At 59.9% G+C, this 56,495-nt stretch carries 56 protein-coding genes (1 of these 56 only partly in view); 28 read left to right on the top strand and 28 right to left on the bottom strand.

The features are described from left to right. The first annotated feature begins 234 nt into the window (after positions 1-234). Positions 235-1,758, top strand: coding sequence for a YifB family Mg chelatase-like AAA ATPase (locus ACEWPJ_RS12560; RefSeq protein WP_416513572.1), 1,524 nt, complete (start codon positions 235-237; stop codon positions 1,756-1,758). A gap of 2 nt (positions 1,759-1,760) precedes the next feature. On the opposite strand, the gene gshB is transcribed toward ACEWPJ_RS12560, so the two are convergent. From gshB to rsmI, 3 genes are read right to left on the bottom strand one after another with little or no spacing between them, the layout of a single operon-like run. Then, positions 1,761-2,696, bottom strand: a complete 936-nt coding sequence (gene gshB, locus ACEWPJ_RS12565) for a glutathione synthase (RefSeq protein WP_416513573.1) — start codon at positions 2,694-2,696, stop codon at positions 1,761-1,763. A 59-nt stretch (positions 2,697-2,755) separates the two neighbouring features. Further along, on the bottom strand, positions 2,756-3,109 hold the full coding sequence (locus ACEWPJ_RS12570) for a YraN family protein (RefSeq protein WP_416513442.1): 354 nt from the start codon (positions 3,107-3,109) through the stop codon (positions 2,756-2,758). Then, positions 3,106-3,963 carry a 16S rRNA (cytidine(1402)-2'-O)-methyltransferase gene (rsmI, locus tag ACEWPJ_RS12575; RefSeq protein WP_416513443.1) on the bottom strand — a complete coding sequence of 286 codons (858 nt, stop codon included), beginning with the start codon at positions 3,961-3,963 and terminating at the stop codon, positions 3,106-3,108. Before rsmI ends, ACEWPJ_RS12570 begins: the two co-directional genes overlap by 4 nt. Before the next feature lie 102 nt (positions 3,964-4,065). On the opposite strand from rsmI, the gene ACEWPJ_RS12580 reads away from it, so the two are divergent. From ACEWPJ_RS12580 to murJ, 3 genes are read left to right on the top strand one after another with little or no spacing between them, the layout of a single operon-like run. Beyond that, positions 4,066-5,244 carry a penicillin-binding protein activator gene (locus tag ACEWPJ_RS12580; protein ID WP_416513444.1) on the top strand — a complete coding sequence of 393 codons (1,179 nt, stop codon included), beginning with the start codon at positions 4,066-4,068 and terminating at the stop codon, positions 5,242-5,244. Further along, positions 5,204-8,020, top strand: coding sequence for a [protein-PII] uridylyltransferase (locus ACEWPJ_RS12585; protein WP_416513445.1), 2,817 nt, complete (start codon positions 5,204-5,206; stop codon positions 8,018-8,020). Before ACEWPJ_RS12580 ends, ACEWPJ_RS12585 begins: the two co-directional genes overlap by 41 nt. Further along, positions 8,017-9,552: a murein biosynthesis integral membrane protein MurJ gene (murJ, locus tag ACEWPJ_RS12590; RefSeq protein WP_416513446.1), complete on the top strand. Its 1,536-nt coding sequence runs from the start codon at positions 8,017-8,019 to the stop codon at positions 9,550-9,552. Before ACEWPJ_RS12585 ends, murJ begins: the two co-directional genes overlap by 4 nt. Here the strand turns inward: murJ and ACEWPJ_RS12595 are convergent. Next, positions 9,543-10,226: a rhomboid family intramembrane serine protease gene (locus ACEWPJ_RS12595; RefSeq protein ID WP_416513447.1), complete on the bottom strand. Its 684-nt coding sequence runs from the start codon at positions 10,224-10,226 to the stop codon at positions 9,543-9,545. The genes murJ and ACEWPJ_RS12595 overlap by 10 nt on opposite strands. A gap of 77 nt (positions 10,227-10,303) precedes the next feature. On the opposite strand from ACEWPJ_RS12595, the gene trpS reads away from it, so the two are divergent. The 12 genes from trpS (at position 10,304) to ACEWPJ_RS12655 (ending at position 21,112) form a co-directional block, all read left to right on the top strand. After that, entirely contained in the window at positions 10,304-11,326 is a 1,023-nt protein-coding gene (trpS, locus tag ACEWPJ_RS12600; protein ID WP_416513448.1) for a tryptophan--tRNA ligase, read from the top strand. A gap of 70 nt (positions 11,327-11,396) precedes the next feature. Then, a complete protein-coding gene (locus ACEWPJ_RS12605; RefSeq protein WP_416513449.1) occupies positions 11,397-12,260 on the top strand; it encodes a branched-chain amino acid aminotransferase in 864 nt (287 codons plus the stop codon). 64 nt (positions 12,261-12,324) lie between these two features. Next, positions 12,325-12,780, top strand: a complete 456-nt coding sequence (locus ACEWPJ_RS12610) for a universal stress protein (RefSeq protein WP_416513450.1) — start codon at positions 12,325-12,327, stop codon at positions 12,778-12,780. Between the two features lie 113 nt (positions 12,781-12,893). Beyond that, positions 12,894-13,454: a NifU family protein gene (locus ACEWPJ_RS12615; protein ID WP_416513451.1), complete on the top strand. Its 561-nt coding sequence runs from the start codon at positions 12,894-12,896 to the stop codon at positions 13,452-13,454. After that, positions 13,444-14,067: a tRNA (adenosine(37)-N6)-threonylcarbamoyltransferase complex dimerization subunit type 1 TsaB gene (gene tsaB, locus ACEWPJ_RS12620; RefSeq protein WP_416513452.1), complete on the top strand. Its 624-nt coding sequence runs from the start codon at positions 13,444-13,446 to the stop codon at positions 14,065-14,067. Before ACEWPJ_RS12615 ends, tsaB begins: the two co-directional genes overlap by 11 nt. Continuing rightward, positions 14,064-14,483, top strand: a complete 420-nt coding sequence (locus tag ACEWPJ_RS12625) for a GNAT family N-acetyltransferase (protein ID WP_416513453.1) — start codon at positions 14,064-14,066, stop codon at positions 14,481-14,483. The genes tsaB and ACEWPJ_RS12625 overlap by 4 nt, the downstream gene beginning before the upstream one ends. 186 nt (positions 14,484-14,669) lie before the next feature. Next, positions 14,670-15,659 carry a BMP family lipoprotein gene (locus tag ACEWPJ_RS12630; protein WP_416513454.1) on the top strand — a complete coding sequence of 330 codons (990 nt, stop codon included), beginning with the start codon at positions 14,670-14,672 and terminating at the stop codon, positions 15,657-15,659. Positions 15,660-15,668: 9 nt separating this feature from the next. After that, a complete protein-coding gene (locus tag ACEWPJ_RS12635) occupies positions 15,669-17,288 on the top strand; it encodes an ABC transporter ATP-binding protein (protein WP_416513455.1) in 1,620 nt (539 codons plus the stop codon). Positions 17,289-17,291: 3 nt separating this feature from the next. Further along, positions 17,292-18,386 carry an ABC transporter permease gene (locus ACEWPJ_RS12640; protein ID WP_416513456.1) on the top strand — a complete coding sequence of 365 codons (1,095 nt, stop codon included), beginning with the start codon at positions 17,292-17,294 and terminating at the stop codon, positions 18,384-18,386. Continuing rightward, positions 18,386-19,351 carry an ABC transporter permease gene (locus ACEWPJ_RS12645; RefSeq protein ID WP_416513457.1) on the top strand — a complete coding sequence of 322 codons (966 nt, stop codon included), beginning with the start codon at positions 18,386-18,388 and terminating at the stop codon, positions 19,349-19,351. Before ACEWPJ_RS12640 ends, ACEWPJ_RS12645 begins: the two co-directional genes overlap by 1 nt. An 85-nt stretch (positions 19,352-19,436) precedes the next feature. Continuing rightward, the gene (locus tag ACEWPJ_RS12650; RefSeq protein WP_416513458.1) at positions 19,437-20,354 is read left to right on the top strand and encodes a sulfite exporter TauE/SafE family protein; all 918 of its coding nucleotides are present in this window, start codon (positions 19,437-19,439) and stop codon (positions 20,352-20,354) included. After that, positions 20,351-21,112 (top strand): TIGR02186 family protein, encoded by a 762-nt coding sequence (locus ACEWPJ_RS12655; RefSeq protein ID WP_416513459.1) that lies wholly within the window; start codon positions 20,351-20,353, stop codon positions 21,110-21,112. The genes ACEWPJ_RS12650 and ACEWPJ_RS12655 overlap by 4 nt, the downstream gene beginning before the upstream one ends. On the opposite strand, the gene ACEWPJ_RS12660 is transcribed toward ACEWPJ_RS12655, so the two are convergent. From ACEWPJ_RS12660 to ACEWPJ_RS12685, 6 genes are all read right to left on the bottom strand, one after another. Next, positions 21,113-21,850, bottom strand: coding sequence for an SDR family oxidoreductase (locus tag ACEWPJ_RS12660; protein WP_416513460.1), 738 nt, complete (start codon positions 21,848-21,850; stop codon positions 21,113-21,115). It lies immediately after the preceding gene. After that, positions 21,843-23,378 carry an ATP-dependent DNA helicase gene (locus ACEWPJ_RS12665; protein ID WP_416513461.1) on the bottom strand — a complete coding sequence of 512 codons (1,536 nt, stop codon included), beginning with the start codon at positions 23,376-23,378 and terminating at the stop codon, positions 21,843-21,845. The genes ACEWPJ_RS12660 and ACEWPJ_RS12665 overlap by 8 nt, the downstream gene beginning before the upstream one ends. Before the next feature lie 41 nt (positions 23,379-23,419). After that, the gene (locus ACEWPJ_RS12670; protein WP_416513462.1) at positions 23,420-24,055 is read right to left on the bottom strand and encodes an acyl-homoserine-lactone synthase; all 636 of its coding nucleotides are present in this window, start codon (positions 24,053-24,055) and stop codon (positions 23,420-23,422) included. Between the two features lie 83 nt (positions 24,056-24,138). Continuing rightward, positions 24,139-24,852 (bottom strand): helix-turn-helix transcriptional regulator, encoded by a 714-nt coding sequence (locus ACEWPJ_RS12675; protein WP_416513463.1) that lies wholly within the window; start codon positions 24,850-24,852, stop codon positions 24,139-24,141. Between the two features lie 366 nt (positions 24,853-25,218). Further along, positions 25,219-26,505: a crotonyl-CoA carboxylase/reductase gene (ccrA, locus tag ACEWPJ_RS12680; RefSeq protein WP_416513464.1), complete on the bottom strand. Its 1,287-nt coding sequence runs from the start codon at positions 26,503-26,505 to the stop codon at positions 25,219-25,221. Positions 26,506-26,639: 134 nt separating this feature from the next. Beyond that, a complete protein-coding gene (locus ACEWPJ_RS12685; RefSeq protein WP_416513465.1) occupies positions 26,640-28,043 on the bottom strand; it encodes a 1-acyl-sn-glycerol-3-phosphate acyltransferase in 1,404 nt (467 codons plus the stop codon). Between the two features lie 131 nt (positions 28,044-28,174). Here ACEWPJ_RS12685 and ACEWPJ_RS12690 point away from each other — a divergent pair, with 131 nt between their 5' ends. Continuing rightward, on the top strand, positions 28,175-28,510 hold the full coding sequence (locus tag ACEWPJ_RS12690) for a DUF1992 domain-containing protein (RefSeq protein ID WP_416513466.1): 336 nt from the start codon (positions 28,175-28,177) through the stop codon (positions 28,508-28,510). 43 nt (positions 28,511-28,553) lie between these two features. Here the strand turns inward: ACEWPJ_RS12690 and ACEWPJ_RS12695 are convergent, their stop codons facing one another. Further along, a complete protein-coding gene (locus ACEWPJ_RS12695; RefSeq protein ID WP_416513467.1) occupies positions 28,554-28,859 on the bottom strand; it encodes a putative quinol monooxygenase in 306 nt (101 codons plus the stop codon). Between the two features lie 100 nt (positions 28,860-28,959). Between ACEWPJ_RS12695 and ACEWPJ_RS12700 the strand changes: the two genes are divergently transcribed. After that, the gene (locus ACEWPJ_RS12700) at positions 28,960-29,313 is read left to right on the top strand and encodes a winged helix-turn-helix transcriptional regulator (RefSeq protein ID WP_416513468.1); all 354 of its coding nucleotides are present in this window, start codon (positions 28,960-28,962) and stop codon (positions 29,311-29,313) included. Positions 29,314-29,433: 120 nt separating this feature from the next. Then, positions 29,434-31,404, top strand: coding sequence for a methylmalonyl-CoA mutase family protein (locus ACEWPJ_RS12705; protein ID WP_416513469.1), 1,971 nt, complete (start codon positions 29,434-29,436; stop codon positions 31,402-31,404). Positions 31,405-31,407: 3 nt separating this feature from the next. Here the strand turns inward: ACEWPJ_RS12705 and ACEWPJ_RS12710 are convergent, their stop codons facing one another. Then, the gene (locus tag ACEWPJ_RS12710) at positions 31,408-33,345 is read right to left on the bottom strand and encodes a DEAD/DEAH box helicase (RefSeq protein WP_416513470.1); all 1,938 of its coding nucleotides are present in this window, start codon (positions 33,343-33,345) and stop codon (positions 31,408-31,410) included. Positions 33,346-33,583: 238 nt separating this feature from the next. Here ACEWPJ_RS12710 and deoD point away from each other — a divergent pair, with 238 nt between their 5' ends. Continuing rightward, entirely contained in the window at positions 33,584-34,288 is a 705-nt protein-coding gene (gene deoD / locus ACEWPJ_RS12715; RefSeq protein WP_416513471.1) for a purine-nucleoside phosphorylase, read from the top strand. A gap of 51 nt (positions 34,289-34,339) precedes the next feature. Here the strand turns inward: deoD and ACEWPJ_RS12720 are convergent, their stop codons facing one another. The 15 genes from ACEWPJ_RS12720 to ACEWPJ_RS12790 form a co-directional block, all read right to left on the bottom strand. After that, positions 34,340-35,185, bottom strand: coding sequence for an urea carboxylase-associated family protein (locus ACEWPJ_RS12720; protein ID WP_416513472.1), 846 nt, complete (start codon positions 35,183-35,185; stop codon positions 34,340-34,342). A gap of 7 nt (positions 35,186-35,192) precedes the next feature. After that, complete coding sequence (locus ACEWPJ_RS12725; RefSeq protein ID WP_416513473.1) at positions 35,193-35,384, bottom strand: hypothetical protein; 192 nt, start codon at positions 35,382-35,384, stop codon at positions 35,193-35,195. 9 nt (positions 35,385-35,393) lie between these two features. Continuing rightward, positions 35,394-36,107: a ZIP family metal transporter gene (locus ACEWPJ_RS12730; protein WP_416513474.1), complete on the bottom strand. Its 714-nt coding sequence runs from the start codon at positions 36,105-36,107 to the stop codon at positions 35,394-35,396. A 15-nt stretch (positions 36,108-36,122) separates the two neighbouring features. Further along, positions 36,123-36,902, bottom strand: a complete 780-nt coding sequence (locus tag ACEWPJ_RS12735; RefSeq protein WP_416513475.1) for a succinate dehydrogenase iron-sulfur subunit — start codon at positions 36,900-36,902, stop codon at positions 36,123-36,125. Positions 36,903-36,917: 15 nt separating this feature from the next. Next, positions 36,918-37,361 carry a hypothetical protein gene (locus tag ACEWPJ_RS12740; protein ID WP_416513476.1) on the bottom strand — a complete coding sequence of 148 codons (444 nt, stop codon included), beginning with the start codon at positions 37,359-37,361 and terminating at the stop codon, positions 36,918-36,920. Then, entirely contained in the window at positions 37,361-39,166 is a 1,806-nt protein-coding gene (gene sdhA / locus ACEWPJ_RS12745) for a succinate dehydrogenase flavoprotein subunit (RefSeq protein ID WP_416513477.1), read from the bottom strand. The genes ACEWPJ_RS12740 and sdhA overlap by 1 nt, the downstream gene beginning before the upstream one ends. 15 nt (positions 39,167-39,181) lie before the next feature. Then, positions 39,182-39,562 (bottom strand): succinate dehydrogenase, hydrophobic membrane anchor protein, encoded by a 381-nt coding sequence (sdhD, locus tag ACEWPJ_RS12750; RefSeq protein WP_416513478.1) that lies wholly within the window; start codon positions 39,560-39,562, stop codon positions 39,182-39,184. Positions 39,563-39,572: 10 nt separating this feature from the next. Continuing rightward, the gene (sdhC, locus tag ACEWPJ_RS12755) at positions 39,573-39,959 is read right to left on the bottom strand and encodes a succinate dehydrogenase, cytochrome b556 subunit (protein ID WP_416513479.1); all 387 of its coding nucleotides are present in this window, start codon (positions 39,957-39,959) and stop codon (positions 39,573-39,575) included. 163 nt (positions 39,960-40,122) lie between these two features. Then, on the bottom strand, positions 40,123-40,854 hold the full coding sequence (locus ACEWPJ_RS12760) for a DUF4344 domain-containing metallopeptidase (protein WP_416513480.1): 732 nt from the start codon (positions 40,852-40,854) through the stop codon (positions 40,123-40,125). 39 nt (positions 40,855-40,893) lie between these two features. After that, a complete protein-coding gene (locus ACEWPJ_RS12765) occupies positions 40,894-41,562 on the bottom strand; it encodes a DUF1194 domain-containing protein (protein WP_416513481.1) in 669 nt (222 codons plus the stop codon). A 36-nt stretch (positions 41,563-41,598) separates the two neighbouring features. Further along, complete coding sequence (locus ACEWPJ_RS12770) at positions 41,599-42,642, bottom strand: MaoC family dehydratase (protein WP_416513482.1); 1,044 nt, start codon at positions 42,640-42,642, stop codon at positions 41,599-41,601. After that, the gene (locus tag ACEWPJ_RS12775; RefSeq protein ID WP_416513483.1) at positions 42,642-42,845 is read right to left on the bottom strand and encodes a DUF1737 domain-containing protein; all 204 of its coding nucleotides are present in this window, start codon (positions 42,843-42,845) and stop codon (positions 42,642-42,644) included. The genes ACEWPJ_RS12770 and ACEWPJ_RS12775 overlap by 1 nt, the downstream gene beginning before the upstream one ends. Further along, positions 42,842-43,399, bottom strand: coding sequence for an NnrU family protein (locus ACEWPJ_RS12780; RefSeq protein WP_416513484.1), 558 nt, complete (start codon positions 43,397-43,399; stop codon positions 42,842-42,844). Before ACEWPJ_RS12780 ends, ACEWPJ_RS12775 begins: the two co-directional genes overlap by 4 nt. A gap of 7 nt (positions 43,400-43,406) precedes the next feature. Further along, positions 43,407-44,264: an HpcH/HpaI aldolase/citrate lyase family protein gene (locus tag ACEWPJ_RS12785; protein ID WP_416513485.1), complete on the bottom strand. Its 858-nt coding sequence runs from the start codon at positions 44,262-44,264 to the stop codon at positions 43,407-43,409. A gap of 90 nt (positions 44,265-44,354) precedes the next feature. Next, a complete protein-coding gene (locus tag ACEWPJ_RS12790; RefSeq protein WP_416513486.1) occupies positions 44,355-45,104 on the bottom strand; it encodes a sulfite exporter TauE/SafE family protein in 750 nt (249 codons plus the stop codon). A 238-nt stretch (positions 45,105-45,342) separates the two neighbouring features. Between ACEWPJ_RS12790 and ACEWPJ_RS12795 the strand changes: the two genes are divergently transcribed. The 3 genes from ACEWPJ_RS12795 to sucC all read left to right on the top strand — a co-directional run bounded on the left by ACEWPJ_RS12795 (position 45,343) and on the right by sucC (position 48,785). Then, on the top strand, positions 45,343-46,209 hold the full coding sequence (locus tag ACEWPJ_RS12795; protein WP_416513487.1) for a PRC-barrel domain-containing protein: 867 nt from the start codon (positions 45,343-45,345) through the stop codon (positions 46,207-46,209). Positions 46,210-46,365: 156 nt separating this feature from the next. Then, positions 46,366-47,328, top strand: a complete 963-nt coding sequence (mdh, locus tag ACEWPJ_RS12800) for a malate dehydrogenase (RefSeq protein WP_416513488.1) — start codon at positions 46,366-46,368, stop codon at positions 47,326-47,328. Positions 47,329-47,591: 263 nt separating this feature from the next. Next, the gene (gene sucC, locus ACEWPJ_RS12805) at positions 47,592-48,785 is read left to right on the top strand and encodes an ADP-forming succinate--CoA ligase subunit beta (protein WP_416513489.1); all 1,194 of its coding nucleotides are present in this window, start codon (positions 47,592-47,594) and stop codon (positions 48,783-48,785) included. Between the two features lie 206 nt (positions 48,786-48,991). On the opposite strand, the gene ACEWPJ_RS12810 is transcribed toward sucC, so the two are convergent. Beyond that, entirely contained in the window at positions 48,992-49,465 is a 474-nt protein-coding gene (locus tag ACEWPJ_RS12810) for a hypothetical protein (RefSeq protein ID WP_416513490.1), read from the bottom strand. A gap of 141 nt (positions 49,466-49,606) precedes the next feature. Between ACEWPJ_RS12810 and sucD the strand changes: the two genes are divergently transcribed. From sucD to ACEWPJ_RS12835, 5 genes are all read left to right on the top strand, one after another. After that, positions 49,607-50,488: a succinate--CoA ligase subunit alpha gene (sucD, locus tag ACEWPJ_RS12815; RefSeq protein ID WP_416513491.1), complete on the top strand. Its 882-nt coding sequence runs from the start codon at positions 49,607-49,609 to the stop codon at positions 50,486-50,488. Positions 50,489-50,492: 4 nt separating this feature from the next. Next, on the top strand, positions 50,493-51,176 hold the full coding sequence (locus tag ACEWPJ_RS12820) for a hypothetical protein (protein ID WP_416513492.1): 684 nt from the start codon (positions 50,493-50,495) through the stop codon (positions 51,174-51,176). Between the two features lie 58 nt (positions 51,177-51,234). Next, positions 51,235-54,189: a 2-oxoglutarate dehydrogenase E1 component gene (locus ACEWPJ_RS12825; protein ID WP_416513493.1), complete on the top strand. Its 2,955-nt coding sequence runs from the start codon at positions 51,235-51,237 to the stop codon at positions 54,187-54,189. Between the two features lie 6 nt (positions 54,190-54,195). After that, positions 54,196-55,704, top strand: coding sequence for a 2-oxoglutarate dehydrogenase complex dihydrolipoyllysine-residue succinyltransferase (gene odhB / locus ACEWPJ_RS12830; protein WP_416513494.1), 1,509 nt, complete (start codon positions 54,196-54,198; stop codon positions 55,702-55,704). Positions 55,705-55,958: 254 nt separating this feature from the next. Further along, positions 55,959-56,495, top strand: the 5' portion of a protein-coding gene (locus ACEWPJ_RS12835) for a L,D-transpeptidase family protein (protein WP_416513495.1). It continues 6 nt past the right edge of the window; only the first 537 of its 543 coding nucleotides appear in the window; the start codon lies at positions 55,959-55,961; its stop codon lies beyond the right edge, outside the window.

The raw sequence follows: 56,495 nt of genomic DNA on the forward strand, positions 1-56,495 counted from the left end.
GGCCTTCTGCACCGTCGCGCACAATCTCAGCGCGGACGTAATACAGGGCGCGGGCGATACTGGCCTCACTCAGTCGTTCCATTGAGACAGACTCTTTCATACCTCAAAAATGATTCACATAGCCGTTTCAATCAACTATGATCTTGGTGCGTTTCCTACATAAGGCCGGCCATTTACGATTCCTAAACCATGACTGCGTATCCGTTAACCAGTATTACGGTTGGCGGGGCAGCGATGGTCGCACGGGCTTACACGGTCGCCTTTGAAGGGATCGAGGCGAAAGAGGTTGAGGTGCAATGTTCAGTTGCACCCGGCCTTCCGGCGTTCACAATCGTTGGCCTGCCCGACAAAGCGGTCAGCGAAGCGAAGGAGCGTGTGCGCGCCGCGCTGACCGCCCTGTCCATCGCGCTGCCGTCAAAGCGGATCACGGTCAACCTGTCGCCCGCCGACATGCCGAAGGAAGGATCGCATTTCGACCTTCCCATCGCGCTGTCGCTGCTGGCCGCAATTGACATGATCCCGACCGAGGATGTGGCCGAAACCGTCGCGCTGGGGGAACTGTCGCTTGACGGGTCGCTGGTGCAGGTGCTGGGCGCGCTGCCCGCGGCGATGGCGGCGGCGGAGTCCGGGCGAGCGCTGCTGTGCCCCGACGCCTGCGGCGCCGAGGCAGCGTGGGTCGGGGCGACAAAAGTCCTCGCCGCCAAGACCTTGGCGGAGGTTCTTCAACACTTCACCGGGCAAAAACCGCTGACCATCGCCGCGCCGGGCGAAGTTCACGCGCATTCCAAGACCCGCGACTTCCGCGATGTGAAAGGGCAGGAACGGGCCAAGCGCGCGCTGGAAATTGCGGCGGCGGGGCGGCACCACGTTCTTATGATCGGTCCTCCGGGGTCGGGCAAATCCATGCTCGCCGCGCGCATGCCCGGCATCCTGCCGCCGCTGACCCCGGCGGAGGCGCTTGAAACGTCGATGATCCATTCGCTTTCGGGCCTGCTTGACGAAGGGGGTATTTCGCGCGATCGGCCGTTCCGCGAACCGCATCACACCGCGTCGATGGCGGCCATTGTCGGCGGCGGGCGCGGCGCGAAACCGGGGGAAATCTCACTCGCCCATAATGGGGTGCTGTTTATGGACGAATTCCCCGAATACCCTCGCGCCGTTCTGGAAACCCTGCGTCAACCGATTGAAACCGGCGAGGTTGTCGTCGCCCGCGCCAACGCCCATGTGCGCTACCCCTGCCGGTTTTTGCTGGTCGCTGCCGCGAACCCCTGCAAATGCGGATATCTCAGCGACCCGTCCCGCGCCTGCGCGCGGGTGCCGAATTGCGGGGATGACTACCTCGGGCGCATTTCTGGCCCGTTGATGGACCGCTTTGACCTGAGGATCGAAGTGCCGCCTGTCGCCTATTCCGACCTTAACCTGCCGTCGAACGGCGAAACCTCAGCCTCCATAGCTGACCGCATCGCGACCGCCCGACAGGTTCAGACAGCCCGCTTTGCGGACAGGCCTGATATGCGCGTCAATGCGGACGCGGAAGGGCAAATTCTTGAAGATATCGCAATGCCCGACAGCGACGGTCGCGCCCTGCTTGCGAAGATTGCAGAACGCTTCGGCCTGTCCGCCCGTGCCTATCACCGCGTTCTGCGGGTCGCGCGCACGATTGCGGACCTTGATGCCGCGGAGACTGTGCAGAAACCCCATATCGCCGAGGCGGTCAGCTATCGCTTGCTGACTCCGGTCGCTGTTGCAGCAGAGTAGCCTTAGCCGATCCGCCCTTCGATGGCGCTCCAGATCTTGTCGGCGACGTTGATGCCGTCGAACCGCTCAAGCTCTTGAATACCGGTGGGGGAGGTCACGTTGATCTCGGTCAGATAGTCGCCGATCACGTCGATACCGACGAATATCTGGCCCTTCTCGCGCAAAAGCGGGCCGATTGCGGCGCAAATCTCTTCATCCCGCGGGCTTAGGCCGATTTTCTCGGGCCGCCCGCCGACGTGCATGTTCGACCGGGTTTCACCCTTCGCAGGCACGCGGTTGATCGCGCCAACAGCCTCACCATCAATCAGTATGATCCGCTTATCGCCGTTCGACACGTCGGGCAGGAATTTTTGGGCGATCAGCGGTTCGCGCGAAAAGCCGGTGAACAACTCGTGGAGCGATCCGAGGTTCCGGTCGTTCCGATCCAGCCGAAACACCCCCGCGCCGCCATTCCCGTAAAGCGGTTTCAGGATGATGTCACCATGCTCTTCCTTGAACGCCTTGATTGTGTCGAGGTCGCGCGCAATCGTTGTCGGCGGCGTCAGATCGGGGAAATCCAGAACCAGCAGCTTTTCCGGGTAGTTCCGCACCCAGAATGGATCATTGACCACCAGCGTATCGGGGTGAATCCGATCCAAAAGATGCGTCGTCGTGATATAGTTCATGTCGAACGGCGGGTCTTGGCGTAGCCAGACAACATCCCAGTCGGCGAGGTTGATTTCCTGCTCCGCACCCAGCGAAAAGTGGTTGCCCTTCTCACGCCGCACCTCAAGCGGCCAGCCGCGCGCGGTGATCCGGCCCGCCTGATAAGCGATCTTGTCGGGCGTGTAGTAGAACAGTTCATGCCCCCGCGCCTGCGCCTCTTCCGCGATCCGAAACGTGCTGTCCGCGTCGATGTCGATGGGGCCGATCGGGTCCATCTGGAACGCTACTTTCAAGGTCATGGCGTCGTGTCCTTTGTCACATCGCCTCTAAATGGCCGATGCCATCGCCGGGTTCAATGGCCGAAGGCATTTTCGATGATATGCACCGCTCCGGCGTCGTTGACGAGCGCTGCGTCAAACCGCATGTCCGTCAGTTGGCCAGCGGGTTCGCTCGCGATGAATTCCGATGCCGCCGCGTAGAGCCGCGCCATCTGTCGCTCGCCAAGGCGCAGAGCCGCACGGTCGAAACTGCGGCTTTTCTTAACCTCAACGAACACCAGCACGCCATCCAGCGCCACGATCAGATCAACCTCACCGCCCTTGCCGCGCCAGCGTTTTGCGCGCAGTTCCGCGCCGCGGTCGCGATAGTGGCCCAGCACGATTTCTTCCGCCGCGAGGCCCGCGTGATAGGAGGTTTCACCGCTCATCCCGGTTTTGCCATCGCCAGCGCCGCCTGATAAACCTTGCGCCGTGGCAGCGATAGCGCCTCGGCCACTGTCGCGGCGGCGTCTTTCACCGACATGGTTTGCATCGCGACCTCAAGCGCTGTTTCCATCGACATTTCATCTGCGGCGGCCTCGCCCGCACGGTCGATCAAAACCACAATTTCGCCTTTGATCGAGCGGTCTGCGAACGCATCGACCAACTCCGGCAGCGTTCCGCGCGCGACCTCCTCAAACTTCTTCGTCAGTTCCCGACAAACCGCAGCCGAGCGTGGGCCAAAGACTTTCGAGGCCGTTTCAAGGAAACCGACCAGCCGCTTGGGAGATTCGTAGAAACACAGCGTCGCGGGAATCTCTCTCACCTCCTCCAGAAACCGTTGCCGGGCGCCGGCGGCGTTTGGGGGAAATCCGGCGAAAAAGAACCGATCGGTCGGCAGGCCTGCGATTGTCAGCGCCGCGATCATGGCGGACGGTCCGGGCGCTGACGTGACCGACAACCCCGCATCAATCGCCGCCCGCGCCAAGGCGTATCCGGGGTCCGCAACCAGCGGCGTTCCGGCCTCTGATGCATAAGCCAGCGATTTGCCCGATTCCATCAGCGCGATCAGGCGCGGTCGCACCTCTTTTCCGTTGTGGTCGTGATAGGCAATGACCTGACGGTCGCCCAGCGGAACGCCATGCAGCTCCATCAATTTTCGTGCGGTCCGGGTGTCTTCGGCGGCGATCACATCGGCGGAGGCCAGCACATCAAGCGCCCGCAACGTAATGTCGCGCGCCGTGCCAATCGGTGTCGCCACGAAATAGAGACCGGCGGACAATGGCCTTTCAATGAAATTCACCGCGCAGCGCCCCTTTCTGCATCGTTTACACTTTGCGCCCGAGCGCTTAACCTGCCCGTCGTCTGCTTGCAGTTGATGCGTCCGAGGGAATGAGGTCTGTCCATGTTTGCTGTTTTAAGTTCCGCCCGCAAGTCGTTGGGCAAAATCGCCATCGTTATGTCGCTGATCTGGCTTGCCGCCTGTGACACGGTTCCAATAGGCGCCAATACCGGCCCGAGGATCAATACGAATAATCCGGTTCCTGTCGCGCTTCTCGTGCCACGCGGATCGGCGAACCAAGGCGACGCAGTTCTGGCGCAAAGTCTTGAAAACGCAGCCCGTCTGGCGATTGCCGATCTTGGCGGCGTTGATATTGATCTGCGCGTCTACGGCACTGGTGGGCAGGCTGGCTTGGCCGCGCAGGTCGCTCAACAGGCCGTTGATGACGGTGCGAAGATCATTCTGGGCCCGGTCTTTGCCGAAGCCGCGAATGCAGCGGGCGTCGCTGTGGCAAACCGCAACGTCAACGTGCTGTCATTCTCAAACAATACGGAAATTGCCGGCGGAAACGTCTTTGTTTTGGGCAATACATTCCAGAACTCCGCTGGTCGTCTTGCGTCCTATGCGGTGCGTCAGGGCAAGGGGCGTATTGTCGTCGTGCATGGTCAGGACATCTCTGAAACCATCGGGCGCGACGCGGTCGTCAATGCCGTGCGCTCCTCTGGCGGAACGGTCGCTGGCGTGCGCGGATTCGAGATGTCGCAGAACGGCGTCATCAACGCGATCCCCGGTATCGCGAGCGAGGTTCGTTCTTCTGGTGCGAACGCGGTGTTCTTCACCTCAGGCACCGATGGTGCGCTGCCGCTGCTAACGCAACTGCTGCCTGAAAACGGGATTGACACTGGCACCGCCCAATTCATCGGTCTGCGTCGGTGGGATATTCCGGCCAGCGCAATCTCTCTGCCCGGTGTTCAGAACGGCTGGTTCGCCGTGCCTGATCCGGCTCTGAACGCACGCTTCCGCGAACGCTACAGCGCAGCCTACGGCGGCGCGCCGCATCCGATCGCTGGCCTTGCCTATGACGGCATCGCGGCCATCGGTGCGCTGGTCAAAGCGGGCAATTCTGAAGCGCTGACCGCATCCGCCCTGACCCAAGGGTCGGGCTTTGTTGGCGTCAACGGCGTGTTCCGGCTGCGCGGCGATGGCACCAACCAACGCGGTCTGGCTGTCGCCACGATCCGAGACAATCAGGTAATCGTCATTGACCCTGCCCCAAGAAGCTTTGGTGGCGCCGGATTCTGATCCGGCGACACATCTGCGCCCCTTACTGATCCCCGAGGGTCTGATTTGCCCGGTCGAGGTTATCTTTGACCACGATATCGTCATGGTCGACCTGATCGACGGGTTGAGCAAAGCAGAGGATAGCCGGGAAAAGCGGGCGCTAACCGTGACGATATTGGGAGAGGCCCGCAAATCCGGCATGGCTGCGATATGCGACGCCTTTGCCAAAGACCCTTTTAACGCGCGGGGCGTGACGCGGGCGATCACCTATCTGACCGACAGCGTGATCGGGATCATTCACTGGGTCGCGACAATGCACCTGCATCCCCTGCCCACCCCGACCGAGGGCGAGCGACTGGCGCTGCTGGCCGTCGGCGGCTACGGACGCGCCGAAATGGCGCCGCAATCCGATGTCGATCTGCTGTTCCTGACCCCCTACAAGATGACCGCCTGGGCCGAGAGCGTGATCGAAAGCATGCTCTACATGCTATGGGATTTGCGCCTGAAGGTCGGCCACGCAAGCCGGACGATCAATGATTGCGTGACTTTGGGCCGCGCGGATTACACGATCCGAACCGCGCTGCTGGAAAACCGCTTTCTCGCCGGGAACGAGGCGCTGGCGGCCGATCTGAACCACGCGCTGTGGAAAGATCTGTTTCGCAACACCGCGTCCGAGTTCATCGAGGCGAAGCTTGAAGAACGCGACAAGCGCCACGAAAAACAGGGCGGCCAGCGCTATGTGGTTGAGCCAAACGTAAAGGAAGGCAAGGGCGGCCTGCGCGATCTACAATCGTTGTTTTGGATCGCGAAATACCTGCATCGCGTGCGCAAAAGTTCGGACCTTGTCGACCTCGAAGTTTTCACCCAAGACGAATACGACAGCTTTGCCGAGGCAGAGGGATTCCTTTGGGCCGTCCGCTGTCATCTGCATCTGATAACCGGCCGCGTGGTGGACCAACTGACCTTCGACATGCAGGTCGAGGTTGCCGCGCGAATGGGCTATCAGGACAGCGCTGGCCGGCGGGCGGTCGAACATTTCATGCAGGACTATTTCAGACACGCGACCAGCGTTGGCGATCTGACCCGGATTTTCCTGACCTCGCTCGAAGCGCTCCACGTCAAGAAAGCGCCGGATATTATGCGATTCCTCAGGCGGCGCAAGCGGCTGAAGTCCGGCTATAAACTGGTTGAAAACCGCATTGCCATCGCGGATGACGACGACTTTCTGAAGGAAAAGCTGAACCTCCTGCGCCTGTTTGAGGAGGCGCTGCGCACCGGATACCTGATCCACCCCGACGCGATGCGACTGGTCGCCGCCAATCTCGACCTGATCGACGACGAGATGCGGCAAAACAAGGAAGCCGTCCGCATTTTCACCGACCTGCTGTTGAAACACGGCAACCCCGAACGGGCGCTGCGGCGGATGAACGAACTTGGGGTGCTGTCGGCGTTCATTCCGGAGTTCGAGCCCATCGTCGCGATGATGCAGTTCAATATGTATCACCACTACACCGTCGACGAACATACGATCCAGTGTATCTCTCACCTCGCGCAGATTGAGCGGGATGAACTGGTTGAGGAGCTTCCAATCGCGTCTGGCATCCTCAAACGCGGCGTCAATCGCAAGGTGCTTTATATCGCACTGCTGCTGCATGACATCGGCAAGGGGCGGCCAGAGGATCATTCCGTCCTCGGGGCGCAGATTGCCCGCAAAGTTGCGCCCCGATTGGGGCTTAAGAAGGAAGAGGCCGAAACCGTCGAATGGCTGGTCCGCTATCACCTGCTGATGTCCGACATGGCGCAAAAGCGTGATATTGGCGATCCGCGCACCGTGCGCGACTTTGCAAAAGCAGTGAAAACACAGAAGCGGCTGGACCTGCTGACGGTGCTCACCGTCTGCGATATCCGTGGGGTCGGGCCGGATACATGGAATAACTGGAAAGCCATGCTGCTGCGCGGGCTATACGCGGCCACGTCAACGGCGTTGGAAACGGGCCTAGAGGCGGTCAACGCAGGCGCACGCCAAACGCAGGCCAAGAAAGCGCTGCGCGAAGCGCTGCCCGACTGGGACAAGAAGGCATTACGCCACGAAACGACGCGGCACTACGGACCTTACTGGCAGGGGTTGCGGCTTGCCGAGCATCTGGTGTTTGCGGAGCTTCTTGATGGAATCGGTGATGACGAAATTCGCATCGACCTGAAACCCGACCGCGACCACGACGCAACCCGCGCGTGCTTTGCGCTGTCGGATCATCCCGGCATCTTTTCCCGTCTCTCTGGCGCGTTGGCGCTTGTTGGCGCGAATGTCGTCGATGCCCGCACCTACACGTCAAAGGATGGCTACGCGACCGCCGTATTCTGGGTGCAAGACGCCGAAGGCCACCCCTACCACGCCGACCGCCTGCCGCGTCTACGCCAGATGATCGAAAAGACGCTGAAAGGCCAGATCATCGCCCGCGAGGCGCTGAAATCGCGCGACAAGCTGAAGAAACGCGAACGGGCCTTTCGCGTGCCGACCTCGATCACCTTCGACAACGAAGGATCTGAGATTTACACGATTATCGAAGTCGACACCCGCGACCGTCCCGGCCTGCTTTATGACCTGACCCGCGCCCTTGCCGCATCGAATGTCTATATTGCGTCGGCGGTCATTGCGACCTATGGCGAACAGGTGGTCGATGCCTTTTACGTCAAGGATATGTTCGGGTTGAAGTTTCATTCGGAAGCCAAGCAAAAAGCGCTGGAAAAACGCCTGCGTGAAGCGATCCGCGAAGGCGCGGAGCGCGCGCAGGAATGAGGCTGATCAGCGGGTTCTTCACGGTCGGGTTCTGGACGCTCGCCAGCCGCATCCTTGGCTTCGTGCGCGATGTGCTGATTGCCGGCTATCTTGGCACGGGTGTAGCGCACCAAGCCTTTGTCGCGGCCTTCACCCTGCCAAACCTGTTTCGCCGCTTTTTCGCCGAGGGCGCATTCAACATGGCCTTCGTGCCCATGTTCTCAAAACGGCTTGAGGCCGGGACCGATCCCGAAGGGTTTGCCAGCGATGCGATGTCAGCGCTGGCCGGTATTCTGATTGTCCTGACGGTCATCGCGCAAATCACGATGCCTTGGCTGATCTACGCACAGGTCGCGGGCTTTGCGGGGACCGAAAAGTTTGACCTTGCCGTCGCGTTTGGCCGGGCGGCCTTTCCCTACATCATCTTCATTTCGCTGGCGGCGCTGCTGTCGGGTGTGCTGAACTCTGCCGGGCGGTTCGCGGCGGCGGCGGCGGCGCCAGTCTTGCTGAATGTGTTGTTCATCACCGGAATCGTGCTGGCCGGAGCGCTTGGCTGGGATATCGGCTGGACGCTGATCTGGACCGTCCCATTTGCCGGGATCGGGCAATTGGCGCTGGTCTGGTGGGCCGCGAAACGGGCCGGATTTTCGATCATGCCGCACTGGCCCCGGTGGACGCCGGAACTAAAACGCCTTGCCGTGATCGCCGCCCCCGCGGCGTTGGCGGGTGGTGTCGTACAGATCAACCTGCTGGTCGGACGGCAGGTCGCCAGCCAATTCGACAGCGCGATTTCGTGGCTTTACAACGCGGACCGACTTTACCAACTGCCGCTGGGGGTTGTGGGCATCGCGATTGGCATCGTGCTGCTGCCGGAACTGTCGCGCCGCCTGCAAGCGGACGATACCGAGGCCGGCCAGCACGCTTTCAGCCGCGCAGGGGAAATGGCACTGGCGCTGACGGTGCCGTCTGCCGTTGCGCTATTCGTGGTGCCGCTGCCTGTCGTCGGCGTTCTTTTCGAGCGGGGCGCCTTCACCGCGCAGGACACCGACGCAACGGCGATTGCCGTCGCGGTTTACGGCCTCGGCCTACCCGCCTTTGTGCTGCAAAAAGTGTTCCAGCCGCTTTACTTCGCTAGGGAAAACACGCGGACACCGTTTCACTACGCCTTGGTTGCGATGATCGTAAACGCAGTGATTGCCATCGGGTTGGCGCCGCTGATCGGCTATATTTCAGCCGCGATTGCCACGACGATTGCAGGTTGGGTGATGTTCGCGCTGCTGCGCGCCGGATCGCGAAAAATGGGCGAAGCCGCGCAGTTCGACGCGCGGTTCAAGCGGCGCGTGTGGCGGATCGTCGCCGCCTCGGCCCTGATGGGGGCGATGCTGGTGCTGACGATGCTGTTGATCGGCCCAATGTTCGGCATCGACGGGTGGCGCTATCTGGCGCTTCTGATCCTGATCGGCATTGGCATGATCAGCTACGCACTGATCGGCCACTGGATCGGCGCATTCCGGCTGTCGGATTTCCGCAACGCGATGCGCCGTCAGCGCTGACGCAGCTTGACCAACACGCGATCCCAACCGCCGGGGCTGACCAGAAACGACAGACCGAAACCGGTGGCAAAACCAACGAGTTCCGCGATCCAGTCAAGGCTTGCCCCGAACAGCACGCCGAAGATCAGCCGGATGAACAGCAGGAACCCGATCAGCGAAAACGCGCGGTATTTGTTCGCGCCTTTCGCGGCAAGGTCGATCCAAAGCAGATAAGTAAACGCGCCTATTAGTCCAAACACCGCGGGATAACCCCCGGTAAGCACGGATGTATCGCCCATCAGACCGTAGACCAGCGCTCCGGCGATCGACGCGCCGAAGAACACCAACAGAACCGCCGAAGCCTTGAAAACCTCGCCCACCATCTTGCCGAGTGCCAGCAGGAACACGACGACGAACAGCATGTGGGTGAAGGTGTAGTGGATGAAGCTATAGGTCACATAGCGGATCAGGAATTGCGGCTCATAAAGGGATTTTGAGATCATCTCCTCAAGCAGTGCGCCCGGCACGGCGTAGTTCTGCAAGGCCCACAGCCGCCAGCCGACCGCCTCTTGCCCGCCGAAAATCCCGCGCGCGCCGAGGTTCAGAATGACCTCGACCCCGAAAATCACCACCGCCAATGCCACCACCACCGGCGGTAAGGTGTTGAACGGGGAGGCGTTGTGATCGCTGCTCATGGTCGCTTCCTTTGTTGACGGCCCTTGCCGCCATGGGTAAGCGAGCAGGACCAATAAATCCAGACGGAGTATTCATCATGGCAGAGGTGGTCCACACACCCCGTGTCTTTTCCGGCATCCAGCCGACGAACCACCTGCAACTTGGTAACTACCTTGGGGCAGTGAAGCGGTTTGTCGAGATGCAGAACAGCGGCATCGAAACGGTCTACTGCATCGTTGATCTGCACGCGATCACCGTCTGGCAAGACCCGGCCGACTTGCGCGTCGCGACCCGTGAACTGGCGGCAAGTTATATCGCGAGCGGGCTCGACCCCGAAAAGTCCATCCTGTTCAATCAAAGCCAGGTGCCCGCCCACACGCAACTTGCGTGGATTTTTAACTGCGTCGCCCGCATGGGTTGGCTGAACCGGATGACCCAGTTCAAGGACAAGGCTGGCAAGAACCGCGAAAACGCCTCAACCGGGTTGTTCGTCTATCCGAACCTGATGGCAGCGGATATTCTGGTCTACCACGCAACACACGTGCCGGTGGGTGAAGATCAGAAACAACATCTTGAGCTAACCCGCGACATTGCCGCGAAGTTCAACAACGATTTCGGCGTCGATTTCTTTCCGATCACCGAACCGGTGATCGAAGGCGTCGCGACCCGTGTGATGAGCCTGCGCGACGGGACAAAGAAAATGTCGAAATCCGACCCGTCGGACATGAGCCGCATCAACATGACGGACGACGCAGACACCATCGCCAAGAAGATCCGCAAGGCGAAAACCGACCCCGATGCGCTGCCGAGCGAGGCCGAGGGGCTGGAAGGCCGGCCAGAGGCGCGCAACCTCGTCAACATCTATGCGGCCCTTGCGGAAACGACGATGGAAAGCGTGCTGTCAGACGTCGGCGGTAAGCAGTTCGCCGAATTCAAACCGATGCTCGCGGAACTGGCGGTCGAAAAGCTCGCCCCGATTTCGCTTGAAATGGCGCGGCTGATGGAAGCCCCGGACGAGATTGATCGCATTCTGGGCCGCGGGGCGGAGCGCGCGAATGCGATTGCCCAGCCGATCCTCGAACAGACCTACGACATCGTGGGGATGATCCGGTCGCGTTGATCCAGCTATTGGGTCTGGACGCCTGACCTTTTTGCGGTCTACTCTCCGCCCGTTCAGAGCGGAGGGAACGATGGCGTTCGGGAAAAACATTCGCACTTGGTTTGACGGCGCATGGCATGACGGGGCGGTGTCGATTATCGGGTCCGCCGATCACGCGGCGTGGCTGGGATCGACGATTTTCGACGGCGCCCGCTACTTCGAAGGCATGGCGCCGGACCTGCTCGCCCACTGCACCCGTGCCAACCGATCCGCGGAGGCTTTGATGCTTGCGCCGACCATCACACCGGAGGAGATGGTAGAGATCGCATGGGACGGCCTGTCCGCCTACGGACCCGAAACCGCCGTTTACATCCGCCCGATGTATTGGGCCGTGCATGGTGAGGCGTCCGCCATCGTGCCAAAGGCAAGCAGCACCCGGTTCGCGCTGTGCCTCGAAGATGCGCCCATGGCCACGGCCGAGGCAACGACCAGGCTGACCACCACCCGCTACCGCCGGCCGGTTCTGGAATCCGCCGTCTGCAACGCGAAGGCCGGCTGCCTCTACCCCAACAACGCCCGCATGATCGCGGAGGCGAACGCCAAGGGCTACCCCAACGCCCTCGCCGCCGACGCAATGGGCAATGTCGCGGAAAGCGCGACGGCGAACGTGTTCATGGTGAAGGACGGAGAGGTCTTCACCCCCATCGCCAACGGCACGTTTCTTGCCGGGATCACCCGCGCGCGTCATATCAGCAACCTCACCGCCGATGGCGTCGCCGTCCACGAAACCGTGCTGAGCTTTGATGACATCCTCGACGCGGATGAGGTCTTTCTATCCGGCAATATGTCGAAAGTGACTCCGGTCGTTGAATTTGACGGCACGCATTACCAGCACGGGCCAATGACCAAGCGGGTGCGCGACCTTTATTGGGATTGGGCGCGAAGCACCGCATGAGTATTCGACGCTTGCGTGGGCCGCACCGCTCCGCCATCATCATGACGATTGAAGGGGGCATTTAATGCGCAAATTTCTGGTCGTGCTGGATGACAGCCGCGAGTGTCTGAACGCCATGCGGTTCGCCGCAATGCGCGCTGCCCGAACCGGCGGTGGGGTCGAAATCCTCGCCGTGATTCCGCCGGATGAATTCAACCACTGGATCGGCGTCGGCGATCTGATGCGGGAAGAGGCGCGCGAACGCATTCACGCGCATTTCGAGGTGTTCGCGAAGTGGATGCGCGACAAGCAGAATGTCGACCCGGAACTCGTGATCCGCCAGGGTGAGCCGGTTGACGAAATCCTTGAACAAGTGAACGAAGACCCTGAGGTCGGCGTGCTCGTGCTCGGTGCCGGGACTGACAAGAAGGGTCCGGGGCCGCTTGTCACGCAGCTTTCCAAGGCATCCGGCAGCCTGACGATACCGATTACGATTGTGCCCGGCGATCTGTCGAAAGAACGGCTAGAGGCGATTACCTGACCGCCCCTTGAAATTCACAGCTTTTCGCGCGACCTGACGCATCTTAGAACCATTCCAAATCTTGACATCGCGCGGGCCGGGGCGCATATCTGTGGCCCAGACGGAGGCCACTTATGTTTATCCAGACTGAAACCACCCCGAACCCGGCGACACTGAAGTTTCTGCCCGGTCAGACAGTTCTGCCGACCGGCACCGCCGATTTCCCGACGGCGGACAGCGCCGCCAGCTCTCCGCTTGCGCAGCGTATCTTTGCCGTGGACGGGGTTAGCGGCGTGTTCCTCGGGTCGGATTTCGTGACCGTGACAAAACCCGACAGCATCGAGTGGGATCACATCAAGCCCGCAATCCTTGGCGCGATTATGGAGCATTTCCAGTCCGGCCAGCCGGTGATCCAAGGCGGGACCGAACAGGCAGGTCACGCCGAACACGATGGCCCGGACGGAGAGATTGTAAGCCAGATCAAAGACTTGCTCGACACCCGCGTGCGTCCGGCCGTCGCACAGGATGGTGGCGACATCACCTTCCACGGCTTTGACAAGGGGATTGTCTATCTTCACATGCAGGGTGCCTGCGCAGGTTGCCCGTCTTCGACGCTGACGTTGAAGATGGGGATCGAAAACCTGCTGCGTCACTACATCCCCGAAGTGGTTGAGGTGCGCCCGGTTGCCGCCTGAACCGCTAACGCTTGGCTTTGACACATCGGCCGCGCATTGCGCGGCCGCTTTGCTATCCGGCGACAGCGTGATCGCTGAGGCGTTCGAACCGATGCAAAAGGGCCAGGCCGAACGCCTGATGCCGCTGCTGGAGGAGGTTTTGGCCAAGGGCGGCACCGAATGGCGCGATCTGACGACGCTCGGCGTTGGGATCGGGCCGGGTAATTTTACCGGCATCCGTATTTCTGTTTCCGCCGCACGTGGCCTCGCCCTTGCGCTCGGGATTCCCGCAGTCGGCGTTTCGCGGTTTGAGGCCGAGGCGGTCGATATGCCCCGCCCCATCGCGTCGCTGATCGATGCGCGGCGCGGGCAGGTTTACCTGCAATTCCTTCAACATGGCGGCGTGGAGCCGCCGCAAATGCTGCTGCGGGCCGATGCCGACGCGATGATCGCGGCCCGCAATGTGGGCGCGGTTGGCCTTGAACAGTCCGAGCCCGCCGTGCCGCTTGCCACCGGCATCGCCCGGTTGGCGCAGCAGCGTAGCAGCCTTAATCCCGGACGGCCCGCCCCGCTATATATTCGCGCCGTGGATGCGGCCCCGCCCCGCGATCCGGCACCTGTGATTCTGCCGTGACACCCGCCGCGCTGGCCAATCTGCACGCCCTTTGCTTTGAAACCCCGCGCCCGTGGTCAGAGGCGGAGTTTGCAGCGATCCTCACAACGCCCGGCACCTATCTTTGCGGTGACACGCACAGCTTTGCCCTTGGCCGCGCCATCGCGGATGAGGCGGAGTTGCTGACCCTCGCCGTATCGCCGGACAAACGGCGGCAAGGGCTTGGCGCAACCGTCCTTCGCGCGTTTGAGGCCGAAGCAATCAAACGCAACGCCACCCGCGCGTTTCTTGAGGTCGCCGCGAACAACGCCCCGGCCATCGCGCTATACCGCGCGCAGGGTTACCGCGAAGAAGGTTGCCGCCCGTCCTACTACAGAACCCCCGATAGTGCGCGAATCGATGCGCTGATCCTTAGCCGCGATCTGGCCGCTGATTGACGCGACGTCGCCTGCGAAAACACGCAGGCAGGGGCCCAGACTCTTTGGATCAAATGGCAGAAAGCTATTGACGCTCCGGGACCGCTCCGTCCTTAATTGCAGATGATCAGGAACGATCTGCTTGTAAAAACTTGGGGGTCCGCCGGGAAACCGCGCGCAGCCGCCTAAATCAATTGGGAGAGTATCATGTCATTGATGCGAACATTCTTTAGCGCCGCTGCAACGCTGGCGCTGTCGACTGCGGCAGCGGTTGCCGAACCTGCGGTCATTTTCGACCTTGGTGGGAAATTCGACAAATCCTTCAACGAAGCGGCCTACGAAGGTGCGCAGCGGTGGGCCGAAGAAACCGGCGAGTCGTTCCGCGAGGTTGAACTTCAGTCCGAAGCGCAACGCGAACAGGCACTGCGCCGGTTTGCTGAAGCGGGATCGAACCCGGTCGTGATGGCAGGCTTTGCATTCGCGTCTGCCCTTGAAACGGTTGCGCCCGACTTCCCCGACACGAAATTCGTCATCATCGACATGGTGGTCGAACAGCCGAACGTACGGTCTGTAGTGTTCAGCGAACACGAAGGCTCTTACCTCGTTGGTATGATGGCCGCGATGGCATCGGAATCCGGCACCGTCGGCTTTGTCGGCGGCATGGATATTCCGCTAATCTCCAAATTCGCCTGTGGCTATGTGCAGGGCGTCAAAGCCGTGAACGCGGATGCGACCGTGATCCAGAACATGACCGGCACGACCCCGTCTGCTTGGAACGACCCGGTGAAGGGTGCTGAATTGACCCGCGCACAGGTAAGCCAAGGTGCTGATGTTGTTTATCACGCGGCGGGCGGCACCGGCGTTGGCGTGCTGCAAGCTGCAGCGGACGAAGGGATCCTTGGGATCGGCGTCGACAGCAACCAGAACCACATGCACCCCGGTTCGGTCCTGACCTCCATGACCAAGCGCGTGGATGTCGCGGTTTACGATGCGTTCTCGGATGGTGCCGACCTTGAGACCGGCTTTCAGGTGCTCGGCCTCGAACAGGACGGTGTTGGCGTCGCGATGGATGAAAACAACGCAGACCTGATTACCGATGAAATGCAGGCCGCAATCGACGACGCGAAAGCCAAGATCATCTCGGGCGAGATCGCAGTGCATGACTACATGTCCGACGAATCCTGCCCGGTGATGTAAGGCACGGGAATGGCGCAAGACGCAAATTCGGGGCGGCAGGACACTGCCGCCCCAGCCATTGAACTTCGCGGCATCTCAAAAGCCTTCGGGCCGGTGCAGGCGAACAAGGATATTTCGATCTCTGTCGCCCCCGGCACGGTCCACGGGATTGTGGGCGAAAACGGTGCGGGCAAATCCACGCTGATGTCGATCCTCTACGGTTTTTACAAAGCCGACGCGGGCGAGATTTTTATCAACGGAGCCAAGACAGAGATTCCCGACAGCCAGGCGGCCATCGCCGCGGGCATCGGGATGGTGCACCAACACTTCAAACTGGTTCAGAATTTCACGGTTCTTGAAAATGTGGTGCTTGGCGCAGAAGACGGCGCCCGCCTGCGCCCATCGCTCGCCCGCGCACGCGCGCAATTGGTTGAACTCGCCCGGGAATACGAATTGAACGTCGACCCCGATGCGCTGATCGAAGACCTGTCGGTCGGTCACCAACAGCGGGTTGAAATCCTGAAGGCGCTTTATCGTCACGCCGAAATCCTGATCTTGGATGAACCGACCGGCGTGCTGACTCCGGCCGAGGCCGACCATCTGTTCCGCATCCTTCGCAACCTGAAGGACGAAGGCAAAACCATCATCCTCATCACCCATAAACTGCGCGAGATCATGGATGTCACCGACACCGTCAGCGTGATGCGGCGGGGCGAGATGAAGGGCACCGTCAAAACCGTCGACACCTCGCCCGAAGATCTCGCCGAACGCATGGTGGGTCGCAAGGTGCTGCTGCGGGTTGATAAGACCCCGGCCCAACCCGGCGAGAAGGTGCTTGAGGTTGAAGACTTGCGGGTCGTTGACGATTCCAACGTCGAACGGTTGCGGGGAATTTCGCTTGAGGTCCGGGCGGGCGAAATCCTTGGCATTGCGGGGGTTTCCGGCAATGGGCAATCGGATCTTCTGAACGTCCTTGGTGGCTATGAAGAGGCGACCGGATTGATCCGCGTCAATGGGCAAGAGATTGATCTGACCGGCAAGTATTCCGACGGGCAATCCCGCCGCGCCCGTGGCATCGCCCATGTGCCCGAAGACCGTCACCGCGAGGGGCTGATCCTGAACTTCGCCGCGTGGGAAAACATGGTGTTCGGCTACCACAACGACCCCAGCTACAACAAAAACGCGATCCTGATGGATAACTCGGCGATCCTGTCCGAAACCCAAGCCAAGATGAATCGCTACGACGTCCGCCCCCCGAATCCGCGCCTGATGGCCGAAAATTTCTCAGGCGGAAACCAGCAGAAAATCGTTCTGGCGCGCGAGATGGAGCGTGATCCGTCGCTCTTGCTGATCGGTCAACCGACCCGTGGCGTCGACATTGGCGCGATTGAGTTTATTCACCAGCAGATCATCGAACTGCGTGATCAGGGCAAGGCGATCCTGCTGGTTTCGGTAGAGCTGGATGAGATCATGTCGCTGTCCGACCGCATCGCGGTGATGTTTGACGGGCGCATCATGGGTGAACGGCTGCCGAGCGAAACCGATGAAAAGGAACTCGGCCTGCTGATGGCGGGCATGACATCCGAACCCGACGGCCCGATTGTCGATGCGATCGAGGCGAACCTCGACGCCGTCGCGAAGGAGCACTGAACCATGAAGCGTATGCCAAGATGGGCAGACGTCGCCCTTATTCCCGCGATCAATCTGCTGCTGGCCTTCCTGATTTCCGGGCTTGTGATCCTTGCCATCGGCAAAGACCCGGTCGTCGCGATCAAAACGATGGTTCAGGGGTCGTTTGGTGACACCCGCGCATGGGGTTACACGCTTTATTATGCAACGAACTTCATGTTCACGGGGCTGGCGGTCGCCATCGCCTTCCACGCGCGAATGTTCAACATCGGGGGTGAGGGTCAGGCGGCGATTGGCGGTCTTGGCGTTGCGCTTGTTTGTCTAGCGGTCGACTGGCCGCATTGGTTGATCGCCCTGCCGGCGGCGATCATCGGCGGCGCGGTGTTTGGCGCTGCTTGGGCCGCTATCCCTGCGTATTTACAGGCGAAACGCGGCAGTCACATCGTGATTACCACGATCATGTTCAACTTCATCGCCGCCGCGCTGATGGGGTATCTGCTGGTCAACGTGCTGAAAGAACCGGGCAACATGGCCGCTGAAACCCGCGACTTCCCGGCTGGTGCGCATCTGCCGACCTTCCACGAAATGCTCGCACCGCTCGGGATTGAGTTCAACAAGAACGCCCCCGCAAATGTCAGCTTTATCGTCGCAATCCTGTGTTGTTTCCTTTTCTGGATCCTGATGTGGCGCACCCGGCTTGGCTACGCGATCCGCGCCTTTGGCCATAGCGAAAGTGCCGCCCGCTATGCCGGGATTTCCCCGACCCGCATCATCATGCTGTCGATGCTGATTTCCGGCGGATTGGCCGGGTTGATGGCGATCAACAACGTGATGGGGGAAAGCGAACGGCTGATCCTGAACTCCGTCGAGGGGGCGGGTTTCATCGGAATCGCCGTTGCGCTGATGGGCCGGTCCCATCCGGTTGGCGTCGCGCTGGCGGCGTTGCTATTCGGGTTCCTCTACCAAGGGGGCGCAGAGCTCGCGCTGTGGGAGTCTATCCCGCGCGAGTTGGTCGTGGTCATTCAGGCGCTGGTGATCCTGTTTACCGGAGCGCTTGATGGCATGGTGCGAAAACCGGTCGAAAACCTGTTCATGATCATGCGGAAGGAGGACGCGTAATGGATTTTCTGACCATCCTGCAAATCCTCGATTCAACTGTGCGCCTTGCGACGCCGCTATTGCTGGCCTGCCTCGCCGGGCTATTCTCTGAACGCTCCGGCATCTTCGATATTGGGCTAGAAGGTAAGATGCTAGCCGCCGCGTTTCTGTCTGCGGCGGTCGCTGCGGCGACCGGCAATGTCTGGCTCGGCATGTTTGCGGGGGTCGGTGTTTCAATCATGCTCGCCCTGCTGCACGGGCTTGCGTCGATCACCTTCCGGGGCGATCAGCTGATTTCCGGGGTTGCGATCAACTTCCTTGCCGCGGGCCTGACCGTCGTCATCGGGCAAAGCTGGTTTGGCCTTGGGGGACGCACGCCGTCGCTGATGGGTCAGGGGCGATTTTCAAACCTCGAATGGCCGTTCGCGGACGCCTTGCGCGAGGTGCCTATGGTTGGCCCGTTCTATGCAGAGCTTGTGTCAGGCCACACGTTCCTTGTCTACATCGCGCTGCTGGCGGTTCCGGCAAGCTGGTATGTCCTGTTCCGCACCCGGTTTGGCCTGCGACTGCGGGCGGTCGGTGAAAACCCCGGCGCGGTGGATACGGCTGGCATCTCTGTGACCCGGCTGCGCTATACCGCCGTTATCATCTGCGGAGCGCTCTGCGGCCTTGCGGGGGCGTATCTTGCAACCGGTCTTGCCGCCGGTTTTGTCAAGGACATGACCGCCGGGCGGGGCTTTATCGCGCTTGCCGCGTTGATCTTTGCCAAGTGGCGACCGTGGCACGCGCTTGGCGCTTGTATGCTGTTCGGCCTGCTTGAAGCGATCGGCAACCGCTACCAGAATATCGACCTTCTTGGCGTCACACTTCCGGTCCAGTTCATGCAGGCGCTACCCTACATTCTGACCGTAGTGATTCTGGCCGGTTTCGTTGGCAAGGCCATCCCACCCCGCGCTGGCGGTGCCCCCTACGTCAAGGAACGGTAATTAAGGGCGCTATTGGCCCTGATCTGCTGCTTTTTTTGCGGTTCTCCCCGTTGAGTTCCCCTTTGAAGGCAGACTATGAAGGGCCATGCAGATCTACCTCCCCATAGCCGAAGTTTCGGTTAACGCATTCCTCCTTCTCGGCTTGGGTGGTTTGGTAGGGATTCTGTCCGGAATGTTCGGCGTCGGCGGCGGTTTTTTGATGACGCCGCTGCTGTTCTTTATCGGTATCCCGCCTGCGGTTGCCGTCGCGACCGAAGCGAACCAGATCGTCGCGTCGTCATTTTCTGGCGTTCTTGCACACCTGAAGCGAAAAACCGTTGACCTCAGGATGGGGACGGTCCTGCTGATCGGCGGGTTGATAGGCGCAGCACTGGGCGTGCAACTGTTCAACTTCCTTAAAAGTCAGGGACAGGTCGATCTGCTGGTGAAGCTTTGCTACGTCGTTTTCCTCGGCATTATCGGCGGGCTGATGTTCTTTGAAAGCCTGCGGGCGATCCGGCGGTCGCGCAAATCGCCGGGCACGACCGTGCGCAAGAAACACAACTGGATTCACAACCTGCCCTTCAAGGTGAAGTTCCGCACGTCCGGCCTTTATATCTCGGTCATTCCGCCGCTGATCGTCGGCGTTTTCGTTGGCGTTCTGGCCGCGATCATGGGTGTTGGCGGCGGGTTTATCATGGTGCCTGCGATGATCTACCTGCTGGGGATGCCGACCAAGGTCGTCGTCGGCACGTCGCTGTTTCAGATCATCTTTGTCACAGCCTTTACCACGCTGCTTCACGCAACCACGAACTATACTGTCGATATGGCGCTGGCGGTTCTGCTGTTGATCGGTGGGGTCATCGGCGCGCAGATCGGCACCCGGATCGGGACCCGCATGAAGGCGGAACAGTTGCGCATCCTGCTTGCGCTGATGGTTCTGGCGGTGTGCGGCAAGCTCGCGCTCGACCTGTTGCTGATGCCGAGCGAGGTTTATTCGATCGGGCACGGAGGGCACGGATGATCCTGCGCGCGCTGATCCTCCTGCTACTGACGGTCGTACCCCTTCGCGCGGACGAAGCCGTCATTGCCGGCCTTAGCCAGAACCGCGTGGCGATCACGGCGAATTTCGATGGCTCGGAGATTCTGATCTTCGGCGCGGTCAAACGGGAATCCCCCGCCCCAACCGACGCCCCGCTTGAGGTGATTGTCGCCGTTGTCGGCCCGTCCGAACCCGTGACCGTCCGGCGCAAGGAAAAGCGTTTTGGCATCTGGGTAAACACGGAGTCCGTTCTGGTCGACGCCGCACCAAGCTTTTACGCCGTCGCCACGACCAACCCGCTTGACGATATCCTAACCGATGTCGAAGACCTCAGGCACCGCATTTCGATTCCCCGCGCGATCCGCTCGGTCGGGGCTGCGTTTTCGGTCAGCGACGCGCCTGCGTTCAGCACCGCGATCATCCGCATCCGTAGCCGCAGCGGGCTATATCAAGTGTTGGAGAATGAGGTGGAGCTGACGGACGAAACCCTGTTCAACACCTCAATCGCGCTGCCCGCAAACTTGACCGAAGGCAACTACACCACCCGCATCTTTCTGACCCGCGGCGGCACCGTGGTAGATGCCTACGAAACCGTGCTGCACGTCAACAAGGTCGGGCTGGAGCGTTGGATCTATAACCTCGCCCATGAACGGCCACTGATCTACGGCCTGTTGTCGCTGTTCATCGCAATTGCTGCGGGTTGGGGTGCATCCGCCGCATTCCGTTATGTGCGCGGCTGATCACCCCCGCCCGACATGCGGCATCTTGGTCGCCATGACCGTCATGAACAGCACATTCGCGTTCGCAGGCAGCCGGGCCATGTTCCAGATCGCATCGGCTGCATCCTGAACATCCATCGTCGGCGGCTCCTCAGCGTCGGGATCCGCCGTTTTCACACGGTCGATCAAGTCCTCGACCAACTCCGTGCGGGCGTTTCCAATGTCGATCTGCCCGCAGGCAATGTCGAACGGACGCCCATCAAGGCTCAGGCTTTTCGTAAGGCCCGTCACCGCGTGTTTTGTCGTCGTATAGCAAACCGATGCCGGCCGCGGTGTCTGCGCCGATAGGGAGCCGTTATTGATGATCCGCCCGCCTTGGGGCTGCTGCCGCCGCATCTGACCAAAAGCAAGCCGCGCCGCATGGAACATCCCCCCAACGTTGACGTTCAGAACCTTGTTCCAATCGTCCAAAGATACTTCGTCAATTGGGGCAGAAGGGCCGAACATTCCGGCATTGTTAAACAACACATCAAGCCGCCCGGTGCGACGGACGAATTCGTCAAATGCCGCTTTCAGCGCGTCGGGGTTCGTTACGTCGGCTGGCAAGGCATGGGCGCCGGGATGGTCGGCGGCCATCGCCTCCAACGGGTCCGCCCGTCTTGCGATCAAGCCAACCTGCCAACCTTCGGCAAGGAACTTCTCTGCCGCGGCGCGTCCGATACCGGAACTCGCCCCTGTCACGAGTATTGTCTTAGCCATCGCCAGCCTCCTCCGCTGTCAACTCCAGTGGCGCGGGTTTTGCGCGCAAATCCTCTACCGATAACTCCGCCGTCGGACGCCCAAGCCGATTGCGCACGACCCAGAACAGCCGTTTTTCGGCCCGCGTGATTGCCACATAGGCCAGCCGTTTCCACAAGGGCTGCCCCGCTTCGGTCCGTCCCATACGGGCCGCCACCCACAGATCGGGGGCAAACACCTGCACGTCTTCCCACTGCGAGCCTTGCGCCTTGTGGATCGTCACCGCAGCCCCGTGCAGAAACGCAGCGCCCATTCGGGCCGCGAAGGGGATGAAAGGCTCCTCCTCGTCCGGGTGTTCGATCTTGATGATCGACGCTGCGCTGACCCGAGGGTCTTCGGCGCCGATCACGTGTAGCCGGGAAAAACCGGGCTTGTTGCCCGGCCCCAAATACACCACCTGTGCGCCTTTGATCAGGCCGCGTGCTTCGAGGTCGATCCGTTTTTTGCGGTGCTTCAGCGGCAGCTCCAGCCCGTCGCAGATCAGCGGCTCTCCGGGCAACAGTTCAGTCGCCGGTGCGTCATAGGCCGCGCGAAACGCCTGGATCAGCTTCACACGTGTCACATTCCGCCACACAAGAACGGGAGATCGCGCCATCAGATCGCTTTCCACCCGCTGCGCCATTACGATCCGGTCGTCCTTGGCGGCAAAGTCTTCGATCATCCGCTCAAACGCTTCAAACCCGACACTGTCATCGCCAAGCGCATGGGCGAGGTCGAGGATCGGGTTGTCCTGCGTCTGCCGGTGGACGCGGTGCAGCACCAGCTTGCGGGCGTCCTTGAACTGGTCAAACACCATCTGGCCCGATTGCCCGACCGGGGCCAACTGGGCCGGATCGCCGAACAGCACGAGGGTCGGAAAAATCTCTTTCAAATCCTCGAACTGCTTTTCGTCGAGCATGGAACTTTCGTCGACGAATCCGATATCCAGCGGGTCTTCGCGCCGCTTCCAACCCGTGATGAAGTCCGAACCACGCAGACCAGCCGCAGCAAGTGCGCCGGGGATCGACTTGTTGATCGCATAAAACGCCGCTGCCCGGTCAAGCGCTGCTTCGGTCAGCCCTTCGATCTCGGGCTTCGTGCCATTCCCGGCAAGCCAGTCCGCGACCTTTTCGTATTCCGGGTCATAGACCGGCGTGTAGAGGATGCGGTGGATCGTCGTCGCGGGAACGCCGCGGTTGCGCAGAACGCTCGCCGCCTTGTTCGTCGGGGCAAGGATCGCCAGCGTCCGCCGATCCTTGCGCTTGCGACCCTCGTAGTCGCCCGACACGACGTCAACGCCTGCCTCTTGCAGCGCTTCGTATAGCTGGGCGAGCAGTAGGGTCTTGCCCGACCCCGCCTTACCGATCACCGCGAGGACGCTTGATTTGCCGTCCGACATTGGCGTCAGAAGCGCATCGTCCAGATCGACACCAGCGCTGCGCAACAGCTCTGTCACACGGTCGTAGGCATCCGCCTGATCTTCGGAAAACGTGACGCTCGGTTCGCTCATGCGGCGACCCTACCCCGCCAGTTGGCGGGGTTCCAGCGCGATCAGCCTGTGGCGGAAAGCGGTAGGTCGACAGACCCAAAGGCGCGTTCAAACCACAGCTTTGATACCTCTGCGGAGATGCCCGCCTTCTTAAGTAACCGATCCCGCACCGGCGTGCCGAATTCCCACAAGCCAACGCTGATTTCGTCGCGCCCTTCGCCGTCAGAGCCGAGGATCGTCGGCCCCCAGCCAAGACGGCGATAGATCCGCACCATACGGCTGTCGAATACGCCAACCGCGTGTTTCAAATGGAATCCAACGCCGATTTCCGCGCCACCCAGCATCAGCGCTGCCGAAACCCGTGTTTCTGCCCCGCGCGACAGACAGAAGCGTGTGCATTCCCAGACAAGCGGGCTTTTGATCCGAACGCCGCCGGTCAGATGCCGGAAGTGATCGTTCACCATGGTTCGCCCAACCGTCGGCAGGAACCGCATCGATCCGCCATGCCCGCCATCCGCATGCTGCCAGATCACATAGAGTGGGTTGATGACGTCGTATTGGTCCCGCTCCTCCCCGCTACTGGTGACGTTAACCTCCCACCCCAGCCGGTTGTGGAATTGGTCCGCTCGATCCCGGAACATCGTGTCGCGCAGTTTCGGAAATGCGTTGAGTTCGTCACCATAGATATATCTGAGCATTGGGGGCCTCCATCCGTGTTACGGACTCAGGCCTAGGAACAAATGGTGAAGATTTTAGAAACAAGTCGCGGAATGGCCCCAATTCAGACCACAAGCAGCCCTTTGACCATCGCGCGGGCGACCGCATGGGTGGTGTTCGTCGCCCCCAGTTTGTAGCGCGCGCTTTCGATGTAGACACGCAGTGTATGCTCGGAAATCGCGAGGCTTTCGGCAGCGTTGGCGCGATTGTATCCCATCGCGAGCAGCGTCAGCGCATCGGTTTCGCGTGGCGACAGCGATTGCGCGGGCAATTCATCTGTTCCCCGCTCAATCTCAAGCGCTTTTTGATTGATGAAATGCGCGACGAGAATCAGGTCGCGGATATGCGCCTCTGTCAGACGGCTCCATTCCTCGTCAGAGCAGCGATGATTGACAGTGAAAAGCGCGAATTGCCCGTTCGGGCCACGGATCGGAACGGAGAACCCCTGATTGCCTAGATCGCATTCCAGCGCCTCGCCCAGAAAGACGCGGGCGTTTTTCGATGACCAGTCAAGCCGCTTCCAATCGACCGGGTGAAAGCGCTGGTAGCAGCCCAGCACAACCGGATCGATCCGTGCGTAATCCTCTGCCAGATATTGCGACACCCATTCGTCGCCATAAGTCAGGGCCGCATATTGCTGCCCCGTGCTGTTCACGGAATGGTAAACGATATGCTCGACCTGATAGAGATCGCGCAGGCTGAGGATATGGGATTGCAATTGATCAAGCGTTGTCGCCTGATCAAGACATTCGATGAAGGCCTCTAGCTTTCCCTGCATCGTTTAAGGCTGACCCCAACTCACCTTTTCTGTCGGACGTTAGTTCGGACGCTGCCACCAGCTTTGTATCGTCCAACTGCTCTGCCAGAACGGAGAACCCGTTATTATGGGCAAAGTTCCTGAGGTCCGACAGAACGTCCAATATCCATTCATTCTTCATGCTCGACTCTCATTTAGAGTAGTTAACAACTGATTAACACAACCCTACCACGAACAGACTTTCTCAATATATTCGCAGAATTCAACTCCCCCAAAATAGCGAGGCGGGGGTTAATAAGCCGTTGAACGGATTTCGGCCGGCAGAAACGAAATCAGCCGGCGAGTTCACCCCGCCGGCTGATCCAATATATTCAGGCTTGGAAGGCGTTAACTTCCTGCTTCCAGCACATCTTCCAGTGTGCGCAGCCCGGTGGTCGGCGCCTGCACCAGAACCGCCATGTTGCCGGGTTTGTGTTCGTTCCTCAGCATCTTCACATGCGCCGCCGGGATTTCTTCCCACGGGAAAACCTCGGACATACAGGGATCGATCCGACGCTCCACCATCAGTTTATTCGCCGCAGCGGCCTGTTTCAGATGGGCGAAGTGGCTGCCTTGAATGCGCTTCTGGTGCATCCAGACGTATCGCGCGTCCATGGTCAGGTTATAGCCGGTGGTGCCCGCACAAATCACAACCATACCGCCTTTCTTGCAGACGAAGGTCGAGACGGGAAACGTCGCCTCGCCCGGATGTTCAAACACCATGTCGACGTTGTTGCCCTTGCCGGTAATCTCCCAGATCGCCTTGCCGAATTTGCGAACTTCACCGAACCATTGCTTGTATTCGTCGGTGTTCACCTTCGGCAATTGACCCCAACAGTTGAAGTCCTTGCGGTTGATGACACCCTTCGCGCCGAGGCTCATGACAAACTCTCGCTTGTCTTCTTCGGAGATCACACCAATCGCGTTGCCGCCCGCCGCGTTGATAAGCTGGATCGCAAAAGAACCCAGACCGCCTGACGCGCCCCAGACCAGCACGTTCTGGCCGGGTTTCAGCGTATGCGGGCGGTGCCCGAACAGCATCCGGTATGCCGTGGCAAGCGTCAGCGTGTAGCAGGCGCTCTCCTCCCACGTCAGGTGCTTCGGCCGTTCCATCAACTGTTGCGCCTGAACGCGGGTGAACTGCGCAAACGACCCGTCCGGAGTCTCATACCCCCAAATCCGCTGGCTGTCGGAATACATCGGATCGCCGCCGTTACACTCCTCGTCGTCGCCATCATCCTGGTTACAGTGGATCACGACCTCATCGCCGACCTTCCAGCGTTTCACCTTGTCGCCAACCGCCCAAACGATCCCGGAGGCATCGGACCCCGCGATATGATATTCGGCCTTATGCACGTCAAACGGGCTAAGTGGGATACCAAGACCGGCCCAGACACCGTTGTAGTTCACGCCCGCCGCCATCACCAAAACCAGCACGTCCTGACTGTCGAGCTTCGGGATATCGACGACTTCGACCTGAAAAGACTGATCCGGCTCCCCATGACGTTCGCGCCGGATGGCCCACGCATACATCTGCTTTGGCACATACCCCATCGGAGGGATTTCACCCATGCCATAAAGGTCTTTTTCCGGTGCCTCGTAGCTGGCGATCGCCGGGTCCGTATCCAATGCCATCCTGTAAACTCCATACTGGTCTTCGTGCTTTGCCGCATCGCAGAATCAATGCGGCGTTTACGCTGAGATAGATGTCGAAACGTAATTATGCAACCACAAACGGGTCGATTTTGTAATTTTATGACCCAATGTTTCTAGGATGTCGGCATCAATGCCGCAGGTGCATCTATTGGCTCCGCCAGCAAATGCGCGATGGAGGCGGCATAGAATGTGATCGCCGCGCGTTCGTCGGGATTCACGTTGTAAACGCCGTCTTGTTCCGTCACCATGCCGCGCAGCACCAGCATACGCAGGCCGACTTCGGTTGCGTAATCCGCGCTGTCACGGGGCAGATGCACATAAGCGCCGTGTTTCGACAGGCGCACGATCGTCTCCGCCACTTTCGCCGCCATATCATCACGTATCATGCCCGCGTCGGTCTCTGCCAACACGGTTGCAACCAGCGGCACGGGCAGAACCGGCAGCACGTCGCGGATACGTTCCATCAGGGCGTGGCCGACCTCCTCCGCCCGGTGTTTGCCGTCACCGATAAACGCATCCAGCGACAGCGGGTCGCCGAAGCTGACGGCAGCATAGCCGAACCGGTGATAGCGCCCGGTCAGCTTGAACCGGATCTGTCGCCCGACAAAGCCGAGCATTTTTAAGATATGGAATTTGAACTTCCGCTCGCCCTGCTCTGCCGCTTCCAGCAGCACGCGATCCTCAAGCACCCGGTCGTAGTTGATCGCCACCGGCACAAAGACCACGTCCCGCCCCTCGCCCGGCGTGAAATCCGAAAGGATGTAGCTGAGCAGACCCAGCTTTGGCTCTCCCACGGTGCCATCAAGGCTCAGGCCGCCTTCGGGAAACACCGCCTGCGCCACACCATTCGCCGTCGCAAGCTGCACATACCGCGCAAGCACCCGGCGATAGAGCGTATTGCGCGACTTCCGCCGAATAAAATACGCGCCCATCGCCCGGATCAACCCGCGCAAGGGCCAGACCTGCGCCCATTCACCAACCGCATAGGACAGCGCCGACCGCTCCGCCGCAAGATATGTCACCAGCACATAATCCATATTGCTGCGGTGGTTCATCACGAATACGACCGTCGCCTCCGGGTCGATCTTCGCGATGGCGGTTTCGTCGTAATAGCCGAGCCGAACCCGATACAGCGCGCGCGATACCCAACGGGCCATGCGGATCGCGATTCCGAAATAGGCCGAGGCGCTGAACGATGGCACGATTTCCCGCGCATATCGCCGCGCCTGTTCGAACGCGACGTTTTCCGGCACGCCTTCAGTCTTGGCGTGATGGGCGACGGCCTCTATCACCTTGGGGTCGTAAATCAGTCGCTGGATCATGTCGTGCCGCCGCGCCAGCTTGAATGGCTGGATCGGACGCTCCAACCGTTTGTTCAGTTCCGAAACCAACCTCTCTGCCCGCCGTCGAAAAAACCAGCGCACCGACGGAAACAGGAAATGCGACGCAAAGGTGACCGCTGCAAAAAGCACGATCAAAACCAGAAGCCAAAGCGGGATTTCAACCAGTTGAGTCATCCGAACGACCCTTACATCAAAAGCGCTGTGCGTAAATCGTCAATCGATCTGCAGGTTCTCGAAAGGCGCGCCTTTGGCGCGATCAGTGCCGGGCCGGTTGCGGCAACCGGTGCAAGCTCGTAGGTTTACCCATGATCCGCGGCATCCGAAATCTGATCGAACGGCAAATCCAGAAGGCCCGTCTGGAAGGCAAGCTCGACGGTCTGGAGGGCGAAGGCAAACCCCTACCCCACCGGCCCGAGGAAGCCTTTGTCAGCACCGCCGACGCCGCCGGCTTTCGCATCATGGCCGAAGCGGGCGTGCTGCCCGAAGAGATCACGATCAAGAAACGAATCGCCGCCCTACGTGCGCATCTCAAGACCCTCACGGACGAACCGGACCGCAAGCAAGTCATGGCAGAACTCGCCAAACTTGAAACCCGCTATGGCATCGCAACCGAGGCCAGGAGGAAGTTTCTGAAGGAGTGAGGGGCGTGGTCGTCTGCCCGCTGCGCAATCCGGCCTGCTGTCGTCAGTCAGTCAGCCGCTCGTAATGCCGCATTTCTTCAATGTCATTTAGATAGGGTTTGATGTGAGCGAAGAACTCCCTGAACTCCTGACTGCCACGGAAGCCCTTTAAGTGGTCATCAGCAGAGGTCCATTCGATACGCAAAACGAACTGCTCCGGCTCCTCAACACATTGGCACATATCAAACGACATCGCATGTGGCGACGCCAGTAGCGGCGAGGCGGCCGCTTTGTAGTCTGAGATAAAATCACTCTGTCGACCGATGTCGATTTTATATCGAAGGTATTCAACAATCATTGCATTCTCCATTGATCATTCAGCTCGCAACGTGGGGCCATTGGCATGTCTGCCCGGCCTTCTCTATGATCAGATCAGCACAATCTGACCCTGCACAAGAGGTTACAAAAAGGTGACTGCCGGCCGAGACGACCAGAAACTGTTCGATTGCCCCGCCCTATCCGCGCTGAAAGTCATATCGGGCAAGTGGAAAACCCGCATCCTCTGGCTACTGCGCGAACGACCATATCACTTTGGCGATCTTAGGCGGACGTTGTCGGGCGTCTCTGCGAAGGTTCTGACTGAGCAAATTCAGCAACTTGAGGATGCCGGAATCGTCCTTCGGCGCGAAATTACGCGGAATGGCGTCACGTTTGCCGACTATCAATACAGCGATTACGGGCGAACACTGATCCCCGTTCTCGACTCTCTGGGAAACTGGGGACTGACGCACAAAGCGGATGCGGAACGCGCAAACACCCGATAATTGCCGCTGTTCTAATATTCATCACCTCACGCCAATCTTTTTGCAGTGCAGCATCTTGCCGCGCAAGATTATTCCGATTAGGTATGCCGAAGGATAATTTAGTTACCACGGATTGACTGCATGACTGACCTACCCGCCCGCGATCGACCTTGGCTTTTCCGCACCTATGCCGGGCATTCCACGGCCAAGGCGTCGAACGAGCTTTACCGGAATAACCTCGCCAAGGGGCAGACGGGGTTGTCTGTCGCGTTCGATCTGCCGACGCAGACGGGCTATGACAGCGATCATCAACTTGCGCGCGGCGAAGTCGGCAAGGTCGGCGTGCCGATTGCGCATCTGGGTGACATGCGGATGCTGTTTGATCAGATCCCGCTGGATCAGATGAACACGTCGATGACGATCAATGCGACGGCGCCGTGGCTGCTGTCGCTCTACATCGCCGCCGCCGAGGAACAGGGGGCGGATATCTCTGCCCTGCAAGGCACGGTTCAGAACGACATCATCAAGGAATATCTAAGCCGCGGCACCTATGTCTGCCCACCCGCGCCGTCGCTCAGGATGATCACCGACGTCGCCGCCTACACGCGGGAACATCTGCCAAAATGGAACCCGATGAACGTGTGTTCCTACCATCTGCAAGAGGCTGGCGCGACACCGGAGGAAGAGCTTGCCTTCGCCCTCGCCACCGCCACTGCCGTGCTGGACGACCTGAAAGGCAAGGTGCCCGAAGAGCACTTCCCCGCCATGGTCGGACGCATCAGCTTCTTCGTGAACGCGGGTATCCGTTTCGTCACTGAAATGTGCAAGATGCGCGCGTTTGTTGAGCTTTGGGATGAAATCACTCTGCAACGCTACGGGGTCGAAGATCCAAAGTTCCGTCGTTTCCGCTATGGCGTGCAGGTCAATTCGCTCGGCCTGACCGAACAGCAACCGGAGAATAACGTCTACCGCATTCTGATCGAAATGCTGGCCGTGACGTTGTCGAAGAACGCCCGCGCTCGTGCCGTACAGCTTCCCGCATGGAACGAAGCGCTCGGCCTCCCACGCCCTTGGGACCAGCAGTGGTCGCTTCGGATGCAACAGATTCTGGCCTATGAAACCGACCTTCTGGAATACGAAGACCTGTTTGACGGCAACCCCGCCATCACCCGCAAAGTCGAGGCGCTGAAGGATGGCGCGCGGGCAGAGCTGTCGCAGATTGACTCAATGGGCGGCGCGGTCGCTGCCATCGACTACATGAAATCGCGGCTGGTGGAATCGAACGCCGACCGCATTGGCAAAATCGAAGGTGGCGAAACAACTGTCGTTGGCGTCAACCGTTGGACAGAGGCGGCGGAAAGCCCGCTGACCTCCGGCGATGGCGCGATCATGGTGGCCGACAAGGACGCCGAGGCGGACCAGATCGCCCGCCTTCGCGCGTGGCGCGACACCCGCGATACTGCTGCCGTTAACGCTGCCCTCAACGCCCTGCGCGCCTCTGCGAAATCCGGCGAAAACATAATGCCTGCCAGCATTGCCGCTGCCAAGGCCGGAGCCACAACCGGCGAATGGGGCGATGTCGTCCGCGCCGCCTTTGGCCAGTATCGTGCGCCGACGGGGGTTAGCAAGAACCCCTCAAACCGGACCGAAGGACTTGAAGAAATTCGCGCCCAAGTCGATGCGGTCAGCGATAAGCTTGGTCGCCGCCTGAAATTCCTCGTCGGCAAGCCGGGCCTCGACGGACATTCCAACGGCGCCGAGCAAATCGCCGCCCGTGCCCGCGACTGCGGGATGGACATAACCTACGAAGGCATCCGCCTCACGCCCGAAGAAATCGTGACCGCCGCGCGGGAACAGGATGCGCATGTCGTCGGACTGTCGATCCTATCCGGGTCGCACATTCCGTTGCTTGAGGAATTGATGGAGCGGATGAAGGACGCTGGCCTCGGACACATCCCTGTCGTCGCGGGCGGCATCATCCCGGAAGACGACGCCGCGCGGCTGCGCAAGATGGGCGTTGCCCGCGTCTACACCCCAAAGGATTTCGAACTGAACCGCATCATGTTCGACATCGTCGCGCTGGTGGACCCGAAGGCTGTCGCGGCGGAATAATCCCTAGGGCTTCTTCCGACCACGTTTTGGCACGGCACTTCCGCCCTTCATGTCCTGCGCTTGCAGACCGGCGCGACGGGCCTTATTTTTCTTGCTATTCGGCTTCCCGACCGGCGTCACAAGCTTCGGCTTTCCATCTTGAGTTTTCCGTTTTTTCAGCGGTGTCACAACACCTTCCGGGCGCTCGGGCTTCGGTTCACGCGGGAATTTAGGCTTCGACCCCGGCGCGCCGGGCTTCGGCTTTTTCTTCCGCGGCGCGGGCGCATCGTCCCAGTCAATCGGAGCCGCAGCGCCAGAACGGCGACCCTTCGGCTTGCGATCCTGCGGCTTCGGCGGCGACCCACGCCGCTGTTCCGTCACGATTGTCGGAGGGGTATCAAGCTTCGTCACCTTTGCCCCGGCCTCAACCACCATGTCATCGCCAAGCGCGTCAAGGAAACCCTCAACACTCGACAGCTTAATCTCAAAATACGACTGATCCTGCTGCACCCGGATCGCGCCGATATCGTCGTTCGTCAGGTTCCCGGCCTTACACAGCATCGGTAACAAGCGCCGGGGCTCTGCATTTTCCTTGCGCCCGCCAGTGATCGAAAACCAAACGCTTGGCCCAAAGGTACCGCGCTGCGACGGAGCCTTCTGCCCACCGCCCGCAGGTGCCAACTCTTCCGGTGCGGACTGGCGACTACCGTTCAGACGCACATAGGCCGCGGCGATCTGTTCGGCGCTGAATTGGCCGACCAGCTTTTCAACCAAACCCCTGTCCGCCTTCGCCACCGGTTCGTGCCACGCGGGATCGGCCAACATCCGGTCTTCGTCCCGACGGCGGATTGCGTCAGCGGATGGGGCTTCACCCCAAGTCGGCGTGACCTTTGCGCCTTGCAAAATCCGCTCTGCCTTGCGGCGAAACTGCGGCGGCACGATCAGTGCGCTGACGCCTTTGCGCCCGGCGCGACCTGTCCGGCCCGACCGATGCAGCATCGTTTCGTGGTTCGACGGAAGCTCTGCATGAACGACCAGATCGAGATTCGGCAGGTCAATCCCCCGCGCCGCCACATCAGTCGCGACACAAACCCGCGCCCGCCCGTCCCGCATCGCTTGCAACGCGTGCGTGCGCTCGGTCTGCGACAGCTCACCGGATAGCGAAACGACCGAAAAGCCGCGATTGGACAGCCGCGCGGTCAGACGGTTTACCGTCGCCCGCGTGTTGCAGAACACCAGCGCATTCGGCGCTTCGTAGAACCGCAACACGTTGATTATCGCGTTTTCACTGTCACGTGGCGCGACATTCATCGCCAGATATTCGATATCCGCGTGCTGGGATTTCTCAGCGGTCGTCGTCACGCGCACCGCGTCGTTCTGATAGCTTTTCGCAAGGTTCGCGATACCACGCGGCACGGTGGCCGAGAACATCAGTGTGCGGCGTGTTTCAGGCGCTTCGCCCAAGATGAACTCCAGATCCTCGCGAAACCCGAGGTCAAGCATTTCATCAGCCTCATCCAGCACCACGGCGCGCAGCCCGCTCATGTCGATGGACCCGCGCATGATGTGGTCGCGCAACCGCCCCGGCGTCGCCACGACGATATGTGCCCCGCGCCCCAGCGCCCGACGTTCGTCGCGCATATCCATGCCACCCACGCAAGACGTTACGACCGCCCCCGCCTTGGCGTATAACCACGACAGTTCGCGCTGGACCTGCAAGGCCAGCTCCCGCGTTGGCGCGATAATCAGGGCGAGAGGGGATGCAGCCTTGGCGAAGCTCTCTGCATCGGCCAACAATGTCGGCGCGATCGCAAGGCCAAAGCCGACAGTCTTGCCCGATCCGGTCTGGGCAGACACCAGCAAATCGGCATTGGCCAAGGCAGGGTCAGTCACCGCTTCTTGCACGGGGGTTAGGGCGGTATATCCGCGATGTTCGAGGGCGTCGGCGAGGGCTTGTTTCACGATAGGGATTTTCTGCAGTTAGGACGCGCGGCGGCACGGCTGGTCATCAGCCCCGATGTCGCCGCATCAAAATGGGATCAAGCGACGGCTGGTATAGGCTTTGTGGAGGAAAGTATAGGACGATCTTGTCGCGGCCTTGCCCAATCGGTTCACGATCCACATCCCGCTTTTTCGCGTCCGAGGGCATTTCCATCCCGCCCCACCCCGTTATAGTCATCAGAAATCAGCGAGGGCCAAAATGACCATTCACATCGGTGCAAACGCCGGCGATATCGCCGAAACCGTCCTTCTTCCGGGCGATCCCTACCGCGCGAAATGGGCGGCAGAGAATTTTCTGGAAGACGCCAAACTGGTCAACGAAGTTCGCGGAATGCTCGCCTTTACAGGCACTTACAATGGCAACCCGGTGACGATCCACGGCTCCGGCATGGGCATGCCAAGCCTGTCGATCTACGTCAACGAACTGATCCGCGACTACGAAGCCAAAACCCTGATCCGCATCGGATCTTGCGGCGGCATGCAGGATCACGTGGGCCTGCGCGATGTGATTCTGGCGATGACGGCCAGCAGCCTTTCCACACCCTCCCGCGGCATCTTCAAGGAACTGAACTTCGCCCCTTGCGCTGACTGGTCGCTTTTACGCGCCGCCGTAGCTGCGGCTGAAAGCAAAGGGACAAATACCCATGTGGGCGGCATCTATTCATCCGACGTCTTTTACGACGAACGCCCTGATTTGAATGAACAAATGGTGCGCCACGGAATTCTGGGGGTCGAGATGGAGGCCGCCGAACTCTACAACCTTGCCGCACGTCACAGCATCCGCGCACTGGCTGTCCTCACCGTCTCCGATCACCTCGGCACCGGAGAGGCGCTGCCCTCAGATCAACGTGAAAAGAGCTTTGGCGACATGGTCGAAATCGCCCTCGAAGCTGCCTTCGCCTGACAGTTTCATCTTGCCCGAAATACTCCCGCCGGAGGCATGAAATCTCTTCATTCACCGCCCGTGGCTGCGGTCGTATCCGTTGACTGTGGGCGACTCCCACCCCGACAGCGCACCTTCTTTCGGCTCAAAAACCTCGACCAGTAGCGGGTAGCATGGCGTTGTGTCGCTTGAATGCTCCGCCCCGCAATCCCCGCCGGGGCAGGCCGACAACGCGCCCAAAAGGTCGATTTCCGCGAAGAACTCAATGTAGTCACCGGGCCGCACCGGGCTTGCTTTCATAAAATACTGCCCGGTATCCCGCGTGAAGCCGGTACACATAAAGACGTTCAACACGTCATGAACCAACGGCTCCGCCTCGGTCGGCTCAATATCAAGCGCGTCGGCCAATGCACGGGTCAGGTTGGAATGACAGCAGTGATGATATTGCCCCCCGGCCAACAGGTTATGCGTGTAAGGATCGCACCGCGTTCCGATCACGTCATGGACAGAGCCACCGAATGCGTCGATCCCATACCAGCCAAGCGTATCCTCGACGATCGTCGCCATCGGTCGCAGAGCCGGAAAGCTCGACCAAAGCCTGTCACCTGTCGTGACGTGGGTTCCGTGTAGAGCCCTTGTTTTTCCTGAATAAAACCGCTCCGTCAAATTCTGCGCGTTCCAGAGGTTAAGGTCGCCCACTTGCGGCCCTTCGACGCTCGTGATGCGGAAAAACTGCCCTGCGGGAACGCCGAAACAGCTTGCCTCGCGAGGGGCCACGACAACCTCGTCGACCTTCTTCGCCCCCTGACGCGCGGCCCGATAGCCCGCCAGATCGGGTGCGGGCAAGGTATCCACTGGATAGCAAATCACGGGCGCAATCTCGCGGCGGGCGGCGGCATCGTCGGGGCGGGTCGTCATTTGCGGATCACTCCTTTGAGGGGCGCATACATATCTTTGGCATTTTGCCGCCCGGGGTGTCCATCTCTGCGCCACAGGCCGCGCAGACGTGGCGGGTTCCGCCATCCCGCGCACGCCAACGGCACATGCGCGTCCGTTCGGTTCGCATCAGATACATACCGACAAAGATCAGGATAATGATGATCGGGACGAGTGCCATAGCGCCGCCCTACCCGACCAGCAAATGCCCCGCAAGACCAAGCAGGAACCCCGCGACCGCGCCAAGCGGCGGTGCGCGGTGGTTTTCCAGAACCGCTTGCGGCGCGACATCTTCGAACAGCAGGTAAAGAATGCCGCCGCTCGCAAACACCATGATCGCCCCAAGCACCGCTGGAACGTCGCGCAAGACCTCCATCCCGAACCACGCCGCCAAGGGGCCCGCTGGCACCACCAGGACAAAAAGCAACAACAACCGTCCGCGAGGGATCGCATTGCTTGCGTCAATCTCTCGATATGCGTTGAAACCTTCGGGCAGGTTCTGGATCGCGATGATTCCGGCCAGAAGGTATGCGGTGTTCGGATCGTAGGCGAGCAAAGCGCCAAGCGCCGCGGCCTCTGGCACATAGTCGAGCATCATTGCCATGAACTGCGCACCATGCCCGCCCCGCGCGCTAAGCCAGCTGTCGACCGCGAAAAAGCTGACGCCACCCGCCGCGAAAAGAAAAAGCGACCAGAAGGATGTCAAACGCTCCGTCCCCTCGGGGATCAGGACAAGCGCGATGGCGGAAAACAACGCTCCGCCGCCAAAGGCGATGACGGTATGGCGGAACTCTTCCTCAAGCCAGCGCGGGTTGATGCGTTCGACCGAGGCAAGCACCGCACCGATGGGGATCGTGACCCCGGCCAGCGTGGCAAGCAAAAGGGCGAGTGCGATATCGCTCATCCCGCGCCCCTCGCGTTAGACCGTGCGTTCGACCATCATCTTTTTGATCTCGGCAATCGCCTTGGCGGGGTTCAGCCCTTTCGGGCATGTTTTTGTGCAATTCATGATCGTGTGGCAGCGATAAAGCTTGAATGGATCTTCGAGGTCGTCCAACCGCTCCCCGGTTGCTTCGTCCCGGCTGTCGATGATCCAGCGATACGCGTGGAGAAGCGCCGCCGGACCGAGGTAACGATCACCGTTCCACCAGTAACTTGGGCAAGAGGTCGAACAACTCGCGCACATCACGCATTCATATAGCCCGTCGAGCTTTTTGCGGTCTTCGATTGACTGCTTCCACTCTTTCGCGGGGCGGTTCGTCTTGGTTTCCAGCCACGGCATGATGCTTGCGTGCTGGGCGTAGAAGTGCGTCAGGTCCGGGATCAGATCGCGCACCACGGGCATATGCGGCAGGGGGTAAATCTTAACGTCCCCGTCGATTTCATCCATGCCGTAGATGCAGGCGAGCGTATTTATTCCGTCGATATTCATCGCGCAAGATCCGCAGATGCCTTCACGACAGGACCGGCGGAAGGTGAGGGTCGGGTCGATCTCATTCTTGATCTTGATCAGCGCGTCCAGAACCATCGGCCCGCAGGTATCCATGTCGACGAAATAGGTATCGACCGACGGGTTCTTACCGTCTTCCTCGTTCCAGCGGTAAATCTGGAATTTGCGGACATTCGTCGCACCCTCAGGCTTGGGCCATGTCTTGCCCGTCGTCATACGAGAGTTCTTTGGGAGCGTCAGTTGAACCATGACCTCTACCTTTCGTTATGCGTTTGCAAGCGCGGCCCGGTGTTCTTTCCGGATCACGAGTTTCAGGCCAGACCAGATTTCGTCCACCGCGCAGACCTTTACATCAACCAAAATGTCGGTGAGCGCGCGGTTGCGGATCGTGTCTTCGGTCACGTCCGTCGGAACTTTAGAGGCTTTCTTGGGCCAAGACACCCAGATCATGCCGTCGGGTTTGATATTCGACTTCAGCGCCGGAACCGCTGCATCGACAACCGCCGCGCTGTCGGTGAACAGATGCACATAGTCGAGCATCTTGTCCTTCAGCGCCGTCCAGTCGGCAACTTGCGATAGGTAAGAGAATGCCCGCGCCTCGGTCAGATGGGACAGGCTTTCCGGCAGCCCGGCAAAGGCCACCGCCTGCCCGTCTTTCAACCCCAGCTTTTTTGCCAGTGGGGTGCCGGAATATCCCGCATCTTGCATCAGAACGTCCGCGCCTTGGGGGCGATTTTCTTCGGTTCGATCCCGCCCTCGGCCGGGGTTGTCAGCGGATCTTTTACAACAGGGCGGTAGGTCAGATCGACCTTGTTGCCATCGACGCGCGAAATCGTATGGACGCGCCAGTTCTTGTCGTCACGCTCCGAATAATCCTCATGCGCGTGGGCACCCCGGCTTTCATGCCGCGCCTCGGCCCCGTGGATTGTGGCGAGCGCGTTCGGCATCAGGTTGGTCAGTTCAAGCGTTTCCATCAGGTCAGAGTTCCAGATCAGCGAGCGGTCCGTCACCTTGATGTCATCCAGCTTGCCCGCGATTTCGGTCATCTTCTTGACGCCATCGGCCAAGGTCTTGGACGCCCGGAAAACCGCCGCGTCCTGCTGCATGGTCTTCTGCATCTCAAGCCGCAGATCAGCAGTCGGTGTTTGACCCTTGGCGTTCCGCAGCCCGTCGAACCGATCAAACGCGGCATCAACCGATGCGGTGTTAAGTGCGGGGTTCGACGATTCCGGATCAACAACCTTGCCCGCCCGGATCGCTGCCGCACGGCCAAACACCACAAGGTCGATCAGCGAATTCGACCCCAACCGGTTCGCACCATGAACCGAAGCACAACCCGCCTCGCCCACGGCCATCAGGCCGGGAACGACGGCGTTCGGATCTTCCTTCGTGGGGTTCAGCACTTCGCCCCAGTAATTCGTCGGCACCCCGCCCATGTTGTAGTGAACAGTCGGAATGACAGGGATCGGCTCCTTCGTCACGTCAACGCCCGCAAATATCTTGGCAGATTCGGAAATCCCCGGCAGGCGTTCGGCAAGCGCTTCGGCAGGCAGGTGATTGAGGTTGAGGTGGATGTGGTCGCCCTCTTCTCCGACCCCGCGCCCTTCGCGGATTTCCATCGTCATTGAGCGGGACACGTAATCCCGCGGCGCGAGGTCTTTGTATTGTGGGGCGTAGCGTTCCATGAACCGCTCACCTTCGGAGTTGGTGAGGTATCCGCCCTCGCCCCGAGCGCCTTCGGTGATCAGGCAGCCGGAGCCATAGATGCCGGTCGGGTGGAACTGCACGAACTCCATGTCCTGCAGGGCAAGCCCGGCGCGCGCCACCATCCCGCCGCCGTCGCCGGTGCAGGTATGGGCCGATGTTGCGCTGAAATAGGCGCGGCCATAGCCACCCGTGGCCAGCACCACCATCTTGGCGTTGAAGACGTGCATCGTGCCATCGTCAAGCTTCCAGCAGACGACGCCCTGACACTCTCCATCGTCCGACATAATCAGATCGATCGCGAAATATTCGACGTAGAATTCGGCGTTGTTTTTCAGGGACTGTCCGTAGAGCGTATGCAGAATCGCGTGCCCCGTCCGGTCTGCCGCCGCACAAGTGCGCTGCACCGCAGGGCCTTCGCCGAATTCGGTCGTGTGGCCGCCGAACGGTCGCTGATAGATCTTGCCCTCTTCCGTTCGGGAAAACGGCACACCGTAATGTTCAAGCTCATAAACTGCCTTGGGCGCTTCGCGCGCCAGATACTCCATCGCGTCGGTATCGCCCAGCCAGTCTGACCCCTTCACGGTGTCATACATGTGCCACTGCCAATGGTCGGGGCCCATGTTCGATAGGCTTGCGGCGATGCCGCCCTGCGCCGCAACCGTGTGCGACCGCGTCGGGAAAACCTTAGTCACGCAAGCCGTGCGCAACCCTTGCTCTGCCATACCAAGCGTTGCCCGCAACCCGGCCCCACCAGCGCCCACGACGACGACGTCATAGGTGTGCGTTTCGTATTCGTATGAAGACATCAGGAAACTCCGAAATCAGGCGATAAGGGCGAGTTTGACAAGCGCGAAGATGGCGGTGATCGCCGCCGCACGCCAGATCAGCGCATTCACGATCAGGCAGCGCAGGCGCAGGCGATGGCCGCTGATGTAATCTTCGATCACGACCTGCAGTCCCAACCGCAGATGGCTGAACAGCGCGAGGATGAACATCACCGCGATCACGGCATGAACTGGATTGGCATAGCGGGCAATCATCGCCTCATACCCTTCGCCAAGCACCGGGGCGAACCCCCAGAGGAACAGCAGCGACAGCGGGATGAGCGCGATGGCAGTCAGGCGCTGTGATACGAAATGCTCGGTCCCGGATTTGGCGGAACCAAGGCCAGCGACGCGTTTATAATCGGTCTTGTAAGACATGCTGTTCCCCTCAGACCGCAAGTATGATGCTGATGATGGTCATCACGACGGATGCGCCGACAGCGATCCAACCGCTCCGGGCGCTTTCGCCAATGCCAAGGCCAACGACCGCATCCCAGCGCAAGTGGCGAATGCCGTTGAAAAAGTGAAACCAAAAGGCCCAAAGCGACGCGACAAGGATCAAAACCCCGAACCAAGACGACAGCACCCCATCGACGAAGTTGAAGTAATCCGCCCCAATCGCCGCAGCCGCAAACCACCAGACGATCAGCAGCGCCGCCAGCGACAACCCGACCCCGGTGATCCGATGTAATATCGACAGCATAGATGTGATTTGCGGTCGATAAACAGAGATATGAGGAGAGAGCGGCCTGTTGCCCCGGTTCACGTCTGCCATGGGTGTCCCCTTCAGGTAAAACTGCCTTAGCTACGAGTCGCCCCATAAATACTGATAATTTCGGCAGTGTCACGGGCTGCCACGCAATCTGCGCCGCCATTTTCGGACAAAATGTCGCATTTTCGACCTATGTGATCACAGTATTTACTTGCGTGATCACAGATTACTCTGCCGGAGCAAGGCTGCGCAGGCGTTCCTCAAATTCGGCGCAGATGGTGATTTGTTTCGCTTCGGGATTGTAGAAAGCGTTGGGTTCGCCGCAAGACTCTACGGTGATCGAAAGGGATTCGGGCAGCGCGAAGGATTCATTCAACGCTGCGACCTCGTCCCGCACGGTACGGGCGGTCAGGCTGTCGGGATCGGCTGCCTCGAATTGCAACGTTTCGCCCGGTGCACCGACCTCAAGGTCCCCCAGAACTGCGCCCCAACTGTCGGCGGCCAGTTCAAACTCCTCCTCGCAGCTGTCGGCCCGCTCTTGGGGCAAGTCGAGATCTGCCGCGACATCCTCCCGCTCCTCTGGATTGGCGCCGTAGAACAAGCACACCAGATTGTAGTAGCGTTGCAGATCGGCGCCGTGAACATCCCAGTACGCCGGCTCTCCCCCTTCTGCGGCCATCGCGTCTGCTTCACCCAGAAATCCAAACGCCGCTTCGTAAGTTAGCGAAACAGCCGAATCCTCCTCAAACAGCGCGTCGATCAACAGAACGCTCAGCACGTCAGCGGCGTCTTCTTCCTGACCGAATACCGGCAACGCCATGATGTCGATCAGCGCATGGCCAAGCTCATGATACAGGACGGCGATCAGGTTACCTTCGACAAAGGCGTCGGTCTGTTCATCCGCATGTGCGGCAGGCGACAACAGAATGAGAACGCCTGCGAGCAATGATGTTTTCATACTGAAAGTTCCTCCAAAATCCTTTGTGGGATCAAGCCATCAGTCAATGCTCGACACCTGTTCGGTCGTTTCGCGGATCAATTTGCGCTGCATTCGTTCCGGATATTCGTTGAAACCGTTGGCCGTCACAACAAAGGCGCCATCCCCCATGATGACGTTTTCCCAGAAATAGGCGGTCAGATCCTCTTCCGCCCCTTCGATGACCAAGGCGTTTACGGTGATCTCAGCCTTTCGCAGTTCGGGATGCACGTCGAGCGGGGGAGTCCCTTCGTTCGACCGGCCATCGCCTGACACGTCGATCACCCGGCGCTTGCAGATGGGGCCGTTGTCAAATTGGGTAGCTGAGAACCTAAGCGCCTCGCCGACGGCGGTGGAATAGTCCCGCCACGCCCGCGGCGCGTGTTCGACGGCGTTCGCGAACGCCTCAACCGCTTCGAAATCGTTGACAGCGGTCCAGCCCACGGCGACCGTCTGGCGCGATGTGCCGGACCATTGAACGACCGTCACCCACGCATTCGCCCGCACCAGCGCTTCGGACACAATCCCGTCACGCAACCCGTTCGCCAGCCCTTGCATCTGGATCGCGTATTCGATGTGATCGACAGAACCTGAGATATCGACGGCCAACACCAGCGCCAGATCGCACGCCTTGGCGGGCGTGGCCGTCAGAAGGGTCAGGGACAGTGCCGAAGCAACAAGCGATCGCATGAGGATAACGTTATCACGCCGCCCCTAACCTCGCTATCACATCGGCATCAGCGCCCAATAGTCGAGGTCAAGCAGCACTTCAGGCAGGTACTTCCCGTCCTCACCCCGCAATTTGCACAGACCGCCCCCGGCAAGACTGCGTGTCGCCACGAGCCGCAGCCGTATCGCACCAACGCCCGGCGCGTCCGTCTCGGCTTTGTCCAGAACCTCTGACCATGCGCGAATGGTATCCCCGGCATGGCAGGGGTTTGCGTGCGCCCCGCCGTTCAGCCCGACGATCATCTGCGCATTGGCCAACCCGTTGAACGACAGCGCCCGTGCCATCGAAATCACGTGGCCGCCATAGATCAACCGCTTGCGATCCTCACGCGCCCACGCATCGAAGTGAACCTTGGCGGTGTTCTGCCAAAGCCGCGTGGCGAGCATATGCTCCGCCTCTTCAACGGTGACGCCGTCGACGTGATGGATCGTCTCGCCCACCTCGTAATCGCCCCAGCGATGCGGTTCTCCGGCGAGAGTGAAATCGTAATTGGTAAAATCAAGCCCCTTGGGGATTTTCAGATCGCTTGCCGGCACGACCTCCGCAAGCTCCGGCACGACGGCCTTCGGCGCGGGCGCATCCACATCGCGTTTGCGCACCATCACCCAGCGGACATAGTCCAGCACAACCTCATCATGCTGGTTCAGCCCGCGCGACCGCACCCAGACCACGCCGGTTTTCCCGTTGGAGTTTTGCTTGACCCCGATCACTTCGCTTTCCGAGCGGATCGTGTCACCGGGCCAGACCGGGTGATGCCAGCGCCCCTCGGCATAGCCAAGATTTGCCACCGCGTTCAGCGAAATATCGGGCACCGTCTTGCCGAACACAACATGGAAGGCGATCAAATCGTCCAACGGGCTGAACGGCAGCCCGCAATCTTGCGCGAACTGGTCCGACGAATAAAGCGCGTGTCGCGCCGGGTAGAGCGCGTGATACAGCGCCCTTTCCCCCATCTTGATCGTCCGCGGCACCGCATGGCGGATTACCTGGCCGACGGTGTAGTCCTCAAAAAAGCGACCGAGGTTGGTTTTTTCGGCCATCACTGCGCGCCCAGTTTCAGATCGGGGTGATAATCGCCCTCAACCTCTTTCACAACCGCTTGTCCGCAGCGCATCACGCCATTGGCAGAGTCAAATGCGTAGGTGGGGTCGCCGTGCAGCGCCCATCCCTTGTTCAGCGCTTCTGTCACCTTGTGGCAAAAGGCAGACGTGTCATCCTCGGTCAGCAATCGATATAGCTTCATGCGTAAGTTCCCAGAAATGGATTGTAACCCAGCCAGATGTGAATGCCGGCGATGATCGCATAGAGGGCAAGCGCGATGACGACATTCTTGCCGTCTTTCGCAATCGGCCCGGGCGCCGGGGCGGTCCACGGTCCTTCGGCGCGGTTGATCAGAGCCATCTCGGCAATAGCCCACAGCCCCAGCCCACCGAACAACACGACCGACGCTTGGTCCCCGTTCACCAACAAATGCGCGACTGCCCATGTGAGCATTCCGAGCAGCATCGGGTGGCGCAGCTTCGACGCAACAACTCCCTTGGCGCTACCCGCGCCGAACAGGAACAACGATACCAGCATCAGCAGGTTGTTGAGGTGTCCCATGCCCGCAACCGGATCGTAGACCGCGTTCCAATCGGCGCCGCGATAGCCGATCACCATCAGAACCACACTCAGCAGGATCATCAGGGCGATCGGCCCTTTGCCTTTATCGCCCATCGCGACGCGCGGTCCCGGCGCAAGCCTTTTAAAGAAATGTGCACCCACCCAAAGGGCGAGTCCTAGGATCAGGAGTATCATGGTCGCCTCATGCGTTTTCCAACTCGGCAATCGCCTCTGCCTTGGACAAAGTTTGCCGCGCGGTCACGATATGCAGATTTTCGACGATCTTGCCATCCACAACCGCAACGCCCTTGCCCGCAGCCTCGGCTTCTTCGAATGCTTCGATCTGTCGCCGGGCAAGGTCGATTTCTTCGTCGGTCGGGGCGAAGGCAGCGTTCGCGATGGCGACTTGCGCAGGGTGGATCAGGGTTTTGCCGTCAAACCCCATATCGCGCCCCTGCTCGCATTCCGCGCGCAGGCCGTCCTCATCCTTGAACGCGTTATAGACGCCATCGACAGCCACGATCCCGTGCGCCCGCGCCGCCAGCAGACAGAGCTGCAGCGACGTCTGCATCGGTAAGCGATCAGAGCGGAAGCGACACCCAAGTTCTTTCGCAAGGTCATTCGTGCCCATCACGAAACCGGCCATCCGCGGATGGGCCGCGATTTCGGCGGCGTTCAGCATCCCCAGCGGGGTTTCCATCATCGCCCAGATCGGCATGTCTCCGACGATCTCCGCCAGCGCATCGACATCCGCAGCACGGTCGACTTTGGGCAGTAGCACCGCGTCCGCGTCCATATTGCGCGCGGCCTCGGCATCTTTCGCGCCCCAATCGGTGTCGAGCCCGTTGATCCGAACAATCCGGGCCCGCGGGCCGAACCCGCCTGCGCCCAGCGCCCCTGCCAAAGTCGTGCGGGCGTTGTCCTTCTCCTCGGCGGCAACCGCATCTTCCAGATCAAAGATGATCGCATCGACCGGCAGGGTCTTCACCTTCTCCATCGCGCGGGTGTTTGAACTTGGGATATAAAGGACAGATCGATAGGGCCGCGCGGGTTGGGACATGATTCCTCCAAAGGCAATATTGTTGCGCAAAGCATCACACCCGCGCACCAAATGGCAAGGGTCGATATGCCGCATCGCAGAAATTGCCGATTACGTCAGCGCATCCCAGATCAGTTTCGCCCCCGAAAGGACGAGGAACACGTATGTGATCGCGAAATAGGTCCGCTCGGATAGGGCGTGATGACATTTGACGCCCAGCCAAACGCCAAATACCGCAACCGGGATCAGCAGAAGGTCGGCAACCAGCGTGTCCCAGCTAAAGATGCCGAGCATAGCGTAGGGCACGAACTTCACCATATTGATGACCCAGAACACAATCACGGTCGTGGCCTGATAGGTGGTTTTGCCGAGCCCTTGCGCCAGCAGGTAGACCGCCGCAGGCGGCCCGCCCGCGTGGCTGATGAAGCTGGTGAACCCGGCGACGATACCGGCGATTGGCCCGACCCACGCGGGCAGCCTCCGCGCGCCCTCCATCCTTGCGCGCCCGAACAGGCGCCAAAGAACGAACCCGATTGCGATAACACCAATCAGCAGCCGAAACAGATCCGGGTCAGCAACGGAATAGAACACCGCCCCTAACGCCACGCCGGGAAGCGACGCAAGGATCAGAACGCGGGCGTGCGGAACGCTCCACTTCCGCCAGTAGGGCTTTAGCGCAGTCACATCCATCAGCATCAAAAGCGGCAGCATCAACCCAATCGCGGCCCCCGGATCAAGCACAAGCGCCAGTAGTGGCGTCGCCGCGAAGGCCGCCCCCGAGCCAAAGCCGCCCTTGGACACCCCGGCGAAGATCACCGCCGGTATCGCCAGCGCGAAAAAGTATGCGTTAAGCTCGATCACTCCTGCCCCGGTTCAGCACCAAACGCGCCCGACATACACCATCGCGCGGCGGAGCGGTATCGTTTTCCATGTCCTTGAAAATCAACCATAAGGCGATGAAAAATAGCGCCTATAACGCGCGAACCTTGCGTTCGGTTCCCCCTAAAAACAGCAATATTTTTGCGGAACTCGCACCGCTCCTCTGGGTTTCAATTCCATACCGGGCGCAATGCCCGCGCAACCTAACCGGAGGACTAAAATGAAACGCCTACTTACAACCGCTGCAACCGCACTGGTGCTCGGAACTTCGGCCTTTGCAGAGAGCCATTCTGCGATGGGCCAATATGAATTTCAGGCTGGTCAGGACTTTTATGCCTCTGACCTGATTGGCATGCGCATCTATAGCAGCGAAGCCGAAGTCGACGCGTCGATGGAAGTTGCTGACGGTGCCGAAACTGAATGGGACGACATCGGCGAAATCAACGACCTGATCGTTGATGCTGACGGCAAAGTTCAAGCCGTGATTATCGGTGTCGGCGGGTTCCTTGGTATTGGCGAGAAAGACGTCGCCATGACGATGGACCAAATTAAGATTCTGCGTGAAGAAGGCGACAGCAATGACCGCTTCCTCGTTGTGAACGCGTCGCAGGAAATGCTGGAAAACGCCCCGTCCTATGAACGTGACATGGCGCAAGCGGACATGACAGACGACCCGACCCTCGCTGAAACCAACGAAGAAGTTGCTGAAGGCGCGGTAGAGGAAGCACCTGCCGAAGACGCTGAAATGGCGGAAGACCGCATGATGCTGACCCCGCCGGATGTCCGTCGCGACGGCTATGCCACGACAATGCTTGACGAACTCAACACCGAAGACCTTACCGGCGCCCGTGTCTATGGCATCAACGACGAAGATGTCGGTGAAATCGGCGAGTTGATCGTGGATACCGACGGTCAGATCGAAAAAGCCGTGATTGATGTTGGCGGTTTCCTCGGCATTGGCGAAAAACACATCGCCGTGACGCTGGACGAGCTGAATATCCAGCGCTCTGACGACGGGGCTGACCTGCGGGTCTACATCGACTCCACCCAAGAGGCGCTGGAACAGCAGCCTTCGTATGAAGGGTAAGCCGTCCACAGCGTGCTGACAGAATGGCCGGTCTTTTACGCGACCGGCCTTTTTCATTTCCTTGGCGTCGTGCGGATGTGCCGCGTTCCCCGCGCTTGCAAGCGTTGCGGGATTTGAGTAGGCATCCCCCAACCAAAACCCACCGGAGACTCAATCATGGCTCGACCCAAAATCGCCCTTATCGGCGCGGGACAAATCGGGGGCACACTCGCCCATCTGGCTGCAATGAAAGAACTTGGCGATGTTGTCCTTTTCGACATTGCCGAAGGCGTGCCGGAAGGCAAAGCGCTCGACATCGCCGAATCCGGCCCCGCCGAAGGCTTTGACGCCGAACTGAAGGGCACGCAGGACTACGCCGATATCGCGGGGGCCGATGTCTGCATCGTGACCGCCGGCGTCCCCCGCAAACCGGGGATGAGCCGCGACGACCTGCTCGGCATCAACCTCAAGGTTATGAAATCCGTCGGCGAAGGCATCGCGAAACACGCGCCGAACGCCTTTGTCATCTGCATTACCAACCCGCTTGACGCAATGGTCTGGGCGCTGCGCGAATTTTCCGGCCTGCCGCATGAAAAAGTCTGCGGCATGGCGGGTGTGCTCGACTCTGCCCGCTTCCGCCACTTCCTTGCGCTGGAATTCGGCGTGTCGATGCGCGATGTGTCGGCCTTCGTTCTGGGCGGCCATGGCGATACGATGGTGCCGCTCGTGCGTTATTCGACTGTTGGTGGCATTCCCCTGCCCGACCTCGTGAAAATGGGGTGGACCACGCAGGAAAAACTCGACGCGATCGTGCAGCGCACCCGCGACGGTGGTGCCGAAATCGTTGGCCTGCTGAAAACCGGATCGGCTTTCTACGCCCCCGCCACCAGCGCCATCGAAATGGCCGAAGCCTATCTCAAGGATCAAAAACGTGTTCTGCCCTGTGCCGCATGGGTCGACGGCGCGCTTGGCCTCAAGGGCATGTATGTCGGCGTTCCGACTGTGATCGGCAAAGACGGCATCGAACGGGTCATCGACATCAAGATGTCGAAGGACGAACAAGCCATGTTCGACAAATCCGTCGACGCTGTCAAAGGTCTGGTCAAGGCGTGCAAGGGCATCGACGAAAGCCTCGCTTAACCGCACCGACCTTATTTCCAAAGGGCGCGTCATTACGGCGCGTCCTTTTTCGTTAACGCGCAAATTCACTGATTCTTAGCTGATAGCGCTACCGACCGCAGCAATTCGCACCCCGTCGCGCCATTTGTGATCACACGGATATTGCGTGTGATCACATAGTGTGGATTTTCCACATTTTTCGCACCTTTCTTGCAATTTACCGTTTAAAGCCGCGGCGAGGTCCGCTTAGTTGATCGGGAACAGCAGAAAGATGGGACAGTTTCATGAACATACATGAATACCAGGCGAAAGCATTGCTCCGCGACTATGGCGCTCCGGTTTCCGACGGTCGCGTCGTCACGCGCGCCGAGGATGCCAAGACCGCCGCTGGCGAAATGGACGGGCCACTTTGGGTCGTCAAAGCGCAAATTCACGCAGGTGGCCGCGGCAAAGGCAAATTCAAAGAAGCCGGAGCGGGTGAGCAAGGCGGTGTGCGTCTCGCGAAATCCGTTGAGGAAGCTGCCGAGGAAGCCCGCAAGATGCTGGGCCGCACCCTCGTCACACATCAGACCGGCCCCGCCGGGAAGCAGGTGAACCGCATTTATATCGAGGACGGGTCCGGCATCGAAACCGAACTCTACCTCGCGCTGCTTGTGGATCGCCAGACCTCGCGCATCAGCTTTGTCTGCTCGACCGAGGGCGGCATGGACATCGAAGAAGTCGCAGCAGAAACGCCTGACAAGATCCTTTCCTTCTCCGTCGATCCAGCGACCGGCTACCAGCCGTTCCACGGTCGCCGCGTTGCCTTTGCGCTGGGGCTGAAAGGCCAACAGATCAAGCAATGCGTCGGCCTGATGGGGCTGCTTTACAAAGCCTTCGTCGAGAAAGACATGGAGATGCTTGAGATCAACCCCCTGATCGTCACCGACTCCGGCGACCTCAAGGTGCTTGACGCCAAGGTTGGGTTTGACGGCAACGCAGTCTATCGCCACTCCGACGTCGCCGCCCTGCGGGATGAGACCGAAGAAGACCCGAAAGAACTCGCCGCATCGAAATACGACCTGAACTACATCGCGCTTGATGGCGAGATCGGCTGCATGGTCAACGGCGCGGGCCTTGCGATGGCGACGATGGACATCATCAAGCTTTACGGCTCCGAACCTGCCAACTTCCTTGACGTGGGCGGTGGTGCAACGACCGAAAAAGTGACCGAGGCGTTCAAGATCATCACCTCAGATCCGCAGGTCAAAGGCATCCTCGTCAACATCTTCGGCGGCATCATGCGCTGCGACGTCATCGCCGAGGGCGTGGTCGCGGCAGTGAAAGAAGTCGGCCTGCAAGTCCCCCTCGTCGTCCGCCTTGAAGGCACCAACGTCGACAAGGGCAAAGAGATCATCAACACCAGCGGACTGAACGTGATCGCTGCGGATGATCTAAAGGATGGAGCCGAGAAGATCGTGAAGGCGGTGAAGGGGTGATTGGGCTTCTTGGAAAAGGTCCGGGGGACCTTTTCGCCCAATCACGGGCGGAGCCCCGGATCGCCGAAGCGAGCGCTACCAAGGTGATGGAGGATTCAGTGAGTCTCATCAAAGAATCCAGTTTTCCGGTCTACTCGGGACCGCCTTCAGTTTCGCCGGCTGAGGGGACAGACTGTCCGTATTCTATTGATGTAATGTCGGACTACCTAGCCGACTGTCAGCGTCGTTACGCCGGAGATGAAAACGCCGTCAACTTCGTAAATTTCGTGCTCCGGGAGAAGCTTGTCTTCTCTTGCCGGGAATTCTGGGTCTGGTCGTGCCGGGATGATTTCGATCGCACCTGGGATGTCGTTGTGGGGCGCGGCGAAACGGCGGCGTTTGGCAGAAGCGGACCCGACCTCTGGATGCATGGAGATCTCTACCCCGAACGCCACGAGCCGAGAGATTTGATCGTTAGCGAATACCCGGAACATGGCCGGGAAACAGGAAAAATGAACTAACTGAAACAACGAGAGCGTATTCTCAAGATGGACGGACTCTTCATCCTTGTCGGACCTCCGATACTCGCAGTCGTTATGATCGCTGCTTTGCAGAGCGCGTTCAACCGGCGTTGGGCATTGCGGATCGCACTTATTTTTGCGGGGGTCCTTCTCCCGTTTGCGATTTTCCTTCTCACTCACCCGGGGCGCAGCGATGGGCTAAGTGGGGGCCTCATCGCAATCTTGGTTTATGTCCACATCCCGCTAACGCTTCTTGGAATTACGCTGTGCACCATCGTGCTGCGCAGAAAAGAAACAACAAACTGAAGGAGACTCCAAAAAATGGCAGTCCTCGTAGACGAAAACACTAAGGTAATCTGTCAGGGCCTTACCGGCTCGCAAGGCACCTTTCACTCTGAACAAGCCATCGCGTATGGCACCAAGATGGTCGGCGGCGTGACCCCCGGCAAGGGCGGTCAGACGCATCTGGACCTTCCCGTGTTCGACTCCGTGCATGAGGCGAAGGCGAAGACCGAGGCGAACGCCTCTGTCATCTACGTCCCGCCCCCGTTCGCGGCGGACTCGATCCTTGAAGCGATTGATGCCGAGATGGAGCTGATCGTGTGCATCACCGAGGGCATTCCGGTGCTTGACATGATGCGTGTCAAACGGGCGCTCGAAGGCTCCAGCAGCACGCTGATCGGGCCGAACTGCCCCGGTGTCATCACGCCCGATGCCTGCAAGATCGGCATCATGCCCGGCCACATCCACAAGCGCGGATCGTGCGGAGTCGTCAGCCGCTCCGGCACCTTGACCTACGAGGCGGTGAAGCAGACCACGGATGTCGGACTTGGCCAATCCACCTGCGTCGGCATCGGCGGCGACCCGATCAAGGGCACCGAGCATATCGACGTGCTGGAATGGTTCCTTGCCGATGACGAAACCGAGAGCATCATCATGATCGGCGAAATCGGCGGGAGTGCGGAAGAAGAGGCCGCCGAATTCCTCGCTTCGGAGAAGAAGAAAGGCCGCTGGAAGCCGACCGCAGGCTTCATCGCCGGCCGCACCGCCCCTCCGGGCCGCCGCATGGGCCACGCAGGCGCCATCGTCGCCGGCGGCAAGGGCGGCGCCGAAGACAAGATCGAAGCGATGAAATCCGCCGGAATCGTCGTGGCGGAAAGCCCGGCGGGTCTGGGTGAAGCTGTTGTGAAGGCGATTGGGTAGGCAAATGAATGCCAACGCGCAGACGCCGCATTCGTCCGGAGATGAGCCCAACTTGGTCTTGTCACCGGACGACGTTCTCGCGTTGGTGGAACTGGTCCGGGAAATGACGCTGCAAGACGATCATGCTACCCGCGAAAATCTTCTGCGCGCCAATGGTTTTGCACGCGCTGATTTCGTTTCTGACCCCTTGCGGATCAGGACAGGTGTCGCCGCACAATTCATCGCCGACAAGCCAGACCTCGGCGACGACGAAATACGAGCCAAGGTTGACGATTTTATCAAGAATGAAAGACTGGCCGACCGCCACGCGGACGCTGGTCCGGTCTGGAAAAGGCCCGACGGACTTCGAATAAATTTCACGTGGTTCGGTGAGGACGCGCAGCGAGAGGAATTTCTTGCCTGGGTCGATGCCCAATTTTCGTGGACCGGCACTGCGGATATCGACGGCACATTGGCGAAAGCCGAGGCGTGCGGGTATCACGCCTACATTCCCTGGTCTCCTGTCGGCGCTTATTCAGATATGCGCCCGCGCGTAACGATATCAGTTAAGCCCGACAGCCGACAACTCCATGCTGAACTCTCGCCCTTGCATCCGGACATGCGCACCACGCAGATTTCCGGGTCCAGCCTGAACTATGGCTACATGATGGTTTCCGCCGGACGTCGCCCGGAAGGGTTTTTAGCATGACGGGCGAATCGGCTCTTGTATATTGGAATAGAAATCGCTCCCGAAGTGAGGTAATCCCATGACCGAACAATCCCCCAACGATCAATTCGCCGCTTCGTCCTTCCTGCAAGGGCACAACGCGGAGTATATCGAACAGCTTTATGCCCGCTACGCCAACGATCCCAACGCTGTGGATGAGGCGTGGCAGTCCTTTTTCAAGGAACTGGGGGATGCCGATCAGGATGTGAAGCGCGAAGCGTCGGGGCCGAGTTGGGGGCGGATGGATTGGCCGCCGGTGCCGAATGACGATCTGACCGCCGCGCTTGACGGGCAGTGGAAGCAGGACGAAGCGAAAAGTGCCACGTCCAAGATCGCCTCCAAAGCCGCCGAAAAGGGTGTTGAAGTTACCGACGACCAGATCCAGCGCGCGGTGCTCGACTCCATCCGCGCCCTGATGTTGATCCGCGCCTATCGTATCCGCGGCCACCTTGCCGCCGACCTTGATCCGCTGGGGATGCGGGATCAAACAACACGGCCGGAGCTTGATCCACAAACCTATGGCTTTGAAGACAGCGATATGGATCGGCCGATCTTCCTCGATAATGTGCTTGGCCTTGAAATCGCGACGATGCGGCAGATTATCGATATCGTGCGCCGCACGTATTGTGGCACCTTCGCGCTGCAATATATGCATATTTCCAACCCCGAGGAATCCTCGTGGCTGAAGGAACGGATCGAAGGGTATGGCAAGGAAGTCGCCTTCACCACGGAAGGCCGCAAGGCGATCCTGAACAAGCTGGTCGAGGCGGAAGGTTTCGAAAAATTCCTACACGTCAAATACATGGGCACAAAGCGGTTCGGCCTTGATGGGGGCGAAGCACTGGTGCCCGCGATGGAGCAGATCATCAAACGCGGCGGTGCGCTTGGCGTCCGCGACGTGATTATCGGGATGCCGCACCGGGGGCGTCTATCTGTCCTCGCAAACGTGATGCAGAAGCCTTACAAGGCGATCTTCAACGAATTTCAGGGGGGCAGTTTTAAGCCTGAGGATGTCGATGGCTCTGGCGATGTGAAATATCACCTTGGCGCGTCGTCTGATCGGGAATTCGACGGCAACTCCGTCCACCTATCCCTGACCGCGAACCCGAGCCACCTTGAGGCGGTGAACCCGGTCGTCATCGGTAAGGCCCGCGCGAAGCAGGATCAGTTGAACGACACCGAACGCACGCAGGTGCTTCCTGTGCTGCTGCACGGCGATGCGGCCTTTGCCGGGCAAGGCGTGGTGGCGGAGTGTTTCGGCCTGTCGGGCCTGCGTGGCCATAAGACTGGCGGCACGATGCATATCGTCGTCAACAACCAGATCGGGTTCACCACTGCACCGCATTTCAGCCGGTCATCCCCCTACCCGACCGACATCGCGCTGATGGTCGAAGCGCCGATTTTCCACGTCAACGGCGACGACCCGGAGGCCGTCGTTCACGCCGCCAAGGTCGCGACCGAGTTCCGGCAGAAGTTCCACAAGGATGTCGTGCTCGACATCTTCTGCTATCGGCGATTCGGTCACAACGAGGGGGATGAACCGATGTTCACCAACCCCCTCATGTATAAGAAAATCAAGACGCACAAGACGACGCTGCAGCTTTATACCGAACGTCTGGTGCGCGACGGCCTGATCCCCGAGGGCGAGATTGAGGATATGAAGGCCGCGTTCCAAGCCATGCTGAACGAGGAATTCGAGGCCGGTAAAGATTACAAGCCGAACAAGGCCGATTGGCTTGATGGCCGCTGGTCGCACCTCGACAGCAAGGATGAAAACTACCAGCGCGGCAAGACTGCCATTTCCAAAAAAACACTGAAGGAAATCGGCACCGCCCTGACCACCGTGCCCGACGGCTATCCGCTGCACAAAACAGTGGCCCGAATGTTGGATGCGAAGAAAAAGATGTTCGAAACCGGCGAAGGGTTCGACTGGGCGACCGGCGAAGCGCTCGCCTTTGGATCGCTTTTGACCGAAGGCTACCCCGTGCGCCTTTCCGGTCAGGACTCGACCCGCGGCACGTTCTCTCACCGCCACTCCGGCCTTGTCAGTCAAGAGGACGAGGGGCGCTATTATCCCCTGAACAACATCCGCGAAGGTCAATCGCATTACGAAGTCATCGACTCCATGCTGTCGGAATACGCAGTGCTTGGCTTTGAATACGGCTTTTCGCTGGCCGAGCCGAACGCCCTTACCCTGTGGGAAGCGCAGTTCGGCGACTTTGCCAACGGTGCGCAGATCATGTTCGATCAGTTCATCTCCTCGGGCGAGGCGAAATGGCTGCGCATGTCAGGGCTTGTCATGCTGCTGCCGCACGGGTTCGAAGGCCAGGGGCCGGAGCACTCCTCCGCCCGCCTTGAACGGTTCTTGCAGATGTGCGGCGGGGACAACTGGATCGTGGCGAATTGCACGACGCCGGCCAACTATTTCCATATCCTGCGCCGACAGTTGCACCGCACCTTCCGCAAACCGCTGGTGCTGATGACGCCGAAATCGCTGCTGCGCCACAAGCTCGCGATCAGCCGGGCGGAGGAATTCACGACTGGCTCAAGCTTCCACCGCGTATTGTGGGACGATGCGCAACTTGGCAACTCCGAGACCGAACTGGTGGCAGACAGCAAGATCAAGCGGGTCGTCATGTGCTCCGGCAAAGTTTATTTCGACCTGTTGGAAGAACGCGACAGTCGCGGCATCAACGATGTCTACCTGATGCGTGTCGAACAATTCTATCCGTTCCCCGCGCAATCGATGGTTAAAGAGCTTGAGCGTTTCAAGAACGCCGATGTCGTCTGGTGTCAGGAAGAACCCAAGAACCAAGGCGGTTGGACCTTTATGGAGCCGAATATCGAATGGGTGCTCAGCCGCATCAAGAACAATGCCAAGCGCCCGACTTATGTCGGTCGCCACGCCTCCGCCTCCCCCGCAACAGGGCTGTCCAGCCAGCACAAAGCACAACAACAAGCGCTCGTCGATGAAGCGCTGACGATAAAAGGGTAACAGATTATGGCTAAAGAAATCAGAGTGCCCACCTTGGGCGAGAGCGTCACCGAAGCGACCGTGGCAACATGGTTCAAACAGCCCGGCGACTCAGTCGCTGTCGATGAAATGCTGTGCGAACTGGAAACCGACAAGGTAACGGTCGAAGTTCCGTCGCCCGCCGCAGGCAAGCTGGGCGAGATCGTCGCGAAAGAAGGCGACACCGTTGGCGTCGACGCCTTGCTCGCCACGCTTGAAGAAGGCGAAGGCGCGGCAAGTTCCGACGACAAGCCGAAGGAAGAAGCCGCTAAGGAAGCCCCCAAGAAATCCTCTGGTGGCGACGGCGGCAATGTCGATGTCATGGTTCCGACCCTCGGCGAAAGCGTGACCGAGGCGACTGTTGCCTCATGGTTCAAGAAGGTCGGCGATTCCGTCAGCCAAGACGAAATGTTGTGTGAGCTGGAAACCGACAAAGTCTCTGTCGAGGTGCCCGCCCCCGCCGCTGGCGTCCTCACCGAAATCCTCGCCGACGAAGGCGCAACGGTTGAGGCGGGCGGCAAGCTCGCCGTGATGTCCGGCTCTGCCGATGGCACGGTTGAGCCCGACGCCGCCCCTGCAGCACAGGAAAGCAGTGGCGACTCCGGCGGCAAAGACGTCGAAAACGCCCCCTCCGCCAATAAGATCATGGCCGAAAAAGGCATCGACCCCGCAACCGTCAAAGGCACGGGCCGCGATGGGCGGATTATGAAGGAAGACGCGCAAAAGGCCGAAGCTGGTGGTGGAGCGCCCACGCCCGCCACCCAAGCACCCCGTGCGCCAGTAGCAGCCGACGATGCCTCTCGCGAGGAACGGGTCAAGATGACCCGCCTGCGCCAAACCATCGCCCGTCGCCTGAAAGACGCGCAAAACACCGCCGCCATGCTGACCACCTATAACGAGGTCGACATGGGCGCGGTTATGGACTTGCGCAAAGAATACAAGGACCTGTTCGAGAAGAAGCACGGCGTCAAACTCGGCTTCATGTCGTTCTTCACCAAGGCCTGCTGCCACGCCCTGAACGAAGTCCCCGAGGTCAACGCAGAGATCGACGGCACCGACGTGGTTTATAAAAACTTCGTGCATATGGGCATCGCCGTCGGCACCCCGACCGGCCTTGTCGTGCCCGTGGTGCGCGACGCCGATCAAATGTCCTTCGCTGCGATCGAAAAGAAGATCAACGAGCTTGGTGTCCGCGCCCGCGACGGCAAACTGTCAATGGCCGAGATGCAGGGCGGCAGCTTCACCATCTCAAACGGCGGCGTCTACGGATCGCTAATGAGCTCGCCGATCCTCAACCCCCCGCAATCCGGCATCCTCGGAATGCACAAAATCCAAGATCGCCCGATGGTCGTGAACGGAGAGATCGTGATCCGCCCGATGATGTATCTCGCCCTGTCCTACGACCACCGGATCGTAGATGGCAAAGGCGCGGTCACGTTCCTTGTTCGCGTGAAAGAAGCGTTGGAGGACCCGCGGCGTTTGCTGATGGATTTGTGAGTGTCTGACTTTGCGTTCACCCCGCGAATGGCAGCAGCCTTGGTCGGACAAACAATCGAAAGCGTCACGTCCGAGGATGAGGGAAGTGCCGCTATCAAGTTTTCTGGTGGGCCAGTTTTGCACCTCTGTGCGGTCGCGCTGAACAATGGGATACTCGACGTATCTCTGCATGAAACCGAGGACACAGACCCTGCTTGGATTGATGCCTACTATGGTAGGCCTCAATCTGACGACAGATCGTAGCGGGTCCGGACATGCGCCTCCGCCTCCTCTTGATCACCCTGCTCCTGCTACCTGTCGCGGTCATCGCCTACACCCAGGTCATGGTGCGCATCGGCTCCGGCACTCCGCCGCCGATGGCTGCCTCAACCGAATGGGCCGATGCCATCCACGTCAACAAGTCCGACCGACGGCTTGACCTTTTACAAGGCGGAGAGATCATCCGCTCCTACACAATCTCCCTCGGCGCCGCGCCGGAAAACCATAAGCAACAGGAAGGTGACGAACGCACCCCGGAAGGCACTTATGTGATTGATTGGCGCAACCAGAACTCAGTCGCGCATCTCAGCCTGCATATCTCTTACCCGAACGAGGCCGACATCGCCCATGCCGACGCCCACGGTGTCAGCCCCGGCGGAAACATCATGATCCACGGCGTGCTGAACGGCTGGGGGTTTCTCGGCCCTCTTCATCGCATGTGGGACTGGACGAATGGATGTATCGCGGTCACAAACGCCGAAATGCAGGAAATCTGGTCGCTGGTCCCGGACGGAACGCCGATCACGATCGAT

The organism is Aliiroseovarius sp. YM-037, from assembly GCF_048060095.1.
Lineage (GTDB): Bacteria > Pseudomonadota > Alphaproteobacteria > Rhodobacterales > Rhodobacteraceae > JBLUOA01.

Bases quoted from the DNA above. Each gene is read 5' to 3' on its own strand.
- ACEWPJ_RS12560 (WP_416513572.1), top strand. From the start codon at position 235: ATGGTCGCACGGGCTTACACGGTCGCCTTTGAAGGGATCGAGGCGAAA.
- ACEWPJ_RS12570 (WP_416513442.1), bottom strand. From the start codon at position 3,109: ATGAGCGGTGAAACCTCCTATCACGCGGGCCTCGCGGCGGAAGAAATC.
- ACEWPJ_RS12580 (WP_416513444.1), top strand. From the start codon at position 4,066: ATGTTTGCTGTTTTAAGTTCCGCCCGCAAGTCGTTGGGCAAAATCGCC.
- murJ (WP_416513446.1), top strand. From the start codon at position 8,017: ATGAGGCTGATCAGCGGGTTCTTCACGGTCGGGTTCTGGACGCTCGCC.
- ACEWPJ_RS12595 (WP_416513447.1), bottom strand. From the start codon at position 10,226: ATGAGCAGCGATCACAACGCCTCCCCGTTCAACACCTTACCGCCGGTG.
- trpS (WP_416513448.1), top strand. From the start codon at position 10,304: ATGGCAGAGGTGGTCCACACACCCCGTGTCTTTTCCGGCATCCAGCCG.
- ACEWPJ_RS12605 (WP_416513449.1), top strand. From the start codon at position 11,397: ATGGCGTTCGGGAAAAACATTCGCACTTGGTTTGACGGCGCATGGCAT.
- ACEWPJ_RS12610 (WP_416513450.1), top strand. From the start codon at position 12,325: ATGCGCAAATTTCTGGTCGTGCTGGATGACAGCCGCGAGTGTCTGAAC.
- ACEWPJ_RS12615 (WP_416513451.1), top strand. From the start codon at position 12,894: ATGTTTATCCAGACTGAAACCACCCCGAACCCGGCGACACTGAAGTTT.
- ACEWPJ_RS12630 (WP_416513454.1), top strand. From the start codon at position 14,670: ATGTCATTGATGCGAACATTCTTTAGCGCCGCTGCAACGCTGGCGCTG.
- ACEWPJ_RS12635 (WP_416513455.1), top strand. From the start codon at position 15,669: ATGGCGCAAGACGCAAATTCGGGGCGGCAGGACACTGCCGCCCCAGCC.
- ACEWPJ_RS12640 (WP_416513456.1), top strand. From the start codon at position 17,292: ATGAAGCGTATGCCAAGATGGGCAGACGTCGCCCTTATTCCCGCGATC.
- ACEWPJ_RS12645 (WP_416513457.1), top strand. From the start codon at position 18,386: ATGGATTTTCTGACCATCCTGCAAATCCTCGATTCAACTGTGCGCCTT.
- ACEWPJ_RS12650 (WP_416513458.1), top strand. From the start codon at position 19,437: ATGCAGATCTACCTCCCCATAGCCGAAGTTTCGGTTAACGCATTCCTC.
- ACEWPJ_RS12655 (WP_416513459.1), top strand. From the start codon at position 20,351: ATGATCCTGCGCGCGCTGATCCTCCTGCTACTGACGGTCGTACCCCTT.
- ACEWPJ_RS12660 (WP_416513460.1), bottom strand. From the start codon at position 21,850: ATGGCTAAGACAATACTCGTGACAGGGGCGAGTTCCGGTATCGGACGC.
- ACEWPJ_RS12665 (WP_416513461.1), bottom strand. From the start codon at position 23,378: ATGAGCGAACCGAGCGTCACGTTTTCCGAAGATCAGGCGGATGCCTAC.
- ACEWPJ_RS12670 (WP_416513462.1), bottom strand. From the start codon at position 24,055: ATGCTCAGATATATCTATGGTGACGAACTCAACGCATTTCCGAAACTG.
- ACEWPJ_RS12675 (WP_416513463.1), bottom strand. From the start codon at position 24,852: ATGCAGGGAAAGCTAGAGGCCTTCATCGAATGTCTTGATCAGGCGACA.
- ccrA (WP_416513464.1), bottom strand. From the start codon at position 26,505: ATGGCATTGGATACGGACCCGGCGATCGCCAGCTACGAGGCACCGGAA.
- ACEWPJ_RS12685 (WP_416513465.1), bottom strand. From the start codon at position 28,043: ATGACTCAACTGGTTGAAATCCCGCTTTGGCTTCTGGTTTTGATCGTG.
- ACEWPJ_RS12690 (WP_416513466.1), top strand. From the start codon at position 28,175: ATGATCCGCGGCATCCGAAATCTGATCGAACGGCAAATCCAGAAGGCC.
- ACEWPJ_RS12695 (WP_416513467.1), bottom strand. From the start codon at position 28,859: ATGGAGAATGCAATGATTGTTGAATACCTTCGATATAAAATCGACATC.
- ACEWPJ_RS12705 (WP_416513469.1), top strand. From the start codon at position 29,434: ATGACTGACCTACCCGCCCGCGATCGACCTTGGCTTTTCCGCACCTAT.
- deoD (WP_416513471.1), top strand. From the start codon at position 33,584: ATGACCATTCACATCGGTGCAAACGCCGGCGATATCGCCGAAACCGTC.
- ACEWPJ_RS12720 (WP_416513472.1), bottom strand. From the start codon at position 35,185: ATGACGACCCGCCCCGACGATGCCGCCGCCCGCCGCGAGATTGCGCCC.
- ACEWPJ_RS12725 (WP_416513473.1), bottom strand. From the start codon at position 35,384: ATGGCACTCGTCCCGATCATCATTATCCTGATCTTTGTCGGTATGTAT.
- ACEWPJ_RS12730 (WP_416513474.1), bottom strand. From the start codon at position 36,107: ATGAGCGATATCGCACTCGCCCTTTTGCTTGCCACGCTGGCCGGGGTC.
- ACEWPJ_RS12735 (WP_416513475.1), bottom strand. From the start codon at position 36,902: ATGGTTCAACTGACGCTCCCAAAGAACTCTCGTATGACGACGGGCAAG.
- ACEWPJ_RS12740 (WP_416513476.1), bottom strand. From the start codon at position 37,361: ATGCAAGATGCGGGATATTCCGGCACCCCACTGGCAAAAAAGCTGGGG.
- sdhA (WP_416513477.1), bottom strand. From the start codon at position 39,166: ATGTCTTCATACGAATACGAAACGCACACCTATGACGTCGTCGTCGTG.
- sdhD (WP_416513478.1), bottom strand. From the start codon at position 39,562: ATGTCTTACAAGACCGATTATAAACGCGTCGCTGGCCTTGGTTCCGCC.
- sdhC (WP_416513479.1), bottom strand. From the start codon at position 39,959: ATGGCAGACGTGAACCGGGGCAACAGGCCGCTCTCTCCTCATATCTCT.
- ACEWPJ_RS12760 (WP_416513480.1), bottom strand. From the start codon at position 40,854: ATGAAAACATCATTGCTCGCAGGCGTTCTCATTCTGTTGTCGCCTGCC.
- ACEWPJ_RS12765 (WP_416513481.1), bottom strand. From the start codon at position 41,562: ATGCGATCGCTTGTTGCTTCGGCACTGTCCCTGACCCTTCTGACGGCC.
- ACEWPJ_RS12770 (WP_416513482.1), bottom strand. From the start codon at position 42,642: ATGGCCGAAAAAACCAACCTCGGTCGCTTTTTTGAGGACTACACCGTC.
- ACEWPJ_RS12775 (WP_416513483.1), bottom strand. From the start codon at position 42,845: ATGAAGCTATATCGATTGCTGACCGAGGATGACACGTCTGCCTTTTGC.
- ACEWPJ_RS12780 (WP_416513484.1), bottom strand. From the start codon at position 43,399: ATGATACTCCTGATCCTAGGACTCGCCCTTTGGGTGGGTGCACATTTC.
- ACEWPJ_RS12785 (WP_416513485.1), bottom strand. From the start codon at position 44,264: ATGTCCCAACCCGCGCGGCCCTATCGATCTGTCCTTTATATCCCAAGT.
- ACEWPJ_RS12795 (WP_416513487.1), top strand. From the start codon at position 45,343: ATGAAACGCCTACTTACAACCGCTGCAACCGCACTGGTGCTCGGAACT.
- mdh (WP_416513488.1), top strand. From the start codon at position 46,366: ATGGCTCGACCCAAAATCGCCCTTATCGGCGCGGGACAAATCGGGGGC.
- sucC (WP_416513489.1), top strand. From the start codon at position 47,592: ATGAACATACATGAATACCAGGCGAAAGCATTGCTCCGCGACTATGGC.
- sucD (WP_416513491.1), top strand. From the start codon at position 49,607: ATGGCAGTCCTCGTAGACGAAAACACTAAGGTAATCTGTCAGGGCCTT.
- ACEWPJ_RS12820 (WP_416513492.1), top strand. From the start codon at position 50,493: ATGAATGCCAACGCGCAGACGCCGCATTCGTCCGGAGATGAGCCCAAC.
- ACEWPJ_RS12825 (WP_416513493.1), top strand. From the start codon at position 51,235: ATGACCGAACAATCCCCCAACGATCAATTCGCCGCTTCGTCCTTCCTG.
- odhB (WP_416513494.1), top strand. From the start codon at position 54,196: ATGGCTAAAGAAATCAGAGTGCCCACCTTGGGCGAGAGCGTCACCGAA.